Source organism: Actinacidiphila sp. bgisy160 (assembly GCF_057707815.1).
In genome coordinates this window covers 56450-112168 of sequence record NZ_JBYIQW010000013.1, presented here as the reverse complement: position 1 = coordinate 112168, position 55719 = coordinate 56450, and the positions used below count along the sequence as shown (strand labels likewise).

52 protein-coding genes and 3 pseudogenes (1 of these 55 running past the window's edge) are annotated in these 55719 nt (G+C 71.2%); 29 read left to right on the top strand and 26 right to left on the bottom strand.

Going from position 1 to position 55719, the window contains the following annotated elements:
* Positions 1–135: 135 nt before the first annotated feature.
* The 4 genes from AC3EUJ_RS14080 (at position 136) to AC3EUJ_RS14065 (ending at position 3651) form a co-directional block, all read left to right on the top strand.
* A complete protein-coding gene (locus AC3EUJ_RS14080) occupies positions 136–1425 on the top strand; it encodes an MFS transporter (RefSeq protein WP_431961515.1) in 1290 nt (429 codons plus the stop codon).
* A 100-nt stretch (positions 1426–1525) separates the two neighbouring features.
* On the top strand, positions 1526–1966 hold the full coding sequence (locus AC3EUJ_RS14075; RefSeq protein WP_431961514.1) for a DUF6174 domain-containing protein: 441 nt from the start codon (positions 1526–1528) through the stop codon (positions 1964–1966).
* Positions 1967–2205: 239 nt separating this feature from the next.
* On the top strand, positions 2206–2910 hold the full coding sequence (locus tag AC3EUJ_RS14070) for a VanZ family protein (RefSeq protein ID WP_431961513.1): 705 nt from the start codon (positions 2206–2208) through the stop codon (positions 2908–2910).
* Between the two features lie 69 nt (positions 2911–2979).
* A complete protein-coding gene (locus tag AC3EUJ_RS14065) occupies positions 2980–3651 on the top strand; it encodes a response regulator transcription factor (protein WP_431961512.1) in 672 nt (223 codons plus the stop codon).
* A 267-nt stretch (positions 3652–3918) separates the two neighbouring features.
* Here the strand turns inward: AC3EUJ_RS14065 and AC3EUJ_RS14060 are convergent, their stop codons facing one another.
* Both AC3EUJ_RS14060 and AC3EUJ_RS14055 read right to left on the bottom strand, forming a co-directional pair.
* Positions 3919–6282: a glycoside hydrolase family 95 protein gene (locus AC3EUJ_RS14060; RefSeq protein WP_431961511.1), complete on the bottom strand. Its 2364-nt coding sequence runs from the start codon at positions 6280–6282 to the stop codon at positions 3919–3921.
* Positions 6283–6704: 422 nt separating this feature from the next.
* A complete protein-coding gene (locus tag AC3EUJ_RS14055; RefSeq protein WP_431961510.1) occupies positions 6705–7466 on the bottom strand; it encodes an SDR family oxidoreductase in 762 nt (253 codons plus the stop codon).
* Positions 7467–7654: 188 nt separating this feature from the next.
* Between AC3EUJ_RS14055 and AC3EUJ_RS14050 the strand changes: the two genes are divergently transcribed.
* Entirely contained in the window at positions 7655–8512 is an 858-nt protein-coding gene (locus AC3EUJ_RS14050; RefSeq protein WP_431961509.1) for a helix-turn-helix domain-containing protein, read from the top strand.
* A gap of 69 nt (positions 8513–8581) precedes the next feature.
* On the opposite strand, the gene AC3EUJ_RS14045 is transcribed toward AC3EUJ_RS14050, so the two are convergent.
* The gene (locus AC3EUJ_RS14045; protein ID WP_431961508.1) at positions 8582–9787 is read right to left on the bottom strand and encodes a hypothetical protein; all 1206 of its coding nucleotides are present in this window, start codon (positions 9785–9787) and stop codon (positions 8582–8584) included.
* A 164-nt stretch (positions 9788–9951) separates the two neighbouring features.
* Here AC3EUJ_RS14045 and AC3EUJ_RS14040 point away from each other — a divergent pair, with 164 nt between their 5' ends.
* The 4 genes from AC3EUJ_RS14040 (at position 9952) to AC3EUJ_RS14025 (ending at position 12183) form a co-directional block, all read left to right on the top strand.
* Positions 9952–10662 carry a class I SAM-dependent DNA methyltransferase gene (locus AC3EUJ_RS14040; protein ID WP_431961507.1) on the top strand — a complete coding sequence of 237 codons (711 nt, stop codon included), beginning with the start codon at positions 9952–9954 and terminating at the stop codon, positions 10660–10662.
* Positions 10663–10846: 184 nt separating this feature from the next.
* Positions 10847–11266, top strand: a complete 420-nt coding sequence (locus AC3EUJ_RS14035) for a CoA-binding protein (RefSeq protein ID WP_431961505.1) — start codon at positions 10847–10849, stop codon at positions 11264–11266.
* Between the two features lie 260 nt (positions 11267–11526).
* Entirely contained in the window at positions 11527–11742 is a 216-nt protein-coding gene (locus AC3EUJ_RS14030; protein WP_431961504.1) for a hypothetical protein, read from the top strand.
* Between the two features lie 90 nt (positions 11743–11832).
* Positions 11833–12183, top strand: a complete 351-nt coding sequence (locus AC3EUJ_RS14025) for a hypothetical protein (RefSeq protein WP_431961503.1) — start codon at positions 11833–11835, stop codon at positions 12181–12183.
* Between the two features lie 157 nt (positions 12184–12340).
* On the opposite strand, the gene AC3EUJ_RS14020 is transcribed toward AC3EUJ_RS14025, so the two are convergent.
* Positions 12341–13804 (bottom strand): dihydrolipoyl dehydrogenase family protein, encoded by a 1464-nt coding sequence (locus AC3EUJ_RS14020; RefSeq protein WP_431961502.1) that lies wholly within the window; start codon positions 13802–13804, stop codon positions 12341–12343.
* Between the two features lie 70 nt (positions 13805–13874).
* Positions 13875–14348 carry a VOC family protein gene (locus tag AC3EUJ_RS14015; RefSeq protein WP_431961500.1) on the bottom strand — a complete coding sequence of 158 codons (474 nt, stop codon included), beginning with the start codon at positions 14346–14348 and terminating at the stop codon, positions 13875–13877.
* Positions 14349–14680: 332 nt separating this feature from the next.
* On the opposite strand from AC3EUJ_RS14015, the gene AC3EUJ_RS14010 reads away from it, so the two are divergent.
* Positions 14681–15550, top strand: coding sequence for a helix-turn-helix transcriptional regulator (locus tag AC3EUJ_RS14010; RefSeq protein ID WP_431961498.1), 870 nt, complete (start codon positions 14681–14683; stop codon positions 15548–15550).
* A 281-nt stretch (positions 15551–15831) separates the two neighbouring features.
* Here AC3EUJ_RS14010 and AC3EUJ_RS14005 read toward each other — a convergent pair whose 3' ends face one another.
* Positions 15832–16485 (bottom strand): class I SAM-dependent methyltransferase, encoded by a 654-nt coding sequence (locus AC3EUJ_RS14005; protein ID WP_431961497.1) that lies wholly within the window; start codon positions 16483–16485, stop codon positions 15832–15834.
* A 107-nt stretch (positions 16486–16592) separates the two neighbouring features.
* Positions 16593–17039, bottom strand: a complete 447-nt coding sequence (locus tag AC3EUJ_RS14000) for an ATP-binding protein (protein WP_431961496.1) — start codon at positions 17037–17039, stop codon at positions 16593–16595.
* A 270-nt stretch (positions 17040–17309) separates the two neighbouring features.
* Here AC3EUJ_RS14000 and AC3EUJ_RS13995 point away from each other — a divergent pair, with 270 nt between their 5' ends.
* From AC3EUJ_RS13995 to AC3EUJ_RS13975, 5 genes and pseudogenes are all read left to right on the top strand, one after another.
* Positions 17310–18182: a helix-turn-helix domain-containing protein gene (locus tag AC3EUJ_RS13995; protein WP_431961494.1), complete on the top strand. Its 873-nt coding sequence runs from the start codon at positions 17310–17312 to the stop codon at positions 18180–18182.
* Positions 18179–18430: a DUF397 domain-containing protein gene (locus AC3EUJ_RS13990; RefSeq protein WP_431961493.1), complete on the top strand. Its 252-nt coding sequence runs from the start codon at positions 18179–18181 to the stop codon at positions 18428–18430. Before AC3EUJ_RS13995 ends, AC3EUJ_RS13990 begins: the two co-directional genes overlap by 4 nt.
* Positions 18431–18516: 86 nt before the next feature.
* On the top strand, positions 18517–19332 hold the full coding sequence (locus AC3EUJ_RS13985) for an SAM-dependent methyltransferase (protein WP_431961492.1): 816 nt from the start codon (positions 18517–18519) through the stop codon (positions 19330–19332).
* A gap of 601 nt (positions 19333–19933) precedes the next feature.
* A pseudogene (locus AC3EUJ_RS13980) lies at positions 19934–20122 on the top strand (response regulator); the annotation flags it as partial.
* Between the two features lie 91 nt (positions 20123–20213).
* Complete coding sequence (locus AC3EUJ_RS13975) at positions 20214–21341, top strand: sensor histidine kinase (RefSeq protein WP_431961491.1); 1128 nt, start codon at positions 20214–20216, stop codon at positions 21339–21341.
* An 85-nt stretch (positions 21342–21426) separates the two neighbouring features.
* Here AC3EUJ_RS13975 and AC3EUJ_RS13970 read toward each other — a convergent pair whose 3' ends face one another.
* The 3 genes from AC3EUJ_RS13970 to AC3EUJ_RS13960 all read right to left on the bottom strand — a co-directional run bounded on the left by AC3EUJ_RS13970 (position 21427) and on the right by AC3EUJ_RS13960 (position 25535).
* Positions 21427–23655, bottom strand: coding sequence for a SpoIIE family protein phosphatase (locus AC3EUJ_RS13970; protein ID WP_431961489.1), 2229 nt, complete (start codon positions 23653–23655; stop codon positions 21427–21429).
* 138 nt (positions 23656–23793) lie between these two features.
* Entirely contained in the window at positions 23794–24693 is a 900-nt protein-coding gene (locus tag AC3EUJ_RS13965; RefSeq protein ID WP_431961488.1) for a universal stress protein, read from the bottom strand.
* A gap of 203 nt (positions 24694–24896) precedes the next feature.
* On the bottom strand, positions 24897–25535 hold the full coding sequence (locus tag AC3EUJ_RS13960) for a hypothetical protein (RefSeq protein WP_431961487.1): 639 nt from the start codon (positions 25533–25535) through the stop codon (positions 24897–24899).
* 466 nt (positions 25536–26001) lie between these two features.
* Between AC3EUJ_RS13960 and AC3EUJ_RS13955 the strand changes: the two genes are divergently transcribed.
* Positions 26002–27711 (top strand): sensor histidine kinase, encoded by a 1710-nt coding sequence (locus AC3EUJ_RS13955; RefSeq protein ID WP_431961486.1) that lies wholly within the window; start codon positions 26002–26004, stop codon positions 27709–27711.
* A 46-nt stretch (positions 27712–27757) separates the two neighbouring features.
* On the opposite strand, the gene AC3EUJ_RS13950 is transcribed toward AC3EUJ_RS13955, so the two are convergent.
* Together AC3EUJ_RS13950 and AC3EUJ_RS13945 are read right to left on the bottom strand one after the other, a co-directional pair.
* Positions 27758–28459 carry a response regulator gene (locus tag AC3EUJ_RS13950; RefSeq protein ID WP_431961485.1) on the bottom strand — a complete coding sequence of 234 codons (702 nt, stop codon included), beginning with the start codon at positions 28457–28459 and terminating at the stop codon, positions 27758–27760.
* Between the two features lie 113 nt (positions 28460–28572).
* Positions 28573–29241, bottom strand: coding sequence for a helix-turn-helix domain-containing protein (locus AC3EUJ_RS13945; RefSeq protein WP_431961484.1), 669 nt, complete (start codon positions 29239–29241; stop codon positions 28573–28575).
* Between the two features lie 219 nt (positions 29242–29460).
* Between AC3EUJ_RS13945 and AC3EUJ_RS13940 the strand changes: the two genes are divergently transcribed.
* Positions 29461–30033, top strand: a complete 573-nt coding sequence (locus tag AC3EUJ_RS13940; RefSeq protein WP_431961483.1) for an Rv1733c family protein — start codon at positions 29461–29463, stop codon at positions 30031–30033.
* A gap of 56 nt (positions 30034–30089) precedes the next feature.
* On the opposite strand, the gene AC3EUJ_RS13935 is transcribed toward AC3EUJ_RS13940, so the two are convergent.
* The 6 genes and pseudogenes from AC3EUJ_RS13935 to AC3EUJ_RS13910 form a co-directional block, all read right to left on the bottom strand.
* Positions 30090–30722 carry a CBS domain-containing protein gene (locus tag AC3EUJ_RS13935; protein ID WP_431961482.1) on the bottom strand — a complete coding sequence of 211 codons (633 nt, stop codon included), beginning with the start codon at positions 30720–30722 and terminating at the stop codon, positions 30090–30092.
* A gap of 27 nt (positions 30723–30749) precedes the next feature.
* Positions 30750–31214: a Crp/Fnr family transcriptional regulator gene (locus tag AC3EUJ_RS13930; RefSeq protein WP_431961549.1), complete on the bottom strand. Its 465-nt coding sequence runs from the start codon at positions 31212–31214 to the stop codon at positions 30750–30752.
* A 184-nt stretch (positions 31215–31398) separates the two neighbouring features.
* Positions 31399–31596, bottom strand: a complete 198-nt coding sequence (locus tag AC3EUJ_RS13925) for a universal stress protein (protein WP_431961481.1) — start codon at positions 31594–31596, stop codon at positions 31399–31401.
* A gap of 18 nt (positions 31597–31614) precedes the next feature.
* Positions 31615–32277, bottom strand: a complete 663-nt coding sequence (locus tag AC3EUJ_RS13920) for a helix-turn-helix domain-containing protein (RefSeq protein ID WP_431961480.1) — start codon at positions 32275–32277, stop codon at positions 31615–31617.
* Positions 32278–32303: 26 nt separating this feature from the next.
* Positions 32304–33374 (bottom strand): alcohol dehydrogenase catalytic domain-containing protein, encoded by a 1071-nt coding sequence (locus AC3EUJ_RS13915; RefSeq protein ID WP_431961479.1) that lies wholly within the window; start codon positions 33372–33374, stop codon positions 32304–32306.
* A gap of 211 nt (positions 33375–33585) precedes the next feature.
* A pseudogene (locus tag AC3EUJ_RS13910) lies at positions 33586–33926 on the bottom strand (CBS domain-containing protein); the annotation flags it as partial.
* 186 nt (positions 33927–34112) lie between these two features.
* Here AC3EUJ_RS13910 and AC3EUJ_RS13905 point away from each other — a divergent pair.
* From AC3EUJ_RS13905 to AC3EUJ_RS13895, 3 genes are all read left to right on the top strand, one after another.
* On the top strand, positions 34113–34793 hold the full coding sequence (locus AC3EUJ_RS13905; protein WP_431961478.1) for an OsmC family protein: 681 nt from the start codon (positions 34113–34115) through the stop codon (positions 34791–34793).
* A gap of 14 nt (positions 34794–34807) precedes the next feature.
* Positions 34808–35248: a CBS domain-containing protein gene (locus AC3EUJ_RS13900; protein WP_431961477.1), complete on the top strand. Its 441-nt coding sequence runs from the start codon at positions 34808–34810 to the stop codon at positions 35246–35248.
* An 80-nt stretch (positions 35249–35328) separates the two neighbouring features.
* A complete protein-coding gene (locus AC3EUJ_RS13895; protein WP_431961476.1) occupies positions 35329–37905 on the top strand; it encodes a cation-translocating P-type ATPase in 2577 nt (858 codons plus the stop codon).
* Positions 37906–38005: 100 nt separating this feature from the next.
* Here the strand turns inward: AC3EUJ_RS13895 and AC3EUJ_RS13890 are convergent, their stop codons facing one another.
* The 4 genes from AC3EUJ_RS13890 to AC3EUJ_RS13875 all read right to left on the bottom strand — a co-directional run bounded on the left by AC3EUJ_RS13890 (position 38006) and on the right by AC3EUJ_RS13875 (position 40941).
* Positions 38006–38236 (bottom strand): DUF397 domain-containing protein, encoded by a 231-nt coding sequence (locus AC3EUJ_RS13890; RefSeq protein ID WP_431961475.1) that lies wholly within the window; start codon positions 38234–38236, stop codon positions 38006–38008.
* Between the two features lie 129 nt (positions 38237–38365).
* A complete protein-coding gene (locus tag AC3EUJ_RS13885; protein WP_431961548.1) occupies positions 38366–39091 on the bottom strand; it encodes an FAD:protein FMN transferase in 726 nt (241 codons plus the stop codon).
* 34 nt (positions 39092–39125) lie between these two features.
* The gene (locus AC3EUJ_RS13880) at positions 39126–39569 is read right to left on the bottom strand and encodes an FMN-binding protein (RefSeq protein ID WP_431961474.1); all 444 of its coding nucleotides are present in this window, start codon (positions 39567–39569) and stop codon (positions 39126–39128) included.
* Between the two features lie 10 nt (positions 39570–39579).
* Positions 39580–40941 carry a ferredoxin reductase family protein gene (locus tag AC3EUJ_RS13875; RefSeq protein ID WP_431961473.1) on the bottom strand — a complete coding sequence of 454 codons (1362 nt, stop codon included), beginning with the start codon at positions 40939–40941 and terminating at the stop codon, positions 39580–39582.
* A gap of 155 nt (positions 40942–41096) precedes the next feature.
* Here AC3EUJ_RS13875 and AC3EUJ_RS13870 point away from each other — a divergent pair, with 155 nt between their 5' ends.
* From AC3EUJ_RS13870 to AC3EUJ_RS13860, 3 genes are all read left to right on the top strand, one after another.
* A complete protein-coding gene (locus AC3EUJ_RS13870; protein WP_431961472.1) occupies positions 41097–41834 on the top strand; it encodes a response regulator transcription factor in 738 nt (245 codons plus the stop codon).
* Positions 41831–43282: a sensor histidine kinase gene (locus tag AC3EUJ_RS13865; RefSeq protein WP_431961471.1), complete on the top strand. Its 1452-nt coding sequence runs from the start codon at positions 41831–41833 to the stop codon at positions 43280–43282. Before AC3EUJ_RS13870 ends, AC3EUJ_RS13865 begins: the two co-directional genes overlap by 4 nt.
* 454 nt (positions 43283–43736) lie before the next feature.
* Positions 43737–44585, top strand: coding sequence for a DMT family transporter (locus AC3EUJ_RS13860; protein ID WP_431961470.1), 849 nt, complete (start codon positions 43737–43739; stop codon positions 44583–44585).
* Between the two features lie 198 nt (positions 44586–44783).
* Here AC3EUJ_RS13860 and AC3EUJ_RS13855 read toward each other — a convergent pair whose 3' ends face one another.
* The 3 genes and pseudogenes from AC3EUJ_RS13855 to AC3EUJ_RS13845 all read right to left on the bottom strand — a co-directional run.
* Positions 44784–45122 carry a cupin domain-containing protein gene (locus tag AC3EUJ_RS13855; RefSeq protein ID WP_431961469.1) on the bottom strand — a complete coding sequence of 113 codons (339 nt, stop codon included), beginning with the start codon at positions 45120–45122 and terminating at the stop codon, positions 44784–44786.
* A complete protein-coding gene (locus AC3EUJ_RS13850) occupies positions 45119–45991 on the bottom strand; it encodes a class I SAM-dependent methyltransferase (protein ID WP_431961547.1) in 873 nt (290 codons plus the stop codon). The genes AC3EUJ_RS13855 and AC3EUJ_RS13850 overlap by 4 nt, the downstream gene beginning before the upstream one ends.
* 132 nt (positions 45992–46123) lie before the next feature.
* Positions 46124–46359: pseudogene (locus AC3EUJ_RS13845) on the bottom strand (pyridoxamine 5'-phosphate oxidase family protein); the annotation flags it as partial.
* A gap of 281 nt (positions 46360–46640) precedes the next feature.
* Between AC3EUJ_RS13845 and AC3EUJ_RS13840 the strand changes: the two are divergent.
* The 6 genes from AC3EUJ_RS13840 to narI all read left to right on the top strand — a co-directional run bounded on the left by AC3EUJ_RS13840 (position 46641) and on the right by narI (position 55442).
* Complete coding sequence (locus AC3EUJ_RS13840; protein WP_431961468.1) at positions 46641–47909, top strand: MFS transporter; 1269 nt, start codon at positions 46641–46643, stop codon at positions 47907–47909.
* A complete protein-coding gene (locus AC3EUJ_RS13835; protein ID WP_431961466.1) occupies positions 47902–48375 on the top strand; it encodes a hemerythrin domain-containing protein in 474 nt (157 codons plus the stop codon). The genes AC3EUJ_RS13840 and AC3EUJ_RS13835 overlap by 8 nt, the downstream gene beginning before the upstream one ends.
* A 197-nt stretch (positions 48376–48572) precedes the next feature.
* Complete coding sequence (locus tag AC3EUJ_RS13830; protein WP_431961465.1) at positions 48573–52304, top strand: nitrate reductase subunit alpha; 3732 nt, start codon at positions 48573–48575, stop codon at positions 52302–52304.
* Positions 52304–54013 (top strand): nitrate reductase subunit beta, encoded by a 1710-nt coding sequence (gene narH / locus AC3EUJ_RS13825; protein WP_431961464.1) that lies wholly within the window; start codon positions 52304–52306, stop codon positions 54011–54013. The genes AC3EUJ_RS13830 and narH overlap by 1 nt, the downstream gene beginning before the upstream one ends.
* Entirely contained in the window at positions 54010–54675 is a 666-nt protein-coding gene (gene narJ / locus AC3EUJ_RS13820) for a nitrate reductase molybdenum cofactor assembly chaperone (RefSeq protein WP_431961463.1), read from the top strand. The genes narH and narJ overlap by 4 nt, the downstream gene beginning before the upstream one ends.
* The gene (gene narI, locus AC3EUJ_RS13815) at positions 54675–55442 is read left to right on the top strand and encodes a respiratory nitrate reductase subunit gamma (protein WP_431961545.1); all 768 of its coding nucleotides are present in this window, start codon (positions 54675–54677) and stop codon (positions 55440–55442) included. Before narJ ends, narI begins: the two co-directional genes overlap by 1 nt.
* Positions 55443–55599: 157 nt before the next feature.
* Here narI and AC3EUJ_RS13810 read toward each other — a convergent pair whose 3' ends face one another.
* Positions 55600–55719, bottom strand: the end of a protein-coding gene (locus AC3EUJ_RS13810) for a potassium channel family protein (protein ID WP_431961462.1). 537 nt of this gene lie beyond the right edge of the window; 120 of the gene's 657 nt are visible here — the last part of the coding sequence; the start codon falls outside the window, past its right edge; it ends in the stop codon at positions 55600–55602.

The following is a 55719-nucleotide window of genomic DNA, read 5'->3' as shown; positions in this document are numbered from 1 at the left end:
GGCCACGTTGGGGCGTTCTGAGCTGCCGGCCGGGACGGTGAGGGCGGCGATCCGTTAATTCAGGTGACTGACAAGACGGCCTTCCATAGCATCGGTCGCTGCCGTTCTGTCCTCTCGTCCCTGGTCGGTCACCGCGTGAAATCCCTGATCCCCGGCGTACTGCGCGATGAACCGCAGTTCGCCCGCCTGTTCATCGGGCAGTCCCTGTCCGTCCTGGGCGACCGTGTGTCGTTCGTGGCAGTGCCCTTCGCCGTGCTCTCGGTGGGCGGGTCCGCGGCCGACATCGGACTGGTGGCCGCCGCGGGACTCGTGCCCATGCTGCTGTTCACCCTGGTGGGCGGCGTGTGGGCGGACCGCTTCCGGCGGCACCGCATCATGCTTCTCTCCGACGTGGTGCGGTTCGTCACGCAGGGTCTCATCGCCGTGCTGCTGCTGACCGGCGCTGCCGAGGTCCGGCATCTCGTCCTGCTGCTGGTCGTGTTCGGCACGGCGGACGCGTTCTTCCTGCCCGCCTCCACCGGGTTGCTGCCACTGGTCGTCACGTCCGGCCGGCTGCGAGAGGCCAATGCCCTGCGGGGTTTCGTTCAGTCGTCCGGACTGGTGCTCGGCCCCGCCGTGGCCGGTGGCCTGATCGCCTTGGCCGGCCCCGGCGGCGCACTGGCTCTGGACGCCCTCACCTTCGCGGTCAGTGCCGCGTTCCTGGCCCGGCTCCGACCCCGCGCCACGGAGACCGGGACCACGCAGGACGCCACCGCGAAGACGTTCCTCGGGGAACTGCGCGCTGGTTGGGACCAGGTGCGCACCAGGACGTGGGTGTGGTCCGGCATGGCGGCCATCGCGGTCTACCACGTCGTCGTGCTGCCGTCGGTGTTCGTGCTGGGACCCGTCCTGGCCGAGGACGAGTGGGGTGGTGCGGCAAGCTGGTCGGTGGTGGTCGCGGCCTTCGGTATCGGCGCCGTCGTCGGAGACGTGTGCGCCTACCGGCTCAGGATCGCGCGCCCCATGGCTGTGGCTGCCGCGGCGCTCGCCGTGGCCTCCTGCCAAGCCGTCATCATCGGCAGCGGCGCGTCCCTCGCCCTGATCGCGATCCTCGAAGCGGTCACCGGCGTTGCCGTCTCCCTCTTCTTCGTCCTGTGGGAGACCACGCTGCAGACACACGTGCCGGAGAGTGCCCTGTCCCGCGTGAGCTCGTACGACTACCTGCTGTCGGAGGGCCTCATGCCGCTCGGTCTGGCACTCGTCGGCCCGGTGTCCGAGACCCTGGGCGTGCGGCCGACCCTGTACGCGATGACGATCATTGCCGTCCCGGCCACCGCCGCGCTGCTGTGCGTGCCGGCGGTACGGCGTCTCCCGGGGACCGCGGGCGTCGCCAGTGGCACCGGTGGCATCCACTCGGCCCCGGAGGCCAACGCCAACGTGCTGTGAACCCGGGCGCCAAGACGCCCCTGAGCCGGTCGATTCCGGTGCGGAACCGGAACACCCGCAGGTGCGTCGGAGTGGTACCCGATCACGGAAGGGCACGCCCATGGCAAGGCTCCGTATCCTCCCCTTCTTCGCGGTATCAGCCCTCGCGCTTCCGGCGGCCGCCTGCGATTCGACTGCCGAGTCCTCGCCCCGCTGGGTCGAGCCGGAGCGCTACTCCTTCACGCTGCTGTCCGAAGGCGGTGAGCGTGGGGGGATCGGCAAGTACCGGATCACCGTGGCGCACGGGAAGGTCGTCGAGGCCGTCGGTCTCGACGCGTCCGCCCGGCGGACCGTCGCGGGCGAGCCGCACAACGTGCCGACCCTTGGAGGTCTCCTCGCCGAGCTTCGACAGGCCCGCGCGGACAACGCCGATGTCGCACAAGCACTGTTCGGTTCCGACGGACACCCCACCGAGATCCACCTGGACTGGGAGACGAACGCCGTCGATGACGAGGCCGACTACCTGATCACCGAGTACCACGTCCTGCGGGCGACTTCGTAGCGCGTCGGGCGCGGCCCGTCACGGTTCCCCCGGTGTCCTCGGTCTCTTCTCGCGAGACGTTCGTGGCTGCCGCAGCCCGGCATCCGCCGGGGTCCATCGCGGGCCCCGGGACTGAGGGCCGCCCGCACGGCACGCGGCGGGCTTCGAGCACGTCCTCTCGGTGCCGGGGATCGCGTGTATCGCGGGCGTATCGAAAATCGCATACGCCACCGCAACGGCCCTCCGTCTGCAATGGGGGCATGAACCACAACGCATCCCTGCCAGCGCCGCCCCGCCGCATCCGCAGGGTGGTGCTCATCGGCCTGGCGGTCCTCGCTCTGGCGAGCGCCGTGTTCGTCGTGCGGCGGCCGCTCATGATGTCCGCTCCGAGGTGCATGGCCGGGCGGTGGCACGGCTGCTTCGACACGTTCAACGGGGTGGTGCTCATGACGTTGGTCGCGCTGCCCTTTGCTTTGCTGGTGGTGGGGGCGCTGGCGCGCCGTCGGCGTGCCGCAGGCGTCACAGCGGCGTGGCGGATGTCGCTGGCCGAGGTGGGCATGGTCCATGGGACCTTGCCGTTCCTGTGGATGACCATGATGCCGGGTGGCGGGGCCGGTGTCGCTCCCCGTCGGGTGAGCCTGGTACCGCTGCGGGACCTGGTCACGATGGGGCCGGGCGGGATCGTCGGCAACCTGCTGGTGTTCGCCGCGCTGGGGTTCTTCGCCCCGATGCGGTTCGCCGCGCCGGCGTCCGTGCCGCGGATCCTGGCGCTCGGGGCGGGCTGTTCGGTCCTGGTCGAGGTCGCGCAGTACGTCCTGTGGCTCGACCGGGTGTCCTCCGTGGACGACGTACTGGTCAACGCCGCCGGCGCCGTGCTGGCCGGGCTGGCGTCGCGCCGCTGGTGGCGCTCCACCGCGGAGGCGCCGTCGGACCGGCCTCGCCCCGCACCGGTACCGGCGGGCTGAGTCGCGTGTCCGGTGTGCGCACCTCTTTTGTATACGTCGGCGATATGCGGTGCTGTCTAGGCTGAGGGCATGCGTGTATTGATCGTGGAGGACGAGCCCTATCTGGCCGAGGCCGTCCGTGACGGTTTGCGGCTCGAGGCGATCGCGGCCGACATCGCCGGCGACGGAGTCACGGCCCTGGAGCTGCTGAGCGTGAACTCCTACGACCTGGCGGTCCTCGACCGTGACATCCCCGGCCCGTCCGGGGACGAGGTCGCCCGGCGCATCGTGGCCTCGGGCAGTGGCATCCCGATCCTCATGCTCACCGCTGCCGACCGGATCGACGACAAGGTCTCCGGGTTCGGGCTCGGCGCCGACGACTACCTCACCAAGCCGTTCGAGTTGCGGGAGCTCGTCCTGCGGCTGAGGGCGCTCGACCGCAGACGCGCGTACGCCCGGCCGCCGGTCCGTGAGATCGCCGGACTGCGGCTGGACCCCTTCCGCCGGGAGGTCTTCCGTGACGGACGCTTCGTCGCGCTCACCCGCAAGCAGTTCGCCGTGCTGGAAGTCCTGGTCGCCGCCGAGGGCGGGGTCGTCAGTGCCGAAGAACTGCTGAAGCGGGCTTGGGACGAGAACGCCAACCCCTTCACCAACGCCGTCCGCATCACCGTCTCCGCACTGCGCAAACGACTCGGCGAACCATGGCTCATCGCAACGGTGCCCGGCGTCGGCTACCGGATCGACACCGGCACTCACGCATAGACCCCCAGGGCTCAGCGCCCGGCTGAGACTCACCCTCAGCTACGGCGGATTCCTCTTCGCCGCCGACGCCCTCGTGCCACCCTGATCACTTCCCGTGGCCGCGCGGCCGCTCCGTCCATGGGCGCCCGCTTCGGCCTCGCCGCGGTCCGGCCGACGTCGCGGGCGGCTCGCATCGCCAGGGCCGGCACGCGTGAGGGGGCCGCGCTCCAGCGTCCTGGAGCGCGGCCCCCTCACGGGTGCCTGACGCGCGAGGCCGCGCGAACGGCGCTAGGAGATGTGTACCGTCACGGACTTGCCGGGCTTGAGGGTCAGCTTCTTGCGGAAGTCGCCCGCGCGCAGCTCGGTTGTCGTCCCGCCGGTGCTGCGGACGGTCGCCTCGGTGACCTTGCCGTTGCGCCAGGCCAGATCCACATCGAAGCCCCCGCGGGCGCCGGCCCCGGTCACCGAGCCCTTGGCCGCCCAGGCACCGGGAAGCGCGGGCAGGAGCTCGATGACGCCCGGCCGGGAGTAGAGGATCATCTCCAGCGCGGCCGCGGCACCGCCCAGGTTCGCGTCGATCTGGAAGATCGTGTAGCTGCCCTGGCTGTACATGTCGAACCAGTTGGCCGCCGTGCCGTTGCTGTTGGTGATCGACGGCCGCAGGATCGTCAGGTAGAGCTGGTAGGCCTTGTCCGCGTCCTTCAACCGGGACCAGCACAGCGACCGCCACGCGCACGCCCAGCCGTAGCTGTCCATGCCGCGGGCGGTGAGCAGTGCGCGGACGCCTTCGAGCAGGGCGGGCGGGCTGGTGTCGGCGGCGATCCGGTCGCCCGGGTAGAAGCCGATCAACGGGGACAGGTGCCGGTGGGTGACCTCGCCGAGGTTGTCCGGGGTCATCCACTCCTCGAGCCAGCCGGTCTTCGGGCTCACCCGGGGCAGGTAGAGCCTGGCCTGCAGCGCGTCCAGCTCGGCGGCCAGGTCGGTGTCCCGGTGGAGCACGCGGGAGGCGATCTTGAACTCTTCGAAGAGCTCCCACGCCAGTTCCTGCCCGTACGTGTTGCCCTTCCCGTCCGGGCCGTGCTCCGGCGACCAGGACGTGTCGTCGATCAGGACCTCGCGCGAGGCCCCGTCCTGGTCGGTGACGGTGGCCGTGATCAGGCGCGCCTGCCAGAACTCTGCCGCGCCCTTCAGGACGGGATAGATCAGTTCCAGGTACTCGCGGTCCTGGCTGTACTCGTAGTGCCGCCACAGGGAGTTGCACAACCAGGCGTTGCCGGAGGGGTGCCAGGCCCAGCCGCTGCCGCCGTGGATGTTGGTGGAGAACGCCACCGCCCAGCCGGCGATCTTCCCGGAGCTGTTGCGGAACCGGTTGCGGTCGTCGTTGTACAGCCGCTTGGTCACGTCGGTCCAGACCGGCAGCTGCGACACGCAGTACCGGGCGAGTGCGTACGAGTTCTCGCCCAGCCCGGCCGGGTCGGCCAGCCAGTAGTTCATCTGGACGTTGATGTCGGTGTGGTAGTCGGCGTACCAGTCCGGGTTGTTGTTGTGCACCCAGATGCCCTGAAGGTTCATCGGCAGCCAGTCGCGGGAGCCGGTGATGGTCAGGTAGCGGCCGTACTGGACGTAGGCGGCCTCCAGCTCCGGGTCCGGCGTCGACGCGTCGGTGTACCTCACGGCTATGCGCGACCAGGAGTCCAGGGACCGCTGCAGGGCCGACGACTCACCCAGATCGATGGTGAACCGGTTGTAGAGCCGGTGGTAGTCGGACACATGGGTCTTCAGCAGCTCGTTGCCGGACACCTTCGCCGCGGCGGTGATCTTGGTGCGGGCCACGGCGAGGGGATCGGTGCCCGGCTCGCGGAAGTCCTTGGCGGCGTCGGGGGAGTAGTCGGTGCCGCCGCAGATCACGATCAGCAGCTCACGGCAGTTGGCGAAGGACAGCTTGTCGCCGTCTACGCTGACCCGGCCCGTGGTGCTGACCGCGGTGACCGCGGCGGCGTAGCGCAGCCCGTTCTTGAGCTTCCCGGCGAACGAGAGCTGTCCGCCTCCGCCCGCGGTGGTCTCCCCGTGGGTGCCGGCCAGCGAGACCGTTCCGGTGTGCGGGCCGCCGGTGAGCCGGACGACGACCACGTCGTCCGGGTGGCTGGCGTAGACCTCGCGGCGGTGGAGGTTGCCCTCGTGCAGGTACGACGCGGAGACCACGCCATTGCTCAGGTCGAGCCGGCGGCGGTACTTGCTCACCGCCTCGCCGGAGTGGCCGGGCAGCGCGATGCGGAGCTTGGCCAGCAGGCCGAAGCTGCCGAAGTCATCAGGGCCGTAGGGGAGTTGACCGTCGTCAGTCAGGGTGTCGTTGCTGCCGCCGGTCCAGAACGCGCCGTCGGTCAGGTAGAGGAAGTCGTCCGCCGGATCGGAGCCGACCAGCGCGCCGAGCCGGCCGTTGCCGACGGGCAGGGCCTCCTGGATGATGCGTGCCTCGTTGGCGGGCGTGCGGTACCAGATCGACGTGGCCTTGCCCTCCGGGACGATGTCCACGCTGGACGGGCGGGCGGGAGCGGCGTGTGCGGCGAACGGATAGAGACCGCCCGACAGGGCGAGACCTCCGCTGGTGGCACCGGCGAGGCGGAGGAAGTCACGGCGGGAAGAAGCGGACACGGCAAGGGTTCCCTTCCGGGGTTGCAGGAGCCCACAAAAAGTATTCATAAATAATCAGCCTGTTTCGCTCGCGTCAACGGCTGATGGCGAATCAACCCGACCTTTGCTCGCGGCGGCGGGCAACTTGCGCCCCTTAGTCCGTGATTTGCCCATCGGTGACCAGGGGTTCGGGATTCTGCGAGGCGAGTAGATCGGATGTCTGTCAGGGTGTGGGCCGGATCCGCTCGACCGGTCATGGCCGCCATGGGCAGGCGCGTTGACGGCAGACTCCGTACCTGACGCCGCGCCCGGAAAGGACCGGGCCACGGCGCAGGTACCTCCCCTCGCCTGAAGAGGCCAATCCGGCGTTGAGTCCCGCTTCCTGCCCCGATCGCTTCCACCGGGCCGACGGGGACCGAAGGGGGCAGGCCGCGGAAGGGGCGTCAGCCTTGGCGGCCGGGGAGCATGGCCAGGGCCTGTGAGCGCTGTGCGACGAGGCCGTCGTAGGTGCCGTCGCGCTCGGCCCAGCGGTGCATGAGGACGCCCTTCACGAGGATCTCGCGGGGGGTGGGGTCCTCCGAGAGCAGGTGCATGACCTCGGTGGCGAAGTCGTCGAGCGGCAGCGCGTGCGGGTTCACCTTCTCCTGGCCCGCTGTGGCGACCGCCGGGGGCACGAGCTCGACGACGCCGACACCGGTGCCGTCGAGCTGCGCGCGCAGCGCCTCGGAGTAGGCGTGCACCGCGGCCTTCGAGGCGGCGTAGCTGGGCATGGGCGGGAACGGCAGGAAGGCGATGCCGGAGGTGACGGTGATCAACGTGCCGGCGCCCCGCCGGATCAGGTGCGGGGTGAAGGCGTCGACGACCCGGACGGTGCCGAGCAGATTGGTGTCGATCGTCGTCTCCGTCGCCGCGAAGTGCGCGGGGTCGCGCAGATCCTCCAGGAGCATGACGCCCGACATCGTGACCACCGTGTCCAGCTCGGGGTACCGGGCCAGCGCATCGTCACGGAAAGACACGACGGAGCAGTTGTCGGTGACGTCGACACCGAACGTGCCGAAGCCCTCTCCGGCGAGTTCCGAGAGCGCCTGCGGGTTGCGGCCGGCAACGGCCACGGTGCTGCCCGCCGCGGCGAACCGGCGGGCCAGCTCCCGCCCGATGCCCGAGGTTCCGCCGACGACGAGGACGGTGCGGTTGGACAGATCCATGGGATCTTCCCTTCAGTACGGGGCGCCGACGGCGTTCAGGCCTGCGGCGCGACAGTGAGGTCGTCCGTCTCTTTCGAAACAGTGCTACCGGAGTCTTGACGACATCCGCCGGGCGTGGCAGGGCCCCCGTCTTCCCTGGTCCTGCCAGGGCCTCCTCTGCAATCCGCGCACGGCATTACGGTGGCGGTATGAAGGATGAGGTATCCGGCAACCGTCTCGGCAGCTATCTGCGTGCCCGGCGTGAGCTGGTCTCCCCGGCGCAGGCGGGACTCCCGTCCGGCGGCAACCGACGCGTGCCCGGCCTGCGCCGGGAGGAAGTCGCCCTGCTCGCCGGCATCAGTCCCGACTACTACCTGCGCCTGGAACGCGGCCGCGACACGAACCCCTCGCAGCAGGTCCTCGAGGCACTCGCGCGCGTCCTGCAGCTCGACGACATCGAGCGGACGTATCTGCTCGGCCTCACGGCGGCACGCCCCAGGGCGCCGCGCCGCAAGCAGCCCGAGCACGTACCGGCGCGGGTGCACGAGCTGCTCGCCCACCTCCAGATCCCCGCCTTCGTCGAAGGGCGCGCGTTCGACGTCCTGGCCTCCAACCCCATGGCCCTGGCGCTCTCCCCCCGCCTGCGGCCCGGCCAGAACCGGCTTCGTTCCCTCCTCCTCGATCCCGAGGAGCAAGCCTTCCACCAGGACTGGACGAAAGCCGCCGCCGATTTCGTCGCCGCCCTTCGCACCACCATCGGGGACGACACGGGCAACCCCCGGTTCGTCGAGCTCGTCGGCGAGCTCGCACTGTCCAGCCAGCGGTTCCGCACCCTCTGGGCCCGCCATGACGTCCGCGGCCTGGACGGAGGCACGACCACGGTGAACCACCCCGTCGTCGGCGAACTCCGCCTCCACCGCGACAAACTCGCCATCGACGACGTCATCCTCGTCGTCTACTACCCCGACAAGAACAGCGACAGCGACGAGAAGCTGCGCCTCCTCTCCGCACTCTCACACACCGAATCCGACGCCCCGGTGGACACCCCGCACCCGAAGGCCACCTGATATGCAGGGGGTTCGACCGGTGCCGTCCTCATCGCCCGCCCGCGATAGCGATGGCACGCGGCAAATTGCCTAGTCCTGCCAGTAGAACAGCAGCGTGTCGACGGTGAGGGCCGCGCGATTGCCGAAGTAGTAGACGCAGAGGTCGGTGACTCGGATCCCGCCGGTCGTCTCGTCGATCCAGCGGAAGCCGGCCGATTCGAGGGCATGACGCGCGGCAAGGTTGCCGACGTCCCCGGTGACGAACCGTCCGAGCGTGCTGACGAAAAGCTCGCTGTCGCCGATCTCGATCACGTGGTAGGTTCCACCGCCCTGCCGGTTGTGCTCGCCGCAGGAGACGGGAGGCTTTGGCGTGAGGCCCGCCGCAGTCAGCGCGGCCGTTGCCCGGGAGAGTTGCTCGTCCTGATCGGGGCGGGTGGGTGGCTCGGTGCACAGGGCCTCGATGCGCCACCGGGGATCACTGTGCCGTTCGCAGCCGCTCGCGTACTCATGCAGGATCGCGCTGCGCAGTTCGTCGTCGAGACCCGTCACCTCGACCCGGGGGCGTCCCAGGGTCTCGTAGACCGCCAGGGTCTCCGCGGTGTCGCTCGTGAGGCGATGCAGCGCGTATGCGGCCCAGAGCTTCGCGTCGGTCGTCGGCGCCTCGGCGAGGTAGCGGCGGAGCCGGTCCGGGTCCGACAACAGCGATTGGGCCAGGTACGCGACGCCGCGATCGGGGTCCGCCAGCGCATCGGTCACGTCATGGCCGGCGCGATGCCGCGCCCGGACGTGGAAGCCACGGTCCTCGGGCCGTGTGTCGCCGAGGTCGGCCAGGACCGTCTCGACCCCGTACCGGGTCACGAGGGCGTCCAGTCCGGCCTCGCCGACCGCCCGCCGATGCCGCCAGGCAGAGGCCGCGAGCGTCGCCAGTTCACGAGCGGCGGATCGGTCGCCGAGCATGCCACGCGCCTTGAGGAGCGCCTCGGGCACACCGTAGGAGCGTTCGTGCTGCCGGTCCTCGTGCCTCAACCAGGGCAGGAGTTCCGCCCGGTCTGTGAGAACGTCCAGCAGCGCGATGCGAACCTGACCCACGTCGCCAGGGTCGCGGACGCGTGCGATCAAATCGGCGACACGGCGCTGCGGCACCCGCCCGGCCAGGGCGAGCACGCAGGCCTTGCGCCGCCACCAGGGGTGTGCCGGGTCGGCCGCGTACCGGGCGAGGTCGTCGGCGTTCACCTCGCGCAGGGCGGCGGCGTCCACCTGACCTGCGTGTGGCACCGACATCTCGATGTTTCGCACGTACGGATGCTACCGGTGCCGAAGGCACGCCCATCCCACAGCAGCAGGCCCTTGCCGGCTTCCGCGGCCCGTGGCCGGGGAGTTGGCGCAGCCGGGCGGCCGTGCCGTCGTGCGATCCGGCACAGCCCTCCGCTGCCCTGACCCAACGGCCCTACTCTGGAGCGGTGTTCTCACCCCATGGGCCCTCGCTGCGCGAGCTGGCCGTCCAGGCCCTGTCCTCTGTCGAGCGGGGCTACGACCTGCTCGCCCCGCGGTTCGACCACACGCCGTTCCGTACCTCCGACCGCGTCCTCGACGCGACCGCAGCCGCCCTGCGCGCGTTCGGCCCCTTCGGCGACGGGCTGGACGTGTGCTGCGGTACGGGAGCGGGCCTGCGCGTGCTGCGACCGTTGTGCGGGGGCCGGGTCGCGGGAGTGGACTTCAGCGCCGGGATGCTCGCCGAGGCGCGCCGTGCCCACCCGGACGCGGAGTGGATACGCGCGGACGCGCGGACACCGCCCTTCGCCGCGGAGTTCGACCTGGCCGTCAGCTTCGGCGCCTTCGGGCACTTCCTGGCCGCCGACCGGCCGGCCCTGTTCGGCGGGGTGCACCGCGCCCTGCGGCCCGGCGGGCTCTTCGCTTTCCCGGTGTTCGCGCCGCCCCGCATCGGCTCCCGGCGGTACTGGGTGCCCGCCGGGTTCGACGCGGCGATGCGGATACGGAACGCGGTCTGGCGGCCGCCGTTCGTCATGTACTACCGCACGTTCCCGCTCCGTGCCGTACGCGCCGGGCTGACCGCGGCGGGCTTCGCCGTGGGGACCGTCGTCTTGCCCGGCTTCGGCCGCCGTCCGGACGGTGCCCCCTGCTCCCGTCTGGTCCTGGCGCGCAAGGTGTGACGACGGGGCCCCTGCCGACGCCGAACGCGTCGGTGCGGTGAGCCTGCGGATGTATTGCATACAGTATTCGAGGCCGGTAGGGTCGTTCCATGCGGCAGACGAAGCCCAAGGCCCCGGCCCTCCCGGTGATCACGCTGTTGGCGGCAAGAGGCGCGGAACTGACCCGCCCGCGGCGGTGCCGGGCATGACGACTTACGGCGATGACGCGACGATACGGCGGATACTCACCACCGCCGGAGACACGTGGGCCGTGGTGGGCCTGTCCGACAACCCCGAACGGGCCGCGTACCGCGTGGCCGAGAAGCTGCGGCGCATCGGCAAGAAAGTGGTGCCCGTGCACCCGAAGGCCGAGACGGTCCACGGTGAGCAGGGCTACGCGTCCCTGGCGGAGATCCCTTTCGCGGTGGATGTGGTGGACGTGTTCGTGAACTCCGCCCTCGCCGGAGCCATCGCCGACCGGGCCGTGGCGATCGGTGCCAAGGCGGTCTGGTTCCAGCTGGGCGTCGTTGACGAGGCCGCCTACGCCAGGACGCGGGACGCCGGCCTGTTGATGGTGATGGACCGCTCCCCAGGACGGGAGATACCCCGTCTGGGGCTGGCCTGACGTTTCCCGGCAGCCACCGCGCCAGGGCCGGGACGGGCAGCAGCAGTGACAGGTACCGCCACCCGTCGCCCCGCCGGTGGCACGAGCCGTCGGCGTCGGTCTCGGTTGGCGGGGGCCCGGCTCCACGGTCGGGTTGTCGGAGACGTGCAGTTGATTCGGCAGTTCGGGTCGCGATGCGTGGCGGCTCGATAGATTGGGGGTCTGCTGTTGGGGCGGGCTGCCGGATGTGGGATCCGGCGGGGTTGAGGAGTCTTTTGGCCATGGAGGAGTCCGGGTTCACGGAGCGCTGGCTGGAGACCGGCTCGGGGCCCGGTGCCGTCGTCCGGGCCCGCGTGACCCAGGTGAACCAGGCGGTCCAGGCGGCCTACCGCGCATGGCTCGACCACGCCACCTCGTGCCCCACGTGCCGGGAGGGATCCGCCCGCGACTGCAGCGTCGCGCGGCCGCTCTGGGACGCGTACCAGGCGGCTCAGTAGGCGGCCCGGCGACCCTTCGCCCGGCAGCACCGGCTCCGATTCCTGCAGCGCCCGGTGTCCTCCGGGCACGTGCTCGGGAAGATGATGTCCATGTTCCACGAGGCACTGACCGCGGAACCGGCCTGGGACGCCGGTGTCGTCGCCGACGTGCTGTCCCGCGCACAACGCCGAATGGCCGCCCTGACCTCCGCCGACCTGGTCGACTGGGCCTGCACCCGCCTGGAGTCACCCACCCGCACCCTCGACGCCGACCGCCTGAGCCATGCCGCCCTCGCCCTGGCCCACCGCACCGCGGGCACGCCGGATGAGGACCTCGTCCCCGACCCGTCGACCCCCGACGTCCGCCGGCGACATCGCCTGCCGGCGACCGGCGAAGGGTACCGGCGGCCCGTGTTCCCCGGCGCGGCGGTGCGGGGAGCGTTCGTCTTCTACGGCGCGTGACCCGGCGTACCGCACGGCTCGCTTCCGGGGCGAGTCAGGTCCACGGTGCGGGCCGGGCGACGAGTACGGAAACACCAGTGGGGGCCGCGGGCTTCGCAACCACGCGGCCCCCACGGCGCCACCAGCAGGCCGAACCGGCCCTGCGGTCGGGGCGTCCTCAGCCGCGGTGGGTCTCCAGCAGCCGCAGCCAGACTTCACCGAGAGTGGGGAAGGCGGGGACGGCGTGCCAGAGCCGGCCGATGGGGATCTCGCCGGCGACCGCGAGGGTGGCCGAGTGCACCAGTTCCCCGACGCCGGGGCCGGCGAAGGTGACGCCCACCACGGTGTCGCGGTCGGTGTCGACGAGCATGCGGGCCCGGCCGCGGTAGCCCTCGCCGTACTGGTGCGCGCCGGCGACGCGGGCGAGGTCGTAGTCGACGACCTCGACGCGGCGCCCGCTCCGCTCGGCCTCGCGGCTGGTCAGGCCGACGGAGGCGACCTCTGGGGTGGTGAAGACGACCTGGGGGACGGCCGCGTGGTCGGCGGTGGCGACATGCGCCCCCCAGGGGGCGTCGTCGATGTCTTCTCCCTTGGCGCGGGCGCCGATGACGGCGCCGGCGATGCGGGCCTGGTACTTGCCCTGATGCGTCATCAGGGCGCGGCGGTTGACGTCGCCGACGGCGTAGAGCCAGCCGCCGTCGACGCCGGTGACACGGAAGGTGTCGTCGACGGTCAGCCAGTCGCCGGGGGTGAGACCGACGGTCTCCAGGCCGACGTCGCGGGTCTGCGGGGCGCGGCCGGTCGCCAGCAGGATCTCGTCCGCCGCCAGTTGCCCGCCGTCGGAGAGAGCGATCCGCACCTCGCCGTCCTCGCGGGCCAGGGAAGTGACGGTGGTGTTGAAGCGGATGTCCACTCCGGTTTCGCGTAGTCCGTCGGTGACCAGTTCGCCGGCGAACGGTTCCATCCGTTCGAGGAGTCCGTTCTCGAGGACGAGCATCGTGACCTGGGAGCCGAGGGCCTGCCAGGCGGTGGCCATCTCGACGGCGACCACACCGCCGCCGACGACGGCGAGGCGGCCGGGCACCTTGCCGGCGCTGGTGGCCTCTCGGCTGGTCCAGGGGCGGACGGCGTCGAGTCCGGGGATGGGCGGCAGGGCGGCGCGGGTGCCGGTCGAGACGGCGACGGCGTGCCGGGCGGTCAGGGCGATGGTGTCGCCCTCGGCGCTGCGCACGGCCACCTGCTTGGGGCCGGTGAGGCGGCCGTGGCCGCGTATGAGGTCGACGGACACCGAGTTCAGCCAGTCGACCTGGTCCTCGTCCTTCCAGTACGAGGACATCTTGTCTCGGTGCGCGAGGACCGCCTCGACGTCCAGCGGGCCGGCCACCGCCGGGTTCAGCCCGGGTATGCGGCTCGCGTCGGCCCGTGCCACCACCGGCCGCAGCAGCGCCTTGCTCGGGTCGCAGGCCCAGAACGAGCACTCGCCGCCGAGGAGTTCGCGCTCCACGATCACGGTGCTGAGCCCTGCGGCGCGGGCGCGGTCGGCCACGTTCTCGCCGACCGGCCCCCCGCCGATGACGATCACGTCATAGGTGGTGGTTGTCTCGTTCGTCACTGCTGCCTTCCTCACTGTTTCGTTCCTCATCGCTTCCCTGACTCGGCCGGACACTCCGGCGGTGTCGCCCCTTCGCGGCCTGCGGACGGCGGCTTGCGGGTCAGCGGCCGGGGAGGCGCTGCGAGACCTCCTGGAGCACCCAGCCGTTGCCGTCCGGGTCGCTGAAGGTGAGGAAGGAGCCGTAGGAAGCCCGCTCGGGGTGCAGGCCGGCCAGCCGCTCCTGTCCGGGGCCATGGTGGGTGACGTCCCCGCCCTCGTGGCCGTGGTAGAGGCGGCCGTTCGCGTCGTGGAAGATCTCGCTGACCTCGATGCCGCGACCGGTGAGCTCCGCGTGGGCCTGCTCGATGTCGGAGACGATCAGGTACAGGCCCTGGACCGAGCCGGGTGCGATGGGTGTCATCCCCTGGCCGAAGATGATCGAACACTCGGAGCCGGGCGGCGTGAAGTGGACGACCCGGAAGTCCTCGTTGGCCGTGTAGTCGACGTCCAGGCGGAATCCGGCCTTCTCGTAGAAGGCCTTGGCCCGGTCGATGTCGGAGACGGGCAGCACGATCATTTCGAGTTTCAGATCCATGGGGATTTCCTTGCTTCTTGACGTCGGTGTGCCATTCCAGAGAAACAGCCGGGAGGGCGCCCGGGAGCGGTCCAGCAGGCCTGGCTCGGCCAGGGCCCACTGGTCCAGGTACTGGCAGGTCCCCCCAGCCCCATCGCTGAGCGCCGGTGGCCGGTGTGGGCGGCTGGTGGCAGCGATAGGCTCATGGAGGCGCTGCGGAATTCGGCGTTTCTTGGCCGCCGGGATTATCGAAAAGCGTCCACCCGTCCACTTCGGCCGCTTGTTCATGGGGGGCTTTTCATTGCATCGGGCGTCGTTTGCCGGGATGCCGCGCCGCGGACTAACCTCGAAATATGGTCAAGGCATCGTCCGCTTCGGGTGACAACAAGGAACTGAGCGATTTTCTGCGCTCGCGGCGCGCCCGGGTGGCTCCCGAGCAGGCCGGGGTCACGCCGGGAGCAAGTCGCCGCGTTCCGGGACTGCGCCGCGAGGAGGTGGCCCTCTCGGCCGGACTGAGCGCGGACTACTACATCCGATTGGAACGAGGACGGGTGGCCAATGCCTCCGAAGCGGTGCTGGAGGCCGTCGCGCGCGCTCTGCGACTGGACGATGTCGAGCGAGCGCATCTGTTCGCCCTGGCCAGGCCGAAGTCCGCGGCCAGAGCGAGCAGGCCTGTCCATCCGCGGCGAGTGCGTTCGGGGGCGTACGCACTGCTGGAGGTTCTTCGGGACACCCCTGCCATGATCCTGGACGGCCGCATGGACGTCCTTGCCCTCAACGCGATGGCGCGCGAGCTATTCGTGGCCGATTTCGAGGCCATGCCGGCGCGCGAGCGTAATTTGGCGCGATTTGTGTTTCTCGACCCTGTGGCGCGTGAACTGTTCATCGACTGGGACATGGCCGCCCGCATGGTCGTCACGGGTTTGCACCTGTATGCGGGTCGACATCCGAACGACCGGCAACTGACCGAGCTGGTCGATCAGCTGTCTGCGGCCGACGCGGACTTCAGCCGGTGGTGGGACGCGCACGACGTGGAGGAGTTTTCCCACGGCACCCGACGTTATCGGCATCCCTTGCTCGGCGAAATCACCCTGAACTACGAGACTCTTGTATTTCCAGGCGACCCGGACCAGTGGTTGTTCGTGAGCACAGCCGAACCCGGTTCGCGGTCCTCCGCGGCCCTGCGCGCCCTCGCCGGCCGGATCGGCAACCCCGACACCTAGAGCGCGCGGCGGGATGGCGCAACCGGTCAGGTCCAACGGCTGACCAGGAGGGGGAGAAGCCGCGGCGGATCGTGCGTCAGGGCAGTGCGGACCCTCGCGCTGCATCATCACGTGACTGGCGCGGCCGGAACGCACGCCATCCAGGCGTCCTGGCCGCGCAGCGCCGGGAACGCGCCCGTGTCCGAGCGATAAGGGCATGCGCTGGGGCGGCCGCCCGCTCAGACCCGCGGCCTGAGCCGCCGTCGGAGGCGCGGGCGGCCTCACCCCGGGAACGAGCCCCGTCAGGGCGTTTCGGGCTTGCGGGCCAGGAGGCAGGCGTGCGGTCTGTTCACGCGTCCGCCGGGCTCCTGTTCCAGTCTCGCCGTGACGACGAATCCGGCCTGCCCCAGCAGGCCGACCATACGGTCCAGTGGCAGGAGGTAGGACTCGTAGGACACCGGACGGCCATAGCCGTGGGTCGGCTGCAGCCGTTCATTGCCGACATAGTCTCCCCACAGCAGGTAGCCGCCGGGCGCGAGCGTGCGGTGGAACTCGGCGAACACATCCGGCAGCCACCGCGGGGGCGTGTGATGTGTGGAGTACCAGGCCAGGATGCCGCCGAGCTCGTCGTCCCTCGTCTCCAGCGCGGTCATCGAGCCCTCGGTGAACCGCAGGTCCGGATAGGCACGCCGGGCCAGTCCGATCATCTTCGGCGACAGGTCGACGCCGAAGGCGGACACTCCCAGCCCGGCCAGGTGCGCCGTCACGCGGCCGGGGCCGCATCCCAGGTCCGCGACCGGCCCCAGAGCGGCCGTTCGCACCAGTTCGGCAAACCCCGCCAGCATCGCGCGTGACAACGGGTCCATCGCGGCGGGAGGAGGGACGCGTTCGACGTAATCGGCGGCGACCGTGTCGTACGACTCGCGCACCGCGGTCAGAAACAAGGGCTCAGCCATGCGGGCGACCCTAGACCAGGCAACTGACCGGTCGCGTCGCGCCCGGTGTTGCGCGAGAGGTGGCCGACCGGGCCATCGGCGGTCGGCGGCGTGGTGCGTCCGCGAGCTCAGCGAAAGGCGAGCAAGGTGGCCCACACCGCGTTGCCCCCGGTGCGCGTGGAGCGGGCGACTCCCCACTTGTCCGCGAGCTGCCGTACGAGCAGGAGGCCTCGGCCGTTCTCGTCCTCGGGGCCCGGGGGGCGCGGGGGCAGATTGATCTGCCTACGGTCGTGGTCGTGTACCTCGATATGCAGGCGCTGGTCCATGCCGAGCATGACGCCGCACAGGATCCGCGTGCTGAGCGCGTGAACGACGGCGTTGGTGGCCAGCTCGGAGAGGATCAGTATGGCGTCGGCGCGCGGCTCGCCGGATACCCCCCACCGGGTAAGGCGTTCGGTCATCGCGTGACGGGCGGCCTGGACACTGGTCCGCTCCGCCGGAAGATCCAGCCAGTGGCCCCTGTGTGGGGGCGAGGTGTCCAGGGACCGGGCGGAGGGGGTCGTGTGGGGGGCCACGAGGGTCGCCTTCCATGGGAGACGTGCACGGTGAAGGTGGTGTGGCGGACTCGCGACCCCCGATCGCCAGGGCACGCCAACTCAACGAACCCGGCTCCCGTTGGGCCACACCCGCTGCTCGGCCTGGATCGCTCGGGAAGTAACTATGCTCGTAGGCGTGTTCATGTCGCAACCGGCCGCCTGATAATTTCAGGATGACTCGCTCCGTCTGGCGTACGCAGCAAGTCACTGTCATCATCGCTCTGATGACTGCTCGTCAGGAGGTAGGCCGTGAGCGAGGCACGCCCGGGCGCCGGCACCAGCGCACCCACCGTTCTCCGCATGATCCTGGGCAAGCGGCTCCAGGAACTGCGGCGCGGCGCGGGGGTTTCGCTGGAGGACGCCGCCAAGGCCCTGCGTGTGAAGCCCTTGACCATCCGCCGGCTGGAAAAGGCAGAGGTCGGCCTGAGGATCCTCTACGTCGAGAAGCTGCTGGAGACCTACGGGGCCCGGCGGGGTGAGATCGACGAGTTCATCGCCATGGCCGAGCGGGCCAACGAACCCGGGTGGTGGCATGCGTACCGCGACGTACTGCCGTCCTGGTTCACCGCCTATGTGAGCCTGGAGACCGGCGCCAAGACCCTGCGCACCTACGAACCGCACTACGTCACGGGGCTGCTGCAGACGCACGGATACGCGCGTGCGCTCCTGCGCGCCGGCTTCCCTCACGACAGTGAGGACGACCTGGAACGACGCGTCCATCTGCGACTGCGCCGGCAGAGCCTGCTGGAACGGCCCGACGCACCCACGCTGTGGGTGGTGATGGAGGAGGCCGTCCTGCACCGCGCCGTCGGCGGCCCGGCAGTGATGCGCGAGCAGATCGACCGGCTCCTTGAGGCGTCGGACCTGCCCCACGTCAGCCTCGACATCGTTCCGTTCGCCACCGGCGCCCACGTCGGGGCGTGCGCCCCCTTCACCTACTTCCGCTTCGAGGAACCGGAGCTTCCCGACATCGTCTACAGCGAGATCCTGTCCGCCTCCATGTACCTCGATCAACGCTCCGATGTCGCAGCTCACCTCGAGGCGCACAACCGGATGTCCCTGCTGACCTCCTCCGCGGACAGCAAGGCCCTCCTGAACCGCATGCGCAAGGAGTACTCATGACCACCAGCGACGCCCCCGTCTACAACGGGATGCCCGCGACGGACCTCGGCGACCAGGGCTGGGAATGCCCCTGGAGCGGTCCCAACGGCGGGCAGTGCGTGGAGACCAAGCAACTTCCCGACGGCCGCGTGGCGCTGCGCCAGTCGACGGATCCGGCCGGTCCCGCGCTGATCTACACGCCGGAAGAGATCACCGCGTTCATCGCGGGTGTCAAGAGGGGCCTCGCCGATCACCTGACGGCGGGCTGAACCACGTCACGAGCGGGAAGGATCCGAGCCGGCCCCCGGCGGCGACCTGCCCGGCACCACAACGCACACCACGACAAGGGGACAGGATGAGCAACTCCCACGCCGCGCGGGACATCGACACCAGCAGGCCGCATTCCGCCCGCATGTACGACTACTACCTGGGCGGAAAGGACCACTTCGACGTCGACAAGCAGGCGGCGGAGACCGTGGCGTCCGTCTACCCCGGCATCTTCACGTGTGCACGGGAGAACCGGGCCTTCATGCACCGGGCGACCCGGGTCCTCGCGCAGGAACACGGCATCCGCCAGTGGCTCGACATCGGCACCGGCATCCCCACCGAACCGAACCTGCACCAGGTGGCCCAGGCCGTCGTTCCCGAGGCCAGGGTGGTGTACGCGGACAACGACCCGCTTGTCCTGAAGTACGCCGAACGCCTGATGCGCAGCATGCCGCAAGGGCGCACCACTTACATTGAGGCGGACATCAACGAGCCGGCCGCGCTCCTGGAGGCCCCCGAACTGTCCGAGGTCCTGGACCTGAGCCGGCCCGTGGCCCTGTCCATGAACGCGCTCATGCACTTCGTCACCGACGCCCAGGACCCCTACGGAATCGTGGCGCGCCTGCTGGACGCCCTGCCTTCGGGAAGCGCCCTGGCGCTCAGCCACTGCACACCCGACTTCGACCCGCCCACCTGGGAGAAGGTCACCGCCATCTACACCAATGCGGGAACCCCGGTGCAGTTCCGTTCCCAGAAGGACGTCGCCCGCTTCTTCACCGGACTCGACCTCCTCGACCCCGGCATCACCGTGGGCCACCGCTGGCGGCCCGATGCTGACAACGCCGGCACCGCGGCCACGGACGCCGAGGTCAGCCTCTGGACCGGAGTCGGCATCAAGCCGTAGGCCGGGCCCCTCTTGGTGGGCGCGTGAGCCACCCTGGACGGGCCCATCGCGCCCACCACCCACCGGACGCATCCGCCACGATCACATCGCACTTCGTAATGGCAGCCGACCGGCCGCGAAGGGGCATGAGGTGACCTTGCCAGTCCACGGGACGGTTGAGCGGATCCGCGCCCATTCCCGCCGCCGTCGCGAGCCTGGAGGAGCACGAGCCCGCGGCAAGCCGGGACCGGGCGACCGAGAAGAACTTCCGCCCGGGCCGCCTCAGCGAGCGCCGACCGGTCGCACCCGGCGAGCGTGCCGTCCACCGGTACGTGCTCCGGGCGCGGCCGCCGCTGCCCCGTGCCGAGTCGGGGCGCAAGCGCCTGGACCGCACCGACTGTCGCGCCGATGACGGCAAGGGCGGCGATCGTTCGAGTACGGCAGGACATGCGGACCGAGCGGGCCGATGTACGAGCGGTGACGGGTCCACGGCGGTTCACGCCCCGAAGTCAAAGAAAGCGGTGTTGCGGGTACGCGGGGCCTGAGGCCCGCGCCCTGGAGCGCGGGTGCGTAGGCGGTTTTCGATATGCCCACGATATGTGGCGGCTCGTAGCCTCGAACCATGCGAGTGCTGATCGTCGAGGACGAGCCGTATAGGGCGAAGGCCATCCGTGACGGGCTGCGCCTCGAAGTAATCGCGGCGGATATCGAGGGCGACGGCGACACCGCTCTGGAGCTGCTGAGCGTCAGCGCGTACGACAGCGCCGTCCTGGACCGGGACATCTCCGGACCCAGCGGGGGCGCGGTCTCGGCGCTGCGCAGGCGGCTGGACGGGCCCTGGTTGATCACCGCCGTGCCCGGTGCCGGGTACCGCATCGACATCCAGCCCGGAGGAGGCGACTGTGGATAGGCAGCCCGGGTTCAGTGTCCGGATCAAGCTCACCCTCAGCTATGCGGGCTTCCTCATGGTGGCGGGCACTCTGCTGCTCGCGGCGGTCTGGATGTTCCTCCTGGCGTACGTCCCCGAGCGCGCGATGCTCACGAACCAGGACCCCGGCGCCCTCAGCGGTGTCTTCCCTATCCGATCCCGCCTCCTGCACGAGTTCGCCCCCAAGGCGGCGTCGGTCATGGTGTTCCTGCTGTTCTTCGGCCTCGTCGGAGGCTGGTTGCTCGCCGGCCGGATGCTCGCCCCCCTGACCCGCATCACGGATGCCACCCGCCTGGCCACGAAGGGCTCGCTGTCCCACCGGATCAGGCTGCCGGGACGCAAGGACGAGTTCCGTGAACTCGCCGACGCCTTCGACACGATGCTCGGTCGGCTCGGGGCGCACCTCGAGGAGCAGCGGAGATTCGCGGCCAACGCCTCCCACGAGCTGCGTACGCCGCTGGCCATCTCCCAGGCGCTCCTCGACGTGGCGCGCAACGATCCGACGCAGGATCTCAGCGAGCTTCTCGACCGACTGCACACCGTCAACACCCGGGCCATCGACCTCACAGAGGCGCTCCTCGTGCTCAGCCGGGCCGAACAGCGGTCCTTCACCCGGGAGCCGGTCGATCTGTCGCTTCTCGTGGACGAGGCCGCCGAGACGCTGCTCCCGCTCGCCGAGAAGCGCGGTGTCGCCCTGGAGACCTCCGGTGACATCGCCACGGGCTTCGGTTCGCCGGCGCTGCTGCTGCAGCTGACGACGAACCTCGTGCACAACGCGATCGTCCACAACCTGCCCGACAAGGGCTCCGTGCGGGTCGAGACCGGCGTGGGCGTCGAGAGCGTGCTGCTCACGGTCGAGAACACCGGCGAGAAGCTCCCTCCGCAGGTGGTCGCGACGCTCACCGAACCGTTCCAACGCGCCACCGAGCGCACGCACAGCGACCACTCGGGGGTCGGCCTCGGGCTCGCCATCGTCAAGCGGATCACCGAGGTGCACGACGGCACCCTCACCATCATCCCGCGCCCGGACGGCGGGCTCCGTATCGCCGTGGAACTGCCCGCAGCACTGGCCCATCTCATCGACAGGACGTCTGATCAGTGAGCCAGGCAGTGCGAGAAGTCACTGACGCACCCCAGTGAGCGGCGCCGGCCGTGAGGACAACGGCCTGCGCCCGCGTGTCCAGGATTCAACGGGGAAGGGCGATTTCGCACCAGACCACTTTGCCGCGGCCGCTGGGCGAACTTCCCCACTCGCCGAGAGCGTCCACGATGATCAGGCCGCGGCCGTGTTCTGCCTGAGCGTTCTCCTCCTCGCGAGCTGAGAGGGAGGAGGGAAGCGGTGGTGTCACGTCGCTATCACGGACCTCGAGGCGGATCCGATCCGGCTGCAGACGCAGCCGCAGCTCGACGTAACTGTCGGCATGAGTCAGGGCGTTCGTCACGACTTCCGACGCCATGAGTTCCAGGTCGTCCGTCATCGCTTCCAGATGCCAGCTCCTCAGGCAGTCTCTGACGAACTCGCGGGCGGCTTTGACGCCGTGCAGATCGTGCCGCTGGATCTCCATCCGGTTGGCCCGGTGCTGTGGTCCTGTGCCGGCGCAGAGGGCGAGGAGGAGGGCGACATCGTCTCTGCGTTCAGGGGGAGAGGGCACCATGGACGTGAGACGGTCCGCAAGGTCCTCCAGGCAGTGTTCGGCGCCCTTGCGGCCGGCGGAGGCGAGCATCCTGCCCGCACTGGTGACCGCGTCAGGCCCGTGTGCCTTGCTGAGGCCGTCGGTGTACAGAAAAAGCACCGTCCCCGCTGAGAGGGTCGCCTCAAAGGCCTGATAGGGCACGGGTGACGGCACGCCCAGGGGAACGCCGATGAGTGTGTCAAGCGTTTCGATAGTGCCGTCTGGACCACGGATCAGCGGCGCCGGGTGACCGGCCAGGGCCACCTCGGCCGTCTCGTCGGCCGGATCCAGATAGACGACACAACACGTGGCCAGCAGCTCGCTCTCCAACTGAGTGAGCATGGTGCCGGCGCGTGTCAGCACCGCTTCCGGGCGGTGGCCCTCGCTGACGTACGCGAGTACTGCGCTGCGCATCTGCCCCATGACCACGGAGCTTTCGATGGAGTGGCCCTCGACGTCACCGATGACCAGCCCGATGCCTCCGGACGGCAGGGCGACCACGTCGTACCAGTCCCCGCCGCTGTTTCCGGAGGGAGCGGGCAGGTAACGAGCGGTGGTGACCACCTCCGGCAGGTCGGACAGGGCGCGGGGCAGCAGCCGCCTTTGCAGGCTCTCGGCGAGAGCGTGCTCGCCTTCGCTCAGGAGAGCCCGTTCCAATGCCTGGCCGAGCGAATCGGCCATCATCATCATCACTGCCTGTGCTTCCGCACCGAAACGCCGGTGCTCTGCCCACCCGAGGGAGCAGACACCGACCGGGTGCCCGCTCGCCCGCATGGGCAGGTGTGCCCACGCCTGATTGCCGTCGTTCTGCGCGTCGGGGTAGGCCGTGAGCAGGTCAGCACGCTGTGGGAAGAAGTACGGGTCGGAGCCGCGCAGGACGTCGGCCACAGGAGTAGCCCTGTTCCTGACAGCGCTGGATCCGTGGAGCTGCCTGACCGCTTCCGAGACCGGGCCGGAGTGTCCGACGACCCACAGCCTGCCGTCGGCGACGACCGTCACGATGAGACTCTGCGCACCGAGAGTGCCCATCATTCGTGACCGGGCGGCTTCCACGACTCCGTGCGGGGTCACCACCGAGTTCAGTTCGTCGGCCAGCCTGAGGACTTGGTAGATCCAGCTCAGGCCGGCCGAGCCGGGTACATCGGGCAGTCCCCACCGGGTCGCAGGTTCGGTAAGGGGGCTGCGTGGCTTGAACACAGGGAAGATCAGCGGTTGCCTCCCCGGCCGTATCGCCGTTCCGCCTGCAGCCAGGACTGCCAGCTCGCGCGTCAAGTTCTCGCCCACTTCCCGCAGCCTCTTACGCTGGTCTTCGCTGAGAACGCCGTCCCTCCAGGGGATCCGGCTGACCGCCAGCGCCCCGTACCGGTGGTCCGGGTCGGCCAGGGGTACGGCCACCACTGCGTACGGTGCCCGGACGGGGCCCACGTCGTCCGGACGAACGCCCGGTTCTCCGATGGCGGTCGTCCTTCCGGTCCGGCACGCCAGCGCTGAGGCCCGCGGCCCATGCAGCGGCATGCGCTCTGGCATATTGAAGACGGCCGGCGGCGTACCGCCGATCACCGCGGCGCTCAGCCACTCGCCGTCGTCCTCGAGTAGGTAGGCGATCCCGGCCACCGCGTCGAACTCGACCACCGCCTGGCGGATGGCAGCCACCAGCAACTTGTCCAGGGCCTCGGCGTTCGCCGAGGGATGTGCCGAGCGAGCGCTGCTGCCCTCAGTGTTCTGTCCCGCGATGCCGCTCATCCGTGCCCCCGTTCCAAGCGACGACTGTCACCCGGTCGGCCAAAATGATGATCACCACAGCGGCACGACCTGGGTTGCGTGGCGTACTGCGTCATTTTCAGTTCCACTCCTGGCAGCCTGGGCGGTGAACGGGTCGGGTCAGGGGTGAGCGACGACGGCCACCGGCGCGGCGCTGTGATGCAGGACCGCGTGCGTGACCGGACCGATGTGGCTGCCGATGGCCGAGCGGCGGATGCGGCGGCCGACCACGACCAGGCAGGCGTCGGCGGAGGCGTTCACCAAGTGGTCCGCCGCCCGGCCGATGACCTGGTGGGCGTGGACGTCCACCTCGGGGTACTTCAGCAGCCACGGGCGCAGGGCCTCGGTGAGCGCCGCGTCGCGTTCCGACGTCGCCGCCTTGATCAGATCCGGCAGGACCACGCCGGAGCCGTGCACGTTCGGCGGCAGGGTCCAGCCGTGGACGACCTGCAGGCGGGCAGCCCGATCCGTGGCGGCGTCGAAGGCGAAGGCGAGCAAGTCTTCGTGGGGCCGGTCCAGGTCGAGGCCGAGGACGACATCCCGGTACGCCGTGGCGACCGATGCCCGCCCGTCGGCGTCCGGCAGGTGCTCGTGCGCGGCTGTTTTCCCGGCCCTGACCAGGACGACCGGGCGGTGCACGGCGGCGATGACCGCCAGCGCCACGGAGCCGACGAGGAAGCCGGTGATGCCGTGCAGGCCCCGGGAGCCGAGCGCCATCACCTCGGCCTGGCCGGCGGCGGCCGCGAGGACCGCCACCGGCTGCCCGGCGATCTCCTCGGAGGTGATCTCCAACTGCGGGTACCGCTCGCGCAGGGCGGTGGCCGCATCCCTGGGGACAGCAGCGGCCCAGGCGCGCATGGCGACCGGCCCGGCAAGCGGTGCGTTGGCGTACGCCTGCCACTCCCAGGCGTGCAGCAGCCGCAGGGGCAGACCACGCAGAGCAGCCTCCCTGGCCGCCCAGTCGGCGGCCGCCAGGCTCTCGGGGGAACCGTCCACACCGGCGAGGACACAACGCACCATGGCGATGACCTCCTTGCGGGAGTCGGGGCGAGGCAGGTGGTTGGCCTCTGCTCTCAGTGTTCCTCGATGGCCCGGCCGGCGGGATGGGCCGCAGGTCCCCGCAGGGGCCCGGTCGGCCCATCCCGCCGACCGGGCGGCGACGACTCGGTGAGGTCCGGCAGAGGCGGGGTGCTGACGACGCGGTGGTGCCGGTGCGATGGGTGTCAGCGGAGCCAGGCGTGGTCACGGACCAGGGGCAGCCGGGCCCAGACGCGGCCCAGGCCCCAGGTGGTGCCGGCGGAGGCGGCGGCGAGGGCGACCAGCACGACCGCGTAGATCAGGTGGTAGTCGGCGAACGGGTTGGTCGACATGCTGGGCGATCCGTCGGCCAGGTGCCGGGCCGGGGGCCACTCGGCGACCCACATCAGGGCCATCATCACGGTCCCGGCCAGGGCGGAGACCCGCAGGGCCACACCGCTCAGGACGGCGACGCCGATGCCGAGCAGCCCGAGCATGAACAGCCAGTCCGCCCACCCGGCGCCCGCCCAGTCGTGGAAGGCGGACCGCATCGGGCCGGCCGCGACGCCGCTGAGGAAGCCCTTGGTCGGCGAGCCGCCGTCGATCCAGCCCTTGCCGGAACCGGTGGCGTAGCCCAGGCCGAAGGCCTTGTCGAGGAAGGCCCACAGGAAGACGAAACCGGTCAGGACGCGCAGGACCGCGAAGACGTACGCGCGGGCGGAGGTGGCGGACGTGGCGGCCGTGGCGGCAGCCTCGCCGGACGGGGCGGTGCCTGTGACGGCGGCCTTGCGCCGTGCGGGGAGGCGGAAGCCGGTGTGCCGCTGGGGGTGTCCTTGGATGGCCATGGTGCCGATTCCTTCCGATCCGTGGAGGCGTGAACGTGGTGGATTCGTTTCGTGCTCACTGTCCCGCGAGATGAGGTGCCCCGCCGTGGGCCGAAGGCCCACCCGTAGGGGGCCGAACGTCCCTGCTACGGCGGTCGGTTGGCGCATCAGGGGGCGTACCGGCCATGGCGCGGGGCTGCTCGCGTGAACGAGCGGTCGACGCCGGATCCGGTACCTGCGTGGCGAGCAGGAGGAACGGACGCCCAGCGCGATGTACGTGGCCCGCGCCCAACTTGTGGAAGCGGGACATCGAGTCGACGGTGACCGGGCCCCGGCCCGCCCCCGGGTCCGGCGCAGGCGAAGCGACGGGAGCGTCCGGCTACCGTCATCTGGCCGAATGGCGGCGGAGAGCGTTCGAGGCGGTCCGGATCCCGCTATGTTGAAGCTGGTCAGAGCTGCTGCTGCGCCGGATGGAGGATCCGTGGGGATGGAAGGCAGCGAGGGCGCCGAGCGCCTGCCCCGGCTGAGGCTCGACGAACTCCTGGACGAGTTGCAGGTGCGCATCGACGCGGTGCGCGGCACCCGGGACCGGGTGCACAGCCTGCTGGAGGCGGTCCTGTCCGTCGGCAGGGAACTGGACCTACCGCACGTGCTGCGCCGGATCGTGGAGGCGGCGGTCGCACTCGTGGACGCCGAGTACGGAGCCCTCGGGGTGATCGGCGACGACGCGAAACTCGCCCAGTTCCTGACGGTCGGCGTGTCGGACGAGCAGGCCGAGGCGATCGGCCCCCTGCCATCCGGGCACGGCATCCTCGGTGAACTCATCCGGCACCCGGAACCGCTGCGCCTGGAGGAACTCTCCCAGCACCCGGCCTCGTACGGCTTCCCCGCCAACCATCCCCCGATGCACTCGTTCCTCGGAGTGCCGATCCGGGTCCGCGATGAGATCTTCGGCAACCTGTACCTGACCGAGAAACGCGGCAGCAAGGAGTTCGACGACGAGGACGAGACCGTGCTGTCCACCCTCGCCGTCGCCGCCGGCGTGGCCATCGACAACGCACGCCTCTACCAGGAGGCCCGGTCCCGGCAGCGATGGCTGGAGGCGAACGCGGAGATCACTGCGAGTTTGCTGTCGGGGGTCGAGGAGTCGCGCGTCCTGGAGCTGATCGTCGAGCACGCCCGCGGCATCACGAGCGCGGACCTCGGCGTGGTGGCCCGCCCGGTCGACGGGACGACGGACATCAAGGTGGCGATCGCCACCGGCACCGACGCGGACATGCACCGTGGCCTCACTCTGCCCCGCGAGGGATCGTTCGCGGGTGCCGCCATGGAGGCCAGGGAACCGATCACCAGCCCGGACGTCGCACACGATCCGCGCATTACCGCGGGCCCGCCCCGGTTCGCCGGGCTCGGTCCCGCGGTGGCCGTCCCGATGAGCACCCCCCAGGGGGTGCGCGGCGCACTGCTGCTGGCCCGCGCCCAGGGCGGGCCGCAGTTCGCCGACACCGAGACAGCGCTCCTGCTGGCGTTCGCCGGATCGGCCGCACTCGCCATGGAACTGGCCGAGCGGCGCCGCGGAGCGGAGCAGCTGGCCCAGCTCGAGGACCGCGACCGCATCGCCCGGGACCTGCACGATCTGGCCATCCAGCGGCTGTTCGCCACCGGCATGACCCTGCAGAGCGCGGCACGATTCGTGGACCACCCACAGGCGAGCGAACGACTGTTGCGCGCGGTGGACGACCTGGACGAGACCATCAAGATCATCCGCTCGACGATCTTCGGGCTGCGCGCCCATGACATGGGCCCGGCCCGGCAGGGTCTGCGGGTGCGCACCGCCAAGGTGGTCGAGGAGGCCGTGCCCGCCCTCGGGTTCACCCCCGCGCTGCGCATGGAGGGCCTCATCGACACCGACGTACCCGCCTCCGTGGCCGACGAGGCCGTCGCGGTACTCGGCGAGGCACTGTCCAACGTCGCCCGGCACGCCCACGCAGGCTCAGCCGAGGTGGCTCTGGTGGTCGGCTCCGGAACCCTGACCCTGACCGTGACCGACGACGGCGTGGGACTGCCCGAAGGCGGCCGGCGCAGCGGCCTGGCCAACCTCGCCCAACGGGCGGAGAAGCTCGGCGGGACATTCACCGCTCAGGCGCGGGCCTCCGGTGGTACCCGACTGGAATGGCGCGTACCCGTGAGCCGGTAGACGGAGGGGCCGGTCGTCCCGGCGGCGGGGGCCGTGTGGCGCGGTCTCAGCTGTGGGAGCCGGCGTCCCCGCCGGAGGGCTGGTGCTGTGTGGCGAGCACGGCGGCCTGGATGCGGCGCTCGACGCCGAGTTTGGACAGCATTCGGGAGATGTGGTTCTTGACGGTCTTCTCGGACAGGAACAGCCGTTTGCCGATCTCCCGGTTGGTCAGTCCCTCGCCGATGAGTTCCAGGATCTCCCGCTCGCGGGGGGTGAGTGCGGCCAGTGCCTGGTCGTGCGGTTCGGGCGGTTCGTCCTGCTGTCGCAGACTGCTCATGAGCCGGGCGGTGGTGGCGGGGTCGAGCATGGACTGGCCCGAGGCCACCGTCCGGACCGCGGAGACCAGGTCGGAGCCCTTGATCTGTTTCAGCACGTAGCCGGCGGCGCCGGCCATGATGGCGTCCAGCAGGGCGTCGTCGTCGTCGAAGGACGTGAGCATCAGGCAGGCCAGTTGCGGCATGCGCGAGCGTAGTTCACGGCAGATGCTGATGCCGTCGCCGTCCGGGAGGCGCACGTCCAGGATCGCCACGTGGGGCCGCAGGGCGGGCCCGCGGGCCAGTGCGTGGTCCACGGTGCCGGCGTCCCCGACGACCTCGATGTCCGGCTCGGCGTCGAGCAGGTCGTGCACGCCCCGCCGCACCACCTCGTGGTCGTCGACCAGGAACACCCGGATCGGCGTCTGCGGTGAGAACTGCCCTGCACCGGTCATGCCGGCCCCCTGCCCTGTCTCGCTGTGCTGTGGTCCCATGACCCTGCGATCGTCGCCCACAAGCCCCCCGCACGCCAGGGCCGAACGGACCCATCGGTGACGGAGCGGGCAGGTCAGGGGACGTCGATGCGGCGTCCGCTGATTGCTTCGACATCGATCCGCACCCACATGCTGCGGTCGTCGTCCCCCGGCCACGGCCCGCTGTACACGCGTTTCGCGAGGTGGTGCAGGGTCTCCGGGTCCTCGACCCGGTGGGCGCGGCCGCGGACCAGGACGCTCCAGCCCTGGCTGAGGGCCTCGTCCACGTGGTCCACCTCGAAGACGACTTCGGTCCCGACGACCTCGGCGGGGCCCGAGTCCGGTGCGGTCCTGAAGACGACGGACCGGTCGATCACGCTGTAGTTCATCGGCAGGATGGCCTCGCGGCCGGGAGTGGTCACCGCGACCCGGCCCACGCCATGACGGTTCAGGTGCGCCCAGCACTCCTCGGGACTCAGCTCCAGCAGTCGTGCGTGCGACGAGGCGCGACCGAGGCGGCCGGGTGGAAGGTCGGCCTCGCCTCCGCTGAGCGCCACGACCGTCGTGTCCAGCGCGGCGGCGAGGGTCCCCAGCGTGCCCAGGCCGGGAGCCGCGGTGGACTGCTCCTCGATGAACCGCAGATAACTGGTGGCCATCCCGGACCGGGCCGCGACCTCCTCACGGGTCAGCCCGAGTTCGTCGCGCCGCTTGGCCACGCGCCGCCCCAGGTCACCCGGGGCGGCCGGAAACGGATTCGATGCCATGCCGCTCACCTCCTTGTCGCGAGGCCCTGGACAGAGATCAGAGATCCAGGAAGCTCCCCCTTTGTTGAGCGTGCCCCCATTGCGGTGTCCGCACCAGGGCCGATCGGTCCCACGGGCGGGCGAGAACGGCCTGCCCGGCCCACCCGGACGGTCTTTTCGGCCCCTGCTTCGCGGCCTGGCCCCGTGCGACCGTCACCACAGGGAAAGGGGGAAACGGCCATGGGTGACTCGGTGAGGTTCTGGCGCTGGAGGCGCAATCCGCTGCGACGCGGAACGGATGTCGCGGAGGCATGGACGGGAGTGGCAACCGCGGTGCTGATCGCCGTCGGCGGCCCGGCGGCCGGTGCCGTGACGGCTGTCGCCGTGGAAGACGACGCGCTCCGCCAGAGTCAGGGATTGCGCCAGGTGACGGCTGTCGTGACCGAGAAGGCCGCCGACGCGGTGGAAAACGACTACACCGCCTCCACCGGCAAGGTGCATGCCAGCGTGAGGTGGACCGCGCCCGGTGGAGCCGAGCACACCGGCAGCGCCCGGGTGGACCCGAACACCCAGGCCGGCTCCACCACAGGTGTCTGGGTGGACAGCGACGACGAGCTTCGGGAACCGCCGCTCACCCCGGTGCAGGCCCAGATGCAGGGCCAGGTGTTCGGCGTCTTCGCCGCCATCGGTGCCTGCGGGCTGGTCCTCGCGGGCCGCTGGGCCGTCCGGGTCCGCGTCCACCGCCATCGCGCGCAGGCGTGGGACCGGGAGTGGGCCGAGGTCGAGCCTGTATGGGCCCACCGGAGGGCCTGACAGCACGCGCGCCGTAGAAGGGCCCGGCGCTCGGCGATTCAGTCCCAGACTGCGTCTCAGTCCCAGACGGCGTCGACGACGCCCTCCACCGCGCGGGCGAACCGGGACGCCACCGGCATCAGCGACGGGTCCCCCGGCCTGCCGGAGAAGTGGACGACGCCTTCTTCGACGCGGGCCCGCACCGCCGAAGGCTCACCGGGGAACAGGTAGGCGACGATCTCGCGGTCCACCTCCTCGGCGATCTCCTCGTCCGGGCGCAGGAAGACCTTCAGCAGGTCGCCCCGGCTGACGATCCCGCACAGCATCCCCTCCCCGTCGATGACCGGCAGCCGTTTCACGTGCCGAAAGGCCATGGCCCGTGCCGCCTGAGCCAACGTGGCGTCGGCGTGCACGCACACGGCAGGCGCGCTCATCAGCTCGTCGGCGGTGGTGGCGCCCGCCTTGCCCAGATCCGCCAGCCGCCGCATCTGCTCGCCGCGGGAAGGGGCACTGTCGCGGTACTCCTCCTTGGGCAGCAGGTCCGCCTCGGACACCACACCGACCACCCGGCCCTCACCCTCCAGAACGGGCAGGGCGCTGACCTTCCAGTGCTCCATCGTCGTGACGATCTCCTTGAACGAGGCGTTCCGGCCGACGGCGACGACGGCCTCGGTCATCACATCGGACACGATGTGCGGGCTGCCATGCATGGGTCCTCCTCGGGGCACGTGCCCGTCTCAGCGGTCGGTTGTGCTGCCGGCAGGCCCGTAGAGGTCGAGCAGACGGGTACGGGTGTGCTGGAGGCGGTGAGCGACGATCTCCGCCACCCGGCGGGACACGGCCCGGCCGAAGACCGGATCCGCCTCGCACAGCGCCCGCACGATCGTCGCGTCGTACTCCACCGCCCGCACCGGGCTCTGCGCCTGGGCACCCAGATGCCAGCTGTACGGGGGCAACAGCCACGACCAGCCGAGCAGGTCGCCGTGGCCGAGGGTCTCCACCACGGCGGCTTGCCGGCCGGGAACGTGCAGGTCCAGGGCGACCGAACCGGTGTGGATGACCCAGAATCGGTCGGCGCGTTGTCCCTCTTCGAAAATGCGTGCCCCGGCCGCGAAGGACACCTCGCGGCCCAGTTGCCTCAGGCGCTCGCGGGCCTGCGGCGGCAGCGCATCCAGTAGGCCGGTGGTGGTTGCGGTGGTCATCATGACCCTCCCTGCTGCAACCCGCCGTGTCGCGGCGGCGGGGGATCTGGCGGGCGGCCGTCCGGCGCCCTTCACCTTCAGCCTGTGCTCTGGCGACGGCCGGGCGCTGGGGCCGACCGGCCTGTTGTGGGGCCCGGCCGGTACCGGCTTGCCTTGCCGCCGCGGCCCTGCCCGGAGCGTGCGGTCAGCCGATGGATCCGACCTCGCCCGGATCGGGCCACGGCAGCGCGAACACGATCCGCAGGACGGTGTCGCGCCGGTGTGCCTCGTCGGCCGCCCGGTCCAGGGCGCGCACGGCGGGATCCGATCCGTCCACTCCCACGACGACCTCCCCGTGTGGCATGTGGAGCCCTTCGTGTGGGCTGATCCCGGTGTCGGTCATGGGCGTGTCGTCGTCGTGTCAGCCGACCACGATGCGGCGGCCCGTCACGCTCTGCGGGGTGATGCGGATCCACAGGTCGCGGTCCCCGCCGGCCCACGGCCCGGTGTAGGCGTGCTCGTTCAGCCGCCGGACGGCCGCGGGGTCGGTGACGGTGTGGGCCATGCCGCGGACCAGGACGCTCCAGCCCTGGCTCAGGGTGTCGTCCACCTCGTCGACCTCGAAGGCGCACTTGGTGTCGGTGGCTTCGGCGGGGGTGGCGGCCGCAGAGGTGCGGAAGGCGATCGTGCCGTCCGCGACGCAGTAGTTGACCGGCAGCACGGTCGGTCCCTCGGGCATCGGCAGGGCGAGCCTTCCCACGCCGTGCGAGGACAGCAGGTCCCAGCACTCCTCGCTGCGCAGTTCCACCAGTTCCGCGCGGGCCGCCGCCTGCCCGCGGCCGGGCGGCAGAGCGGCCTCGCCGCCGCTGAGGGCGGACACGCTGGTGTCCAGCGCCATGGCCAGCCCGCGCAGCGTCGCCATACCGGGAGCGGCGGTGGAATCCTGCTCGACGTACCGCAGATAGCCCGGAGCGATGCCCGTGCGGGCCGCCACGTCCTCCCAGGACAGCCCCAGCTCCTCACGGCGCATCGCGATGCGCCGCCCGAGGTCCCCCGGCGCGGTGGCCGTGGAGTGATTCGTCATGACCGGTCAGCTCCTTTCCCCGAGACTCAGCCGGTGAGGGCCACCGCGGTGTGCTGCGGGCCGCCGAGCACGACCTTGAGCGCCGCGGTGTCGGCCGCTCGTCCGAATACGTCGTAGGCCTCCGCCATGTCGTGGAGTTCGAAGGCGTGGGTGACGAGGGAGGACGCGGCAGGAAGGCGTCCGGCTGCCATCATGCGTAGCAGGACCGGGGTCGAGTAGGTGTCCACCAGCCCGGTGGTGATGGTCACGTTCCTGCTCCACAGGTCCTCCAGGTGGAGGGTGGCCGGCGCGCCGTGCACGCCGACGTTGGCCAGGTGGCCGCCCGGCCGGACGATGCGCGTGCACAGCTCGAAGCTGTCCGCAACGCCCACCGCCTCGATCACCACGTCGGCACCGAGTCCATCGGTCAGGTCGTGGACCAGCCGCTCCGGCTGTTCGGCGGCGTTGGCGACGGCCTCGGCCCCAAGGCGCTTGGCCGCGTCCAGACGGGCCTCCGCCAGGTCGATCGCGATGATCCGGTCGGGGGAGTACAGCCGGGCCGTGATGATCGCGGCCAGCCCGATGGGACCGCCGCCGACGACGGCCACGACGTCGCCGGGCCGCACGTGGCCGTTGAGGACGCCCACCTCGTAGGCCGTGGGGAAGATGTCGGTGAGCAGCACCGCGTCCTGGCTGCTCACCGAGGCGGGCAGCGGGTGGAGGGAGACGTCGGCGAACGGCACGCGCACGTACTCGGCCTGCGTTCCGTCGATCAGGTGCCCCAGCACCCAGCCTCCACCGCCCACGCACTGCCCGTAGGCGCCTTCGCGGCAGAAGCGGCACCGGCCGCACCCGCAGATGCAGGAGATCAGGACGCGGTCTCCGGGACGCACCGTCGTGACAGCGGTACCGGTTTCGACGACCTCGCCGACCGCCTCGTGCCCCAGCACGGTGCCGGGGCGCACGTCCGGCACGTCTCCCTTGAGGATGTGCAGATCGGTGCCGCAGATGGTGACGGCGTCGACGCGGACGACCGCGTCGCCGGCGTCCTTGATCCGCGGATCCGGCACCTCCTGCCAGCGGGCCTGCCCCGGCTCCTGGAAAACCCACGCCTTCATGGCCTTCCCCTCCTTCGGGTGCACTCGTGTCCTGCTGCCAGGTTCGTGCGCGGCGCCAGACCGCCGCTTGGGCCGGTCGGACCCGTCACGGGGTCCGACCGGCTCGCCGACCGCTCCTGACCGATGCCGGAATGCCGGAATGCCGGATCCGCGTACCGACACCGGAGGAATCAGCGGCTCGACCGCCAACGAAGCAACGCCTGAGGAGACGTCACACCCGGCTCGTGGTGGGGTCGAAGCGCACATCGACGACACCCTCCACGGAGCGCACCATCCGTGCCACGACCGCTACCAGGGACCGGTCGGCGAGCAGTCCACTCACCGCCACGATCCCGTCGGCCACCCCCCGATGGCCACGGACTGCCACGTCTCGGGGAGGAGCCCGACCACGACGATCCCCGATCCCCGAACCTCACGGGCGATGTCCTCATCGGTGCGGAGGAACACCTTGAGCGGGTCGCCCCGGCTCACCACGCCCTGCGGCGCGCCGTCGGCGTCGACCACGGGCAGCCGCTTCACGCGGTGCAGGGCCATCATCCGCGCCGCCTGCGCCGGCGCTGACACTCATGGCCGCCTCCTTCGGCGAAGGACGGACAAGCCCTCCCGCACCGGTCTCGGAAGCACCGGCACCTGCTGCCATGGGGCCACCCGGCCCCGTGGAGGGGCCCAACGCCCTCTGTGCTGCCCGGGGCTGCGGCGGTCTGCTGGAAAAGGAAGGCACGACTGAGGGAGGCTGCGATGCTGCACGACCGGCTCTCCACCGGCCCGGCCCCGATCCGCACCCGAGGCGGCTGCGAGATCACCGTGTCCCGGTTCGACCCCGCTGAGCTGCCCGTCGGCTCGGGGCGGATCATCCTGGACCTTCCGCAAGAGTGCTTCGGTGAACAGCGAAGCTGGGCGAGCCTGACGCCCGCCGAGGCACATAGCCTGGCCGGTCTGCTGACAACGCAGGCCCGCGCCGTCGAGGAGGAGGAAGCGCGACGAGACGAACCGGCCGGGCACGGTGACGGTCCGCTGGAGGTGCGCCGCATCAGGGGAGACCACTACGCGACCGTCGTACGTGGGCACCGGATCGACACCGACCAGCCGCTCACCGCGGAAGGGACCGACGAAGGCCCCACCCCAGTGGAACTGTTCGTGGCGTCCCTCGCCTCCTGCGTCGCCCATTACGCCGGCCGCTACCTGGACCGGCACCACCTGCCCGGCGACGAGCTGCACGTCAGCGCCCGCTTCACCCAGGCGCCCGGCCCCACCGCCCGCATCGGCACCGTAGGCCTGCGAGTGACGATTCCCGGCCTGCCGCCCGAGCGCGCCGCCGGACTGCTTGCCGTGGCCCGGCACTGCACCGTCCACAACACCCTGGGGGCACCGCCCGAGGTCACCTTCGACCTCACCACCGGCACCGGGAGCACACCGTGAAGGTCTCCCAGTTCATGAACACACCGGTCATCACCATGCCTGCCCGGACCCCCGCGCGGCAGGCAGCGCTGCGCATGGAGGACGCGGCAGTCGGATCCGTCCTCGTTGCCGAGGCCGGCCGGCTGCTCGGGATCGTCACCGACCGCGATCTGGTGGTGCGCTGCCTGGCACAGGGCGCCGACCCGGACACGCCGGTCTCGGAGCTGATGTCGGCGCCGGTGACCACGGTGGACGTCACCGACGACATCGCCGACGCCTACCGGACGTTCCGTCGCTGCGGCGTGCGACGTCTGCCGGTCCTGGACGGTCACCGACTGGTGGGGGTGCTCACCGTCGACGACCTCTTCCTCGACGTCTTCCAGCATCTGGCCGATCTCCTGGGACCTGTGGCCTGGACGGTCCTGAAGGAGCCGCCCGACGACGGCGCCACCGAACTCGCGGCGATCACCAGGTGATGGTTCCACCGGGCCGCCATGATGGGGTTGTCGACCCGGTACATACCGTGACGTGCAGCTGGCCCGGACGAGGTGATCCCGTGGGACTGGGCACGAACCACGACACGACGCCGGCCCTGAAAGGGCTCCCGCAGGGGGAGGCGGAGCAGCGGCTCGTCCGGTACGGCGCCAACGAGGTGGCGCCGCCACCACCGGCTCCTCTGCGGCGTCGCGTGGCACAGCAGTTGCGGGATCCGCTGATCCTGGTCCTGCTCGTGGCCGCTGTCCTCACCCTGGCCACAGGCGACCTTACGGACGCTTGCGTCATCCTGCTCGTCATCACCGTCAACACGGCTGTCGGCGTTGCCCAGGAAGTCCGTGCGGAACGTGCCGTCGCGGCGCTGACGGCGCTCAGCGCACCCGCGGCCCGCGTCGTCCGCGACGGTGAGGAGCGCCGCATCCGGGCGGTGGACGTGGTGCCCGGGGATGTGGTGCTGCTGGGGGAGGGGGACATCGTGCCCGCGGATGGCGAGGTGGTCGAGGCGGCGGCACTTCTGGTGGACGAGTCGTCACTCACCGGCGAGTCCGTCCCGGTGGACAAGGACGCCGGCGGCACGGCGGCGTCGGGCACCGTCGTCGTACGTGGCCGGGGCGCGATCGTCGTCACCGCCACGGGAGCCGCGAGTGCAACCGGCCGCATCGCCTCCCTGATGGGTACGGCACCCGGGCCGACCCCACTGCAACGCAGGCTCGCCGGCTTCAGCCGGGTCCTCGCCGCCGTCACCGTCGTGCTGTGCGCCGTGGTCCTCACGATCGGGCTGCTGCGCGGACAGCCCGTGGAGCTCATGGTCGTCGCCGCGATCAGCCTGGCCGTCGCGGCCGTCCCCGAGTCCCTGCCCGCCGTCGTCACCCTGGGCCTCGCCCTGGGCGCCCGGCGGATGGCCGCCCGCAACGCCATCGTCCGCCACCTGCCGGCCGTGGAGACGCTGGGTTCCGTCACCGTCATCGCCACGGACAAGACCGGCACCCTCACGGAGGGCCGGATGGTCGCGGAACGGTTGTGGACACCGGTCGGCGAGGCCGAGGCACGCGGCAGCGGCTACGACCCGGCCGGCCAGGTGGTGCGGGACGGCGCCGCTGTCACCGCGGACGACGCACCCGACCTGGCCCGCCTGCTGCGTGCCGCCCTGCTGTGCAACGACGCCGGGCTGCAGCCGCCGTCCGGCACTGACGGCGACACGGCCTGGCACGCCCTGGGTGACCCCACCGAGGCCGCCCTCCTCGTCGCCGGCGCACGGCTGGGCCTGGACCGGTCGGCACTCGCACGGGAACTGCCACGCATCGACGAGGTGCCGTTCGACAGCGGCCGCAAAAGGATGACCACCGTTCACCGCGGACCGCACGGCGGCTGCCTCGTCGTGTCCAAGGGCGCACCGGAGGTGATGCTGCGAGCCGGCATCCTGGACGATGGCCCTCATGTGCTCACCGCGGCCGCCAACCGGGCCGACGAGCTGGCACGCCAGGGCTACCGGGTGCTCGCCGTCGCGGCCGGGGACCGCAGCCCGCGCCCTTCGCCCGGCACCCCCGCCGACTGGGAGACCGGACGGTTGCCGCTGCTCGGTCTCGTCGCCATCCTCGACCCGCCCCGCCGCACGGCTGCAGACACCGTCGCCGCCTGCCGCACCGCCGGGATCGTCCCCGTCATGATCACCGGAGACCATCCGCTGACCGCGGGCGCTGTCGCGACCCGCCTCGGCATGCTCGGCGGCGCAGACGGGGCCGCCGTGACCACCGGGGGCGACATCAGGCACGAGACCGTGAGGAACCTCACTGACGCCCGGGTCTACGCCCGTACCACCCCCGAGCAGAAACTCGACATCGTCCAGGCATGGCGGCGCACCGGACATGTGGTCGCCATGACCGGAGACGGAGTCAACGACGGCCCGGCCCTGCACCAGGCCGACATCGGTGTCGCCATGGGACGCCGCGGTACCGAGGTGGCCCGGCAGGCAGCCGACCTCGTACTGGCCGACGACGACCTCGGCACGGTGGTCTCCGCCGTCGAGGAAGGCCGCCGGGTCTACGCCAACGTACGCCGCTTCCTGCTCTACGCCCTGTGCGGAGGCACGGCCGAGATCCTGGTCATGCTCCTCGGCCCCTTCCTGGGCATGCCGCTGCCGCTGCTGCCCGCCCAGATCCTGTGGATCAACCTGCTCACCCACGGCCTGCCCGGGGTCGCGCTCGGCGCCGAGCCCGCCGACCCCGCGGTCATGCGCCGCCCACCCCGGCCACCAGGCGAGAGTGTGCTCGGCGCCGGGCTGTGGTGGCGGATCTTGCCGATGGGCCTTTTCGTCACCGCCGTCACACTGCTCACCGGCATCTGGGCCCACGGCACCGGACGCCCTTGGCAGACGATCGTCTTCCTCGTCCTCGGCGCCACCCAGCTCGGCATCGCCCTCGCATCCCGGGCCCGCCACGGCAGCTGGGCCAACCCCTTCCTGCTGGTCGCCGTCGCGGCCGCCCTCGCCCTGCAGATCGCAGGGGTCTACCTGCCGCCGTTGCGCGTGCTGTTGGGAACCGATCCGCTGTCGCCGGCGGACCTCGGCATCGCCTGCGGCCTGTCCGCACTCGGCTACCTGGCGATGCGCCTTCAGGCCCGGCTTGTCCCGACGAGGTGAACGAGCGCCCGGCCCGGGCGTCGGCCCACTTGACAGGGGGCGGGCACGGTTCGGGCCGGCAGGGGAAACCGCCGGCCCGGATCTTTCATGGTGCGTCGTTCTACCCGAATTCGCCTTGTCGTACGCCGTCCCGGAAGGCTGCCCATTCCTCTGCGTCGAACCGCAGGGGCGGCAGTTCGGGGCGGGCGGAGTCACGGATGGCCACGGATCCGTCACCGAGGTCGGCTACCTCGACGCAGCGGGGCCTGTAGCCATAGGGACATGCGGTGCTCTTGACCCAGTGCGCCTGGGTCAGGTCACGCGCGTACAGGTCGCTCTTTCTCGCTTGCATGGCAAGCTCCAAGCGGTAGTCGGTCGTACCTTTCTTTCTTCTTCCACACTTGCGCTTTCCCCACGGTTGTGCAACGGCAGTTGCCCGCCCCATGAACCCCGAGCGAGCGCCGCCACGGGTGCGCGGTGCTCAGGGGGCGTGGGCGGCGAATCCCGAGGTGCGCCAGGTGCGGCCGTCGGGGAGGACGGCGAGCGCCTCGTATCCGTCCAGTGCCTCCAGCCAGGCGTGGGATCCGTTGCCGCGGGCGAAGGCCGCGGTGGCGTAGGCGTCGGTCATCGTCAGGCCCGGGCCGATGACCGTGAGGGAGACCAGCTCGGTGGCGGGCCCCGCGTCGTGCGGGTCGAGGATGTGGGCGCCTCGCTCGGCGGTGCCGGAGGTGGCGATGGCGAGGTCGCCGCTCGCGGTCACGACGGTGGCCGGCGCTCCCGGGCGAAGCGGGTCGGCGATGCCGATGCGCCATGGTGTGCCGGGGGCCGCCTGGCCCCGCAGGCGGATGTCGCCGCCTCCGTTGACGCAGGTGTGGTGTGCGCCGGCCTCGTGGAGTATCCGGGAGGCGTTCTCGGTGGCCCAGCCCTTGACGAGGCCCGAGGGGTCGAGGGTGCCGCCGGCCGTGATGCTGAACCAGCCGTCGCTGTCGTGGGTCGCCCGGGCGCACAGATCCAGCACCTCGCGCACCTCGGCTGGGCAGTCGGCGAGGCCGATCTCGCCGCGGCCGAGCCGGCTGACGGCGCTTTCCGGCCGGTACGTGGAGAAGACGGCGTCCACGGTGTGCACATGGCGGACGGCACGGTCGAGGCCGGCGCGGATCGCGGACGTGGCCCGGTCCCGGACGTCGAAGGAGAAGACGGTGCCCATGACGTGTTCGACGTGGTGCAGTCCGCGGGCGGGATCACGCACGGGCCCGGTCCAGAGCGCTCTGCAGGGACTGGACGTACCCCTGGCTGGTGTAGCTCGCCCCGGAAACGGCGTCGATGCGGGCGCTCTGGGCACCGAGGGCCTCCTGCGTGAGGCGGGGCAGGGCGTAGGAGGCGATCTGCCGGTCCCTGCCGTTCTCGTCGGGCGCCTGGAGCACCCGGACGGCGGTGATCTTCCCGTCGGCGAGCGTGGCGGCCACCTGCACCGTTCCGTAGGGGGTGCCGACTGGCATACCGGTGAAGGTGCCGGTGGCGGCGCCGTGGCCGCCGGTGGGCGCCGGCTCCGACCGCTGCGGCGTGCGCGACGCCGACGAGGGGGCGGGACCACCCGCCGCCACGGAGGGCTGGTGGGGTTTGAGGAAGAGCATCCCGAGGATCAGGGCACTGGCCCCGGTGGTGGTGAGCACGGCGCGGCGCATGCGGTTCTCCTCAGAACGCGAACGACTCGTGGTGGATGCGGCGGGCGGGAACGCCCGCCTCGCGCAGGGCCCGTACGGCGGCTTCCGTCATGGGCGGCGGGCCGCAGAGGTAGACGTCGTGACCGGCCAGCCCGGGGACGAGAGCGGACAGCGCCTGCGCGGTCAGGGGGGAGTGGTACCGGGCGGGGTCGTCGACCACGTAGTGCACCGTGGCGCCGCGCCGGTGCGCTATCGCGTCGAGTTCGCCGCGCAGCGCGAGGTCCTCCGGTCGGCGTGCTCGGTAGACGAGGGTCACCGGGCCGGGCAGGGTCTCGAAGAGGGCCCGCAGCGGAGTGATGCCGACCCCGCCCGCCAGGAGGAGGACCCGCGAGGCGGTGCGCCGGTCCGCGGTGAACGCGCCGTAGGGGCCTTCCGCCCACACACGGGTGCCCGGGGCCAGCCGGGCCAGGGCGGCGCTGTGGCCGCCCGCGGCCTTCACCGTGATGCGCAGGTGCCGGGGGTGGGCCGGGGCGGACAGCGAGTAGGGGTTGGCGGTCCACCACAGCCCGCGGGCGAGGAAGCGCCAGCGCAGGAACTGTCCCGGCGCGCCGCCCAGCTCGTCCAGGTGCTCACCGGCGAGATGGACCGACACGATCCCGGGTGCTTCGGGGTGGACGGCGACGACCTTCAGCTTGTGCCGCAGCCCGCGCCGGAGCGGGACGGCGAAGCGGTACCAGGCGACCAGGGCGGCGGCGCCGGCGTAGAGGGCGTACCAGGCGGCCTGGGCGGCCCGGTCGCCGACGAAGTCCGCTCCGTTGGACAGCTGGTGCCCGAAGGCGAGGAAGATCGCCAGGTAGGTGGCGAAGTGCAGGTAGTGCCAGGTCTCGTAGCTCATCCTGCGGCGGGCGGCCCGCGCGGAGAGCGCGCCCGTCGCGACGAACAACACGAACCCGGCGGTGCCCTTCAGGAGATCCGGATAGTCCAGGACGAGTGTCGTGGTCTGCCTCGTGAAGGAGGTGTGGGTGGCGGCGGAGTAGCCCCAGACGATCAGCAGCGTGTGGGCGAGGGCCAGCGAGACGGTGCAGCGTCCGCCCCAGGCGTGCCAGCGGGCGAGCCGGTCCGTTCCGACACCGTGGTCGATGAGGGGGACGCGGGCCATCAGGACGAGCAGGACCGCGCAGGCGTATCCGGCCACGAGGCCGGTGATGCGGCCCGCACCGGTGAGCCAGCCCGCCGGACCGACCACCGAGGTCGTATCGGCCCACCACAGCGCCAGGACCCCCGCGGCGCCCGCCCAGATCGCGAGTGGCGCGAGCAGCGGGACGGGACTGCGGCGCGGCCGCCGGTGGTGCAGTCCGCGACCGGTGCGCGTGGTGGTGGAGGTGGTGGCCATGGGGCTCCCAGGAGCGTCATCGTCGTCGGGCGCCCCAGCATCGCCACCCAACCTCTGTGTTTCCTCTGATCCGGGCGGCCCAGCGGGAACTCAGAGGAAACGCAGAGGTGCCCCGGGCCCGCGGGGGCGCGTGCGCGAGGGATGCTGTACTCACCATGGAAGACAGCCGAACAGCACCCCCCGGCATGCACCGCCCCGACGGGAGCCCCGTGCGCGTCCTGGTCGTCGACGACGAGCCCGATGTCACCGACGTGCTCTCCGCCGCCCTGGCCGCAGAGGGCTGCCAGGTACGGACGGCCGCCGACGGGGCGTCCGCGCTCACCACCGCCCGGGGCTTCCGGCCCGACGCGGTCGTCCTTGACTGGATGCTGCCCGACGTCGACGGCCTGCACGTCCTGCGAGAGCTGCGGCGCGACGCCGACCGCGTGTGCGTGCTGTTCCTGACGGCGCGTGACGCGGTCGAGGACCGCGTCGCGGGCATCACGGCGGGCGGCGACGACTACGTGACCAAGCCCTACAGCCTGGAGGAGGTCATCGCCCGGCTGCGGGGTCTGCTCCGCCGGGCCGGGATGACCGCCGGGACCGACGTGAACCGGCTGGTCGTCGGGGACCTCACGATGGACGAGGAGGCCCGGGAGGTCCGCCGGGCCGGCACCCTGGTCGAACTGTCCCGGACCGAGTTCGAGCTGCTGCGGTTCCTCATGCGCAACCCGCGCAGGGTGCTGTCCAAGAACCAGATCCTCGACCGGGTCTGGGCGTACGACTTCGGTGGCCAGGCCCATGTCGTCGAGCTCTACATCAGCTATCTGCGCAAGAAGATCGACGCGGGACGCCCCCCGATGATCCACACGGTCCGAGGCGTCGGATACGTCCTCAAGTCCGAGGCGCCATGAGACGACTTCCTCCCCGCACCCTGCGGGGGCAGCTCACCGCCGGGCTCCTCGTCCTGCTGGCCGTGGCGTGCGCCGCCGTCGGTGTGACCACCGTCCTCGCGCTCAAGGGCTTCCTGCTGGGACGACTGGACGAGCAGCTCACGGCCGCCGGCGGGCGCTTCGCGGCCAGCCTGGAACACGAGAGGACGCCCGACGCGGACAACCGCCCCGACACCCGGGGGCAGGCCGACGCGACCTTCGGCGCCCGCCTGCTGGGCGGCGACGTCACCCATGCCGCCGTGGTCGACGACGCGGCCGACCGGCCCCTGGCGCTCTCCGCCGGCGACCGCCACGCCCTGGCCCGCGTCCCGGCCGACGGAAGGGGACACAGCATCCGCATCGCCTCGCTCGGCGCGTACCGCGTCACGGCGGTACGCGGCGACGACGGCGACGTACTGCTCACCGGACTTCCCCTGCACCCCGTCGAAGCGACGCTGCACCGCCTCGAAGCCGTGGAAGCCGTGGTCTTCGGCGCGGCACTCCTCGCCACGGGCATCGCCGGGACCCTCTGGGTCCGGGTCAGCCTGCGCCCCCTGCACCGGGTCACCGAGCACGCGTCCGCTGTCGCCCGCCTGCCCCTGGCCAGTGGCGAGGTCGCCATGCCACGGCCCCTGCCGGACACCGACCCGCGCACCGAGGTCGGCCAGGTCGCCGCCGCGCTCAACCACATGCTCGGGCATGTGGAGGACGCCCTGGTCCGGCGCCAGGCCGGCGAGGAACGGCTCCGGCACTTCGCCGCCGACGCCAGCCACGAACTGCGCACCCCCGTCGCGAACATCAGGGGCCACGCCGAACTCGCCCTTCGCCACGGGGGCCCCGTCCCCGCCGACATCCGCCACGCCCTCGAACGCATCCAGTCCGAGTCGCAGCGCATGACGCACCTCGTCGACGACCTCCTGCTGCTGGCCCGTCTCGACGCGGGACGCCCGCTCGAGCACGAACACGTCGACCTGACCAGGCTGGTCCTCGACGCCGTCGACGACGCCCGCGCCGCGGGACCCGGTCACCGCTGGGTCCTGGACCTTCCCGAGGAACCCGTCGTGGTGCCCGGAGACGGCCACCGTCTACAGCAGGCCCTCGGGAACCTCCTGGCCAACGCCCGCACCCATACTCCCGCCGGTACGGAAGTGACGGTCGCCCTCACCTCGGACGCCGACGGCGCCCGTCTCACCGTCAGCGACAACGGACCCGGGATCCCGGCGGAACTCCAGCCCGAGGTCTTCACCCGCTTCGTCCGAGCCGACCAGGCCCGTTCGCGCAGCACGGGCAGCACCGGCCTCGGACTCGCGATCGTCCACGCGATCGTCACCGCCCACCACGGCACCGTCGAGGTCACCAGCCGCCCCGGGCACACCGCCTTCCGGGTGACCCTTCTCGATCGATCCGCCCGGGTGCGGGAGGGCCGGTAAGCCGAGTCGCAGGATGGGCTCGGCCGGCTGACGACCGGGCGGGAGGCGGCGCATGCTCGGATCGGCCGACGCTGTACGTGTGGTCGCGGCGGCAGCGAGGACTGTTGGTCGCTGTCGCTGTCGCTGTCGCTGTTGCTGTTGCTGTTGCTGTTGCTGTTGCTGTCGCGCCCGCGCTCGCCCTGCACATCGCAGCTGCCCGCCTGCCGCCGCTGCGCGCGCCGTTGGGAAGCGGTCCGTCGTCGGCGATGGACCTCGGCCCCGCCTGTGGCCTGTCCACACTCGGATACCTCGTGGCGTCCGGGCCAGAGGTCCGGTCCGGCCCCGACAGCGAGGGCCGCACCGCACTTCGCGCAGACCTGGTCCTTCCGCGCGCCGCCGGTGGGGTGCGGGGCGCTTGTTCAAGCGGGCCGCTCCCCCTGGTGCGGCCGCACCCGTCGGCGAGCATCCTGTGATCATGGCCATCGCCGTTGCCGTACCGGCTGCGCTCCTGGCCGCCTGCTGTTTCGCCGTGGCGGCCGTGCTGCAGCAAGAGGCCGCAGCGACCATGCCCGCGAGGGAGTCCCTCCGGCCCCGGCTGATCTGGGCTCTGGCCCATCGGCCGCTGTGGCTGGCCGGTATCGCGCTGTCGGCCTTCTCCTTCGTCGTTCAGGGCGTGGCCCTCGCCTTCGGCCCGCTGGTGCTCGTGCTGCCGTTGGCCTCGACGGACCTCCTCTTCGCCCTGCCGCTCCTGGCCTGGCGCCGCCGTCGGAAGCTCACCAGACGGGACGTCACAGGCGCGGTATGCACCGCTGGCGGCGTGGCCGCCTTTCTGACCGTGCTGCCCTACTCAGCGGGTGCGGTCCGGCCCGATGCCCGGGACTGGCTGCCGCTCCTGGCGGTCGTCGCGGCTTGTGTCACCGCGCTGGTGCCTGCCGGTCTGCGGTCCTCCGGAAAGGTTCGCGCGGGAGTGTATGCGGCGGCTGCCGGACTGCTTTTCGCGTTGCTGGACGCGCTGACGAGGAGCGCGGCAGGTCTGTTCAGGGACCGGGGGCCGGCCGCGCTGACGCATTGGGAGCCGTACGCACTGATGTTCGTCGGCGGAGCAGGGCTGCTGCTGGCTCAAAGCTCGTTCCAGGCCGGATCGCTGGCGGTCAGTCTTCCCCTCATCGACACCATCGAGCCGATCGGCGCCGTCCTGGCCGGCGCCGCCGTCTTCCACGAACGCCTGGCCACGTCCGGGCACCTCGCCGTCCAGGTCCTCGGCGCGGCCCTGGCCGTGACCGGCATCGTCATCCTCGACAGGTCACCGCTGGTGCGCACGTGAACGCCGGTTCATCGGCAGTGCGAGGGATCGCCCGCACGTCCCGGTCCTCATGCGCACGCCCCGGACTCCCGCCCGCGGAACCTCGGCAACCCTTCTCCTGGCGAATGCCGGTCCGCGACGCCCCGCGGTGTCCCGGCCAGTCCGGTTGGCCCGTTCCGCGGAAACCATGGTGAGTGCGGGGCGCGGATACGGGGACGGTCAGGCACCGTCAGGGCTGCCGGACACGGTGGGCAGCACGGTCAGCAACATGATCGTGGGTTCGATGGCGCGCACGGTGTGGGGCAGCCGGGAAGGCAGGTGGACCCAGCTGCCGGGTGTGGCCACCCTCTTCTCCTCGCCCAGCACGAGGTGGAGGCGGCCTTGGACGACTTGGATGACCACGGGCAGGGCCGAGGTGTGTTCGGTCAGCTCCTGGCCGGCGGCGAACGCGAAACCGACCAGGCGCAGCCGCTCGTCGCGGTACAGGACGCGGCTGAGCGTGCCGTCCTCCGGTATGGGCAGCTCGGCGGTCAGGTCGTCGATCACGGTGGCGGTCATGCGGGTGCTCCTTGCTGCGTGGCTGCTGCCGTGGGAGCGGCGAGCAGGCTGATCGCGCACAGGTGGTCCCGGTGGCGGTGGAAGGTGCTGCGCATGTGTCGGACGCGTCGCCGGGCCGCCGCGTCGCGGACCACGCGGCCGGCGATGGCCAGTGCTCGCGTCAGCCCCTCGTCGGCGACGAGCCGCCGTGGTTCGAGCAACGCCATCGGCGCCGTCCTGAGGCCGGTGACGGTGAAGCCCGCGTCGGTCAGCAGCTCGCTCCAGCCGGTCGCGGTGAGCGGGCGGGCGCCGACGTGCATCGCGCCGCCCAGGTCGGCGGTGATCTCTTCGGCGAGGGCCGGGTCGATGTCGTCCGGTACGAGGCACAGTTCATGGATGGCGTAGCGGCCGCAGGACTCGGCGAGCAGACGGCGTGCTTCCCCTACGACGCGCCGCTTGGCGGGTTCGGGCCGCATGCTCAGCATCGCCTCCCCGTACACGACGGTGGCGCAGCCGGCCGGCAGGCCGCTGTTCGCGGCGTCCGCCCGCACAACGCGGATCTCGGTCGGCCCTGGAGATGTGAGAGTGCGCAGCCGTGCCACCGCGGCGGGATCACGGTCGACCGCGGTGTAGGCCGCGGGAGCGCGCGCGAGTGTCAGCCGGGCGGTGGCCCCCAGACCGGCGGCGAGCTCCACCACCTTGTCGTCGGGGCCGACGGCCAGGGCGTCGAGCATCCACCGGGTCAGCTCCAGCCCTCCGGGACGCAGGACACGCTTGCCCAGGCGGCCCAGCATCCAGTGACCGGGCATGCGGGCGACTTCCCGCCCGTCGCCAGGGAGCACCGCCGCCGCCTCATCGGGGAGCGGGTGATCGTGGTCTGTCGTCACCATGGAGGATGCCTCCGCTCTGTCGTCTCCCCCCTCGTGATCCGCTCTGGGCCCGACTCGATCCGCTGGGGCAGCGGCCCGCGGATCAGCCGGGTCGGGCATCGAACTCCGGGCCGGCGGCCCGGAGTCCGACGCGATCCGTACGAAGACGCCGTCGCGCGGCGTCACCCGGGAGCGCGGGCCGGTCCGTGACAGCCGTTCGTGTTCGGCGAGGTCGCTCACCACGGTCGCCCGAGGTGTCCGGGCGGAAGTCGGCCGAGAACCGCCGGCAGCGCCTTCCGGGTGTGGACGACACAACCGACCGGTACCTTGGCCGACAGGCGCAGACGCTCCTGCCGAGCCGGTACGGGAAAGCCGTCGTCGAGGACCATCACTTCATGCTGCCTCCTCGGCCGGGGCCTTCGTAGGGCCGGACGGCCCCGGGAGCAGGGCCGTGCTGCAGGCCGCCTGCTCCCTCCCCGCTCGGCCGGGCAGGTGGGTGCTGCGGGAGGACGTCCCCTTCGCCGGCCCGCCGAATGAGGAAGAGGACCAGCGGGCAACGATGAGGCCGGATGGCCCAACCCTCCGGGGCATCCGAGTGCGGATAGTGGCATGAGGCCCTGGCACGTCTCGGAGTTCGGGGTCGTAATGGCGACACGAAAGGACGGGCCGGATGCTCCAGCCGTCGAGGAGGCAGCACGGTAGGCCTGGTGCGCCTGGGCACGGGCAGGCGTGGCTGATGCAGGCGCTGGCCACCGTCGGTTTCGCCCTCGACTTCTGGGCCTGGGCGTTGCTGAGCCCGCTGGGCCCGCGTTTCAAGGACGATCTGGGTCTGAGTTCGTTCCAGCAGTCGCTGCTGGTCGCCGTCCCCGTGGTGGTCGGCTCGCTGGGCCGGATCCCGGTGGGTGCGCTGACCGACCGGTACGGCGGGCGGGTGATGTTCCCGCTCGTCTCGGCGGCCACGGTGGTGCCGGTGCTCTACCTCGGTCTGGCCGGCCACTCCTCGCTCGGCGCTCTGCTGGTGGGAGGGTTCTTCCTCGGCATCGCCGGCACGGCGTTCGCGGTCGGCGTGCCCTTTGTCAACGCCTGGTTCCCGCCGGAGAGGCGCGGGCTCGCCATCGGCGTCTTCGGGGCCGGCATGGGGGGCACCGCGATCAGCGCGCTGACCACGGTCAAGCTGGTGGACGCGCACGGCATGGCCGGTCCCTTCCTGATCACCGCCGGGGTGCTGGCGGTCTACGCGGTGGTGGCCGCCCTGGTGCTGCGCGACGCCCCCGGTCGTACGGTGACCGCCGACCCGCTGGCCCGCCGTCTCGCCGCCACCTTGAAGCTGGGGATCACCTGGCAGGCGTCCGCCCTGTACGCGGTGGCCTTCGGTGGCTACGTCGCCTTCTCCGTCTACCTGCCCACCTATCTGAGGACCGGCTACGGCCTGACCCAGGCGGACGCGGCGAACCGGATGGCCGGTTTCGTGCTGCTGGCGGTGGCGATGCGCCCGGTCGGCGGCTGGCTGTCGGACCGGATCGGACCGGTGCGGGTGCTCGCCGGCGTGCTGGCCGTGGTCGTCGCCGGAGCCTTCGTGCAGGCGTTCACGCCGTCCCTGCCACCGGTGGGCACCATCGCGTTCCTGGCGATGGCCGCCGCGCTCGGCGCGGGCAGCGGCGCCGTGTTCGCCCTGGTCGCGCTGCTGGCCCCGGCCGGCAAGCTCGGCTCGGTCACCGGCGTGGTCGGTGCCGCGGGTGGCCTCGGCGGCTTCGTGCCGCCGCTGGTGATGGGCTCGCTGTACGGCGCCTACGGTTCGTACGCCCTCGGTCTGGCGCTGCTCGCGGTGGTGGCCGCCGCAGCCCTGGCCTTCACCGCCATGGCGGTACGCCACACGGTCACCCGGCGCGTCCCCACGGCCCGGATCCACTCGATGAGCAAAGGAGCGAGCGGTGTGTGAATACTGCGACTGCCAGGCGGTCGCGTCCATCGACCAGCTCACCACGGAACACGAGACGGTGGCGAACCTCATCGGCCACGTACGCGAGGCCCACCGTGACGGCGACCCCGCGCGGATGGCGGAGACCGCCCGCCGGATCGCCGCCGTCCTGGAGCCGCACACCCGGGTCGAGGAACACGGGCTCTTCCCCGCCCTGGCCGACGACTTCCCGGACCAGTTGGCCGTCCTGGAGGCCGAGCACCGCCGCATCGAAGCCGTACTGGCCGAAGCCGCCGACGGCACCCCGGTCGACCCCGGCTGGGCGGAACGGCTGACGGATGTGCTCGCTCTCCTGCGCGAGCACATCCTCAAGGAGCAGGACGGCGTCTTCCCGGCCGCGCTGGCCTACCTCAGCACCGAGCAGTGGGAGGCCGTCGAGGCGGTGCGCGCACGGATCGGCCCCCGCATGCCGCAGCCGTCCGGCTGAGGTCCGTGAGCCCCGTCATCGCCCCACTCTCCCATTCGGGACCCTCTGCCGCCGCGCCTTGCGCTGCCCGGCGGGGCGGCGATCCCCGGATCCGAGGTGTGGGCGCCGGTGATGGTGGCAATGCGCGGGATGGCGTTCCCTGAGAGAACCGAAGCGAGCATCCGAGGGGCCGGCGGGGTCCGGGGAGGAGCGGCACGGTGGGTACGGAGACCGAATCGACATCGGCACGCGAGGGCGGGAGGCCCACGCCGGGCCTGGACGGCGAACTGACGGAGGCGCTGGTGCGCTCGCGCCGGTTCTTCACCCGGGCAGAGGTCTCGGCCGACCTGCGCACGCTGCACAAGCGCGGCGGTCGCCGGGCGGACGAGTTCTACCGGGACCGCTGGTCGCACGACAAGGTGGTCCGCTCCACCCACGGGGTCAACTGCACCGGCTCGTGCTCGTGGAAGGTGTACGTCAAGGACGGCATCATCACCTGGGAGGCCCAGCAGACCGACTACCCCTCGGTCGGCCCCGACCGCCCCGAGTACGAGCCGCGCGGCTGCCCGCGCGGTGCCGCCTTCTCCTGGTACACCTACTCGCCGACCCGGGTCCGTTACCCCTATGTCCGAGGGGTGCTGCTGCAGATGTACCGGGAGGCCAGGGGACGGCTCGGCGACCCCGTCGCGGCCTGGGCGGACATCGTCTCCGACCCGGAGCGCGCCCGCCGGTACAAGGCCGCACGCGGCAAGGGCGGCCTGGTACGCGCCTCCTGGGACGAGGCCGTGGAGATGATCGCCGCCGCCCACGTGCACACGATCAAGAAGTACGGGCCCGACCGGCTGGCCGGCTTCTCGCCGATTCCCGCGATGTCGATGGTCTCGCATGCCGTCGGTGCCCGCTTCTATTCGCTGCTCGGCGGCGTGATGCTCTCCTTCTACGACTGGTACGCGGACCTTCCGGTGGCCTCCCCGCAGGTTTTCGGCGACCAGACCGACGTACCGGAGTCCGGCGACTGGTGGGACGCCGGCTATCTGATCATGTGGGGTTCCAACCTCCCGGTGACGCGCACCCCGGACGCCCACTGGATGGCCGAGGCCCGCTACCGGGGGCAGAAGGTGGTGGCGGTCTCCCCGGACTACGCGGACAACGTGAAGTTCGCCGACGAGTGGCTGGCCGTCCAGCCCGGCACGGACGGGGCCCTGGCCATGGCGATGGGCCACGTCATCCTCCGGGAGTTCTTCGTCGACCGCCGGACCCCGTACTTCGAGAACTACGTGAAGCGGTACACCGACCTGCCGTTCCTGGTCGCCCTGGAGGAGCGGGAGCCGGGCAGGTACGCGCCGGGGAAGTTCCTGACCGCTGCCGACCTGGGCGGCGAGCAGGCGGCGGCCGAGCACGCGGAGTTCCGCACGGTCCTGCTGGACGCCGAGGGCCGGCCGGTGGTGCCCAACGGCACCCTCGGCGACCGGTTCGGCGAGTCGGGCGCCGGGAGGTGGAACCTCGATCTGGGAGGCGTCGAACCGCTGCTGTCCGCCGAGGGCGGCGGCGAGGCCCCGGTCACGGTGGAACTGCCCCGCTTCGACGCCCCGGACGGCAGCGCGGGAGTCCTGCGGCGCGGCGTTCCGGTGCGGCAGATCGCCGGGCGGCTGGTGGCCACCGTCTTCGACCTGCTGCTGGCCCGGTACGGGGTGTCCCGGGACGGCCTGCCCGGCCGGTGGCCGACGTCGTACGACGACGCGGAGGAGCCCTGCACCCCGGCCTGGCAGGCCCCTATCACCGGGGTGGACGCCGAGAAGGCCACGCGGATCGCGAGGGAGTTCGCGGCCAACGCCGAGGAGTCCCGCGGCCGTTCCATGATCATCATGGGGGCGGGGACCAACCACTGGTTCCACTCCGACACCATCTACCGGGCGTTCCTGACGCTCACCACGCTCACCGGCTGCCAGGGCGTCAACGGCGGCGGCTGGGCCCACTACGTCGGCCAGGAGAAGGTCCGCCCGCTCACCGGCTACTCGGCGATCGCCACCGCCTCCGACTGGAACCGCCCGGCCCGGCAGATGATCCAGACGGCGTACTGGTACCTGCACAGCGACCAGTTCCGCTACGACCCGTTCTCCGCCGCGACTTTGGCCGCGGCCGGGGAAGGCGGCCGGTTCGCCGGGCAGACCACCGCCGACGTGATCGCCGCCTCCGCGCGCATGGGCTGGATGCCCTCGTACCCGACCTTCGACCGCAACCCGCTCGACCTCGCCGACGAGGCCGAGGCAGCCGGGCGCCCGGTCGGCGAACACGTGGTGGGCGAACTGAAGGCCGGGCGGCTGGGCTTCGCCGGAGAGGACCCGGACGCGCCGGAGAACTTCCCGCGCGTGCTCACCGTGTGGCGGGCGAACCTGCTCGGCTCCTCGGCGAAGGGCAACGAGTACTTCCTCAGGCACCTGCTGGGTGCCGAGTCCTCGGTCCGCGCGGCCGAGGCACCGCCTCAGGCCCGCCCGCTGGACGTGGTGTGGCGACAGGAGGCGCCGACCGGCAAGCTCGACCTGCTGCTCACCCTCGACTTCCGGATGACCAGCACCACCCTCTACTCGGACGTGGTGCTGCCGGCCGCCACCTGGTACGAGAAGCACGACCTGTCCAGCACGGACATGCACCCGTTCGTGCACGCCTTCAACCCGGCGATCGCCCCGCCCTGGCAGACCCGCACCGACTTCGACGCCTTCCACACCATCGCCCGGGAGTTCAGCCGCCAGGCCGCCGGGCATCTCGGCGTCCGCACGGACGTGGTGGCGGCCCCGCTGCTGCACGACACCCCGGACGCCCTGGCCACCCCGCACGGCCGGGTCCGTGACTGGAAGGCCGGAGAGTGCGAACCGGTCCCCGGCCGCACCATGCCCAAGCTCGTCACCATCGAACGCGACTACGGCGCCGTCGCCGCGAAGATGGCTGCGCTCGGCCCCCTGCTGGACACTCTCGGCGCCACCACCAAGGGCGTCACCTTCCATGTCGACCGGGAACTGGAGTACCTGCGGCTCAAGAACGGCACCGTGCGTGGGGGACCGGCCGACGGCCGCCCACTACTGGCCCGGGACGTGCACGCCTGCGAGGCGATCCTCGCCCTGTCCGGTACCACCAACGGCCATCTGGCCATCCAGGGCTTCCGCACGCTGGAAGCCCGTACCGGCACCCGCCTGGCGGACCTGGCGGCCGAGCACGAGGGCAAGCAGGTCACCTTCGCCGACACCCAGGCCGCCCCCGTGCCGGTCATCACCTCTCCGGAGTGGTCCGGGTCGGAGACGGGCGGGCGCCGCTACTCGCCCTTCACTGTCAACGTCGAACGCCTCAAGCCCTGGCACACCCTCACCGGCCGCCAGCACTTCTACCTCGACCACGACTGGATCGCCGCCCTGGGCGAACAACTTCCGGTCTATCGCCCCCCACTGGACATGCACGCGCTCTTCGGGGAGCCACGTGTCGGGGACAGCGGGGAACTCGGCGTCACCGTGCGGTACCTCACCCCGCACAACAAGTGGTCGATCCACTCCGAGTACCAGGACAACCTGTTCATGCTGTCCCTCTCCCGGGGCGGGCCCGCCATCTGGATGTCCACCGCCGACGCGGCGAAGATCGGCGTGCAGGACAACGACTGGATCGAGGCTGTCAACCGCAACGGTGTGGTCGCCGCCCGGGCGGTCGTCTCGCACCGCATGCCGGAGGGAACCGTCTACATGCACCACGCCCAGGACCGCCTCATCGACGTGCCCCGCACCGAGACCACCGGCCGCCGCGGCGGCATCCACAACTCCCTGACCCGCCTGCTGATCAAGCCCAGCCATCTCATCGGCGGCTACGCGCAGTTGTCGTACGCCTTCAACTACCTCGGCCCGACCGGCAACCAGCGCGACGAAGTCACCGTCATCCGCCGCCGCACGCATCAGGAGGTGACGTACTGATGCGGGTGATGGCCCAGATGGCGATGGTGATGAACCTCGACAAGTGCATTGGATGCCACACCTGCTCGGTCACCTGCAAACAGGCGTGGACCAACCGCACCGGCGTCGAGTACGTGTGGTTCAACAACGTCGAGACCCGGCCCGGCCAGGGCTACCCCCGCCGCCACGAGGACCAGGACACCTGGCAGGGCGGCTGGGAACTGAACAAGCGGGGCCGGCTGGCGCTGAAAGCGGGCGGCCGGTTCAAAAAGCTGATCCAGATCTTCTCCAACCCCAAACTCCCCGCGCTCGACGACTACTACCAGCCGTGGACGTACGACTACGCGACGCTCACCAACGCCCCGCTGCAGGAGCACACGCCGGTCGCCCGCCCCAAGTCCCTGATCACCGGCAAGGACATGAAGATCTCCTGGTCCGCGAACTGGGACGACGATCTCGGCGGCTCGGACCGGCACGGCGAGAAGGACGTGCTGCTCGGACAGGTGTCCGAGAGGATCAGGCTGGAGTTCGAGCAGACGTTCATGTTCTACCTGCCGCGAATCTGCGAGCACTGCCTCAACCCGTCCTGCGCGGCCTCCTGCCCTTCCGGCGCGATCTACAAGCGCACCGAGGACGGCATCGTCCTGGTCGACCAGGACCGCTGCCGCGGCTGGCGGATGTGCGTGACGGGATGCCCGTACAAGAAGGTCTACTTCAACCACCGCACCGGCAAGGCCGAGAAGTGCACCTTCTGCTTCCCGCGCGTGGAGGTCGGCCTGCCGACGGTCTGCTCGGAGACCTGCGTCGGCCGGCTGCGCTACATCGGCCTGGTCCTCTACGACGCCGACAAGGTGCTCGAGGCCGCCTCCACCCCGGACGACACCGGCCTTTACGAGGCCCAGCGCCAGGTCTTCCTCGACCCGGACGACCCGCGGGTCGTCCGCGAGGCCGAGCGGGCGGGCATCCCCCGGGACTGGATCGAGGCCGCTCGGCGCTCCCCGGTCCACGCTTTGATCAACACCTACAAAGTGGCACTGCCGCTGCACCCGGAGTACCGCACCTTGCCCATGGTCTGGTACATCCCGCCGCTGTCTCCGGTGGTCGACGCCGTCCGCGGCACCGGACACGACGCCGAGGACCACCACAACCTCTTCGCCGCCGTCGACGCCCTGCGCATCCCCGTGGACTACCTCGCCCAGCTGTTCACGGCCGGTGACCCCGCGCCCGTCGACGCGGTGCTGCGCCGCCTGGCCGCCATGCGCTCCTACATGCGCGACATCAACCTCGGCCGCGAGCCCGACGCCGCCATCCCCGAGAAGGTCGGCATGAGCGAGGAGCAGATGTACGACATGTACCGGCTGCTGGCGCTCGCCAAGTACGACGAGCGGTACGTCATCCCGCCCGCCCACGCGGAACAGGCCCACAAACTCGAGGAACTGGCCACCGAATGCAGCCTGGACTACGAGGGCGGCCCCGGCATGGGAGGCTCTGGTCCCTTCGGTGAGACGTCCGGTGGTGCCGCCGCGGTGGCCGTGGAAACCTTCCACGCCCTGCGCGACCGGCAGACCTCCGACACCCCCGCGGCCCCCACCGACCTGGCCACCCGGGTCAATCTCCTCAACTGGGACGGCAAGGGCTCCCCACCCGGCCTCTATCCACCCAGGCCCGCCGGGAGCAGCAAGCGTGCCACCGACACGGACAGCGGCGGGGAGGCCGAGCCGAAGCCATGAGAAGAACGATCACATCGAAGGCGGGCCATGCCGAGCCGTGGCACGCCCACGCCTGGCAGACCCAGTCCCTGCTTCTCGCCTACCCCGACGAGCACGAGCAGTTCACGCGCTACCTCTCCCTGGCCCGCCGCACGGCCGTCCCGCTGCCCGGACCCGTGAGGGATCCCCTGCTCGCCTTCGTCGAGCACGCCGAACGCACTACGCCGGCCGATCTGGCGGCGGCGTACGTGGCCACCTTCGACCACCGCAAGCGCTGCTGCCCCTACCTGACCTACTACGCCCACGGGGACACCCGCAAGCGCGGCATTGCCCTCCTGCGGCTGAAGCAGACCTACGCCGCCGCGGGCCTGCGCCTGAGCGAGGACGAGCTGCCCGACCACCTGGCCGTCGTCCTGGAATTCGCGGCCGCGGATCCGCCCGCCGGACGCCGTCTGCTGACCGAGCACCGCGCCGGAGTGGAGCTGCTGCGCCTGGCCCTGCGGGAGGAGGGGTCCGCATGGGCGGCGGTACTGGATTCCGTCTCGGCCACGCTCCCACCGCTCAAGGGCGACGAGCGCGAGGCCGTCGCCCGGCTCGCCGCCGAGGGGCCACCCGACGAACAGGTCGGCCTCGCCCCCTACATGCCCCCGCAGTTCATGCCCGACCCGGCAGGAGGCCCATGATGACCGCGCCCGCGCAGCCCTTCCCCCTGGCCGCCGAGAGCGGGACCGGCGGCATCCTGCTGTGGGTCGTCCTGCCGTACGTCTGCCTCGCGATCTTCGTCCTGGGCCACATCTGGCGCTACCGCTACGACAAGTTCGGCTGGACCACCCGCTCCTCCCAGCTCTACGAGCGGCGCCTGCTGCGCATCGGCAGCCCGCTGTTCCACTTCGGCATCCTCGTGGTGCTCCTCGGCCACATCGGCGGACTGGTGATCCCCAAGAGCTGGACCGCGGCGGTCGGTGTCAGCGAGGACGCCTACCATCTGTCCGCCGTCGTCCTCGGCTCCATCGCGGGGATCTGCACACTGGGCGGCCTGGCCATCCTGGTCTACCGGCGGCGCACGGTGGGCCCGGTCTTCTCCGCCACCACGAAGAACGACAAGGCGATGTACGTCTCGCTCACCGCGACCATCGTTCTCGGCCTGGCCGCCACCGTCGTCGCCAACCTCGTCGGCGGCGGCTACGACTACCGGGAGACCATCTCCGTCTGGTTCCGCTCGGTCTTCTACCTGCAGCCCGACCCCTCCCGGATGACCGGGGCACCGGTTCTCTTCCAACTGCACGCCCTCAGCGCCATGCTGCTCTTCGCGTTCTGGCCCTTCACCCGCCTGGTCCATATGCTCACCGCGCCACTGGGGTACCTCACCCGCCCCTACATCGTCTACCGCAGCCGGGATGTCCAACTCGGCGCGCGCGCTCCCCGCCGAGGCTGGGAACGCATCGGATGAAATCATCCCATCCTGTGGGGCTGGGGGCGGTCGTGCCGCGGTGTGCGGTGTGCGGTGTGCGGTGCGGGGGCGCCGGGTGCCCGTGCATCAGGCGGGCAAGGCACGACTTCGGCGAAGCGTCGACGGCGCCGTGGCCGAGGGCGCAACTCCCGTCGGCCTACTGGACTGCCGCGTGGATCTCCTGTTCGGTGGCGGTGTGGGAGACCACGAGGAGTTCGTCGCCGGGCCGCAACACCAACTCGGGGGTGGGCACGTTGGGCCGGCCGTCGCGGACGAC

Bases quoted from the DNA above. Each gene is read 5' to 3' on its own strand.
- AC3EUJ_RS14075 (WP_431961514.1), top strand. From the start codon at position 1,526: ATGGCAAGGCTCCGTATCCTCCCCTTCTTCGCGGTATCAGCCCTCGCG.
- AC3EUJ_RS14070 (WP_431961513.1), top strand. From the start codon at position 2,206: ATGAACCACAACGCATCCCTGCCAGCGCCGCCCCGCCGCATCCGCAGG.
- AC3EUJ_RS14065 (WP_431961512.1), top strand. From the start codon at position 2,980: ATGCGTGTATTGATCGTGGAGGACGAGCCCTATCTGGCCGAGGCCGTC.
- AC3EUJ_RS14055 (WP_431961510.1), bottom strand. From the start codon at position 7,466: ATGGATCTGTCCAACCGCACCGTCCTCGTCGTCGGCGGAACCTCGGGC.
- AC3EUJ_RS14050 (WP_431961509.1), top strand. From the start codon at position 7,655: ATGAAGGATGAGGTATCCGGCAACCGTCTCGGCAGCTATCTGCGTGCC.
- AC3EUJ_RS14035 (WP_431961505.1), top strand. From the start codon at position 10,847: ATGACGACTTACGGCGATGACGCGACGATACGGCGGATACTCACCACC.
- AC3EUJ_RS14030 (WP_431961504.1), top strand. From the start codon at position 11,527: ATGGAGGAGTCCGGGTTCACGGAGCGCTGGCTGGAGACCGGCTCGGGG.
- AC3EUJ_RS14025 (WP_431961503.1), top strand. From the start codon at position 11,833: ATGTTCCACGAGGCACTGACCGCGGAACCGGCCTGGGACGCCGGTGTC.
- AC3EUJ_RS14020 (WP_431961502.1), bottom strand. From the start codon at position 13,804: ATGAGGAACGAAACAGTGAGGAAGGCAGCAGTGACGAACGAGACAACC.
- AC3EUJ_RS14015 (WP_431961500.1), bottom strand. From the start codon at position 14,348: ATGGATCTGAAACTCGAAATGATCGTGCTGCCCGTCTCCGACATCGAC.
- AC3EUJ_RS14010 (WP_431961498.1), top strand. From the start codon at position 14,681: ATGGTCAAGGCATCGTCCGCTTCGGGTGACAACAAGGAACTGAGCGAT.
- AC3EUJ_RS14005 (WP_431961497.1), bottom strand. From the start codon at position 16,485: ATGGCTGAGCCCTTGTTTCTGACCGCGGTGCGCGAGTCGTACGACACG.
- AC3EUJ_RS13990 (WP_431961493.1), top strand. From the start codon at position 18,179: ATGACCACCAGCGACGCCCCCGTCTACAACGGGATGCCCGCGACGGAC.
- AC3EUJ_RS13985 (WP_431961492.1), top strand. From the start codon at position 18,517: ATGAGCAACTCCCACGCCGCGCGGGACATCGACACCAGCAGGCCGCAT.
- AC3EUJ_RS13970 (WP_431961489.1), bottom strand. From the start codon at position 23,655: ATGAGCGGCATCGCGGGACAGAACACTGAGGGCAGCAGCGCTCGCTCG.
- AC3EUJ_RS13965 (WP_431961488.1), bottom strand. From the start codon at position 24,693: ATGGTGCGTTGTGTCCTCGCCGGTGTGGACGGTTCCCCCGAGAGCCTG.
- AC3EUJ_RS13960 (WP_431961487.1), bottom strand. From the start codon at position 25,535: ATGGCCATCCAAGGACACCCCCAGCGGCACACCGGCTTCCGCCTCCCC.
- AC3EUJ_RS13955 (WP_431961486.1), top strand. From the start codon at position 26,002: ATGGAAGGCAGCGAGGGCGCCGAGCGCCTGCCCCGGCTGAGGCTCGAC.
- AC3EUJ_RS13950 (WP_431961485.1), bottom strand. From the start codon at position 28,459: ATGACCGGTGCAGGGCAGTTCTCACCGCAGACGCCGATCCGGGTGTTC.
- AC3EUJ_RS13945 (WP_431961484.1), bottom strand. From the start codon at position 29,241: ATGGCATCGAATCCGTTTCCGGCCGCCCCGGGTGACCTGGGGCGGCGC.
- AC3EUJ_RS13940 (WP_431961483.1), top strand. From the start codon at position 29,461: ATGGGTGACTCGGTGAGGTTCTGGCGCTGGAGGCGCAATCCGCTGCGA.
- AC3EUJ_RS13935 (WP_431961482.1), bottom strand. From the start codon at position 30,722: ATGCATGGCAGCCCGCACATCGTGTCCGATGTGATGACCGAGGCCGTC.
- AC3EUJ_RS13930 (WP_431961549.1), bottom strand. From the start codon at position 31,214: ATGACCACCGCAACCACCACCGGCCTACTGGATGCGCTGCCGCCGCAG.
- AC3EUJ_RS13925 (WP_431961481.1), bottom strand. From the start codon at position 31,596: ATGACCGACACCGGGATCAGCCCACACGAAGGGCTCCACATGCCACAC.
- AC3EUJ_RS13920 (WP_431961480.1), bottom strand. From the start codon at position 32,277: ATGACGAATCACTCCACGGCCACCGCGCCGGGGGACCTCGGGCGGCGC.
- AC3EUJ_RS13915 (WP_431961479.1), bottom strand. From the start codon at position 33,374: ATGAAGGCGTGGGTTTTCCAGGAGCCGGGGCAGGCCCGCTGGCAGGAG.
- AC3EUJ_RS13905 (WP_431961478.1), top strand. From the start codon at position 34,113: ATGCTGCACGACCGGCTCTCCACCGGCCCGGCCCCGATCCGCACCCGA.
- AC3EUJ_RS13900 (WP_431961477.1), top strand. From the start codon at position 34,808: ATGAACACACCGGTCATCACCATGCCTGCCCGGACCCCCGCGCGGCAG.
- AC3EUJ_RS13890 (WP_431961475.1), bottom strand. From the start codon at position 38,236: ATGCAAGCGAGAAAGAGCGACCTGTACGCGCGTGACCTGACCCAGGCG.
- AC3EUJ_RS13885 (WP_431961548.1), bottom strand. From the start codon at position 39,091: ATGGGCACCGTCTTCTCCTTCGACGTCCGGGACCGGGCCACGTCCGCG.
- AC3EUJ_RS13880 (WP_431961474.1), bottom strand. From the start codon at position 39,569: ATGCGCCGCGCCGTGCTCACCACCACCGGGGCCAGTGCCCTGATCCTC.
- AC3EUJ_RS13875 (WP_431961473.1), bottom strand. From the start codon at position 40,941: ATGGCCACCACCTCCACCACCACGCGCACCGGTCGCGGACTGCACCAC.
- AC3EUJ_RS13870 (WP_431961472.1), top strand. From the start codon at position 41,097: ATGGAAGACAGCCGAACAGCACCCCCCGGCATGCACCGCCCCGACGGG.
- AC3EUJ_RS13865 (WP_431961471.1), top strand. From the start codon at position 41,831: ATGAGACGACTTCCTCCCCGCACCCTGCGGGGGCAGCTCACCGCCGGG.
- AC3EUJ_RS13860 (WP_431961470.1), top strand. From the start codon at position 43,737: ATGGCCATCGCCGTTGCCGTACCGGCTGCGCTCCTGGCCGCCTGCTGT.
- AC3EUJ_RS13855 (WP_431961469.1), bottom strand. From the start codon at position 45,122: ATGACCGCCACCGTGATCGACGACCTGACCGCCGAGCTGCCCATACCG.
- AC3EUJ_RS13850 (WP_431961547.1), bottom strand. From the start codon at position 45,991: ATGGTGACGACAGACCACGATCACCCGCTCCCCGATGAGGCGGCGGCG.
- AC3EUJ_RS13840 (WP_431961468.1), top strand. From the start codon at position 46,641: ATGCTCCAGCCGTCGAGGAGGCAGCACGGTAGGCCTGGTGCGCCTGGG.
- narH (WP_431961464.1), top strand. From the start codon at position 52,304: ATGCGGGTGATGGCCCAGATGGCGATGGTGATGAACCTCGACAAGTGC.
- narJ (WP_431961463.1), top strand. From the start codon at position 54,010: ATGAGAAGAACGATCACATCGAAGGCGGGCCATGCCGAGCCGTGGCAC.
- narI (WP_431961545.1), top strand. From the start codon at position 54,675: ATGACCGCGCCCGCGCAGCCCTTCCCCCTGGCCGCCGAGAGCGGGACC.